46 protein-coding genes, 1 rRNA gene, 1 other RNA gene and 2 pseudogenes are annotated in these 57,671 nt (G+C 70.2%); 13 read left to right on the top strand and 37 right to left on the bottom strand.

Annotated elements, in window-relative coordinates; all coding sequences use genetic code 11:
* From AB0M56_RS44025 to AB0M56_RS44035, 3 genes are all read right to left on the bottom strand, one after another.
* Nucleotides 1-63 (bottom strand): 16S ribosomal RNA (locus AB0M56_RS44025); the annotation flags it as partial.
* Between the two features lie 533 nt (nt 64-596).
* Nucleotides 597-1,940: a type I glutamate--ammonia ligase gene (gene glnA, locus AB0M56_RS44030; protein ID WP_220246546.1), complete on the bottom strand. Its 1,344-nt coding sequence runs from the start codon at nt 1,938-1,940 to the stop codon at nt 597-599.
* Between the two features lie 76 nt (nt 1,941-2,016).
* Nucleotides 2,017-3,297, bottom strand: a complete 1,281-nt coding sequence (locus tag AB0M56_RS44035) for an MFS transporter (protein ID WP_364187686.1) — start codon at nt 3,295-3,297, stop codon at nt 2,017-2,019.
* A 90-nt stretch (nt 3,298-3,387) separates the two neighbouring features.
* Here AB0M56_RS44035 and AB0M56_RS44040 point away from each other — a divergent pair, with 90 nt between their 5' ends.
* Nucleotides 3,388-4,053, top strand: a complete 666-nt coding sequence (locus tag AB0M56_RS44040) for an LppX_LprAFG lipoprotein (protein WP_364187689.1) — start codon at nt 3,388-3,390, stop codon at nt 4,051-4,053.
* 10 nt (nt 4,054-4,063) lie between these two features.
* Here AB0M56_RS44040 and AB0M56_RS44045 read toward each other — a convergent pair whose 3' ends face one another.
* Nucleotides 4,064-5,623, bottom strand: a complete 1,560-nt coding sequence (locus AB0M56_RS44045; RefSeq protein ID WP_364187843.1) for an alpha/beta hydrolase — start codon at nt 5,621-5,623, stop codon at nt 4,064-4,066.
* A gap of 180 nt (nt 5,624-5,803) precedes the next feature.
* Here AB0M56_RS44045 and secA2 point away from each other — a divergent pair, with 180 nt between their 5' ends.
* On the top strand, nt 5,804-8,143 hold the full coding sequence (secA2, locus tag AB0M56_RS44050) for an accessory Sec system translocase SecA2 (RefSeq protein WP_364187692.1): 2,340 nt from the start codon (nt 5,804-5,806) through the stop codon (nt 8,141-8,143).
* Nucleotides 8,144-8,338: 195 nt separating this feature from the next.
* Nucleotides 8,339-10,060 (top strand): NAD+ synthase, encoded by a 1,722-nt coding sequence (locus AB0M56_RS44055; protein WP_364187695.1) that lies wholly within the window; start codon nt 8,339-8,341, stop codon nt 10,058-10,060.
* Between the two features lie 9 nt (nt 10,061-10,069).
* Here the strand turns inward: AB0M56_RS44055 and AB0M56_RS44060 are convergent, their stop codons facing one another.
* The 3 genes from AB0M56_RS44060 to lysX all read right to left on the bottom strand — a co-directional run bounded on the left by AB0M56_RS44060 (nt 10,070) and on the right by lysX (nt 14,609).
* A complete protein-coding gene (locus AB0M56_RS44060; protein ID WP_364187698.1) occupies nt 10,070-10,603 on the bottom strand; it encodes a methylated-DNA--[protein]-cysteine S-methyltransferase in 534 nt (177 codons plus the stop codon).
* A 32-nt stretch (nt 10,604-10,635) separates the two neighbouring features.
* Nucleotides 10,636-11,214, bottom strand: a complete 579-nt coding sequence (locus AB0M56_RS44065) for a hypothetical protein (protein ID WP_364187701.1) — start codon at nt 11,212-11,214, stop codon at nt 10,636-10,638.
* A gap of 71 nt (nt 11,215-11,285) precedes the next feature.
* Complete coding sequence (gene lysX, locus AB0M56_RS44070) at nt 11,286-14,609, bottom strand: bifunctional lysylphosphatidylglycerol synthetase/lysine--tRNA ligase LysX (protein WP_364187704.1); 3,324 nt, start codon at nt 14,607-14,609, stop codon at nt 11,286-11,288.
* A gap of 240 nt (nt 14,610-14,849) precedes the next feature.
* On the opposite strand from lysX, the gene panB reads away from it, so the two are divergent.
* A complete protein-coding gene (gene panB / locus AB0M56_RS44075) occupies nt 14,850-15,728 on the top strand; it encodes a 3-methyl-2-oxobutanoate hydroxymethyltransferase (protein WP_364187707.1) in 879 nt (292 codons plus the stop codon).
* A 19-nt stretch (nt 15,729-15,747) separates the two neighbouring features.
* Here panB and AB0M56_RS44080 read toward each other — a convergent pair whose 3' ends face one another.
* Entirely contained in the window at nt 15,748-16,590 is an 843-nt protein-coding gene (locus AB0M56_RS44080; protein WP_364187710.1) for a cytochrome c oxidase assembly protein, read from the bottom strand.
* A 112-nt stretch (nt 16,591-16,702) separates the two neighbouring features.
* Nucleotides 16,703-17,647, bottom strand: a complete 945-nt coding sequence (locus AB0M56_RS44085; RefSeq protein WP_364187712.1) for an undecaprenyl-diphosphate phosphatase — start codon at nt 17,645-17,647, stop codon at nt 16,703-16,705.
* A 532-nt stretch (nt 17,648-18,179) separates the two neighbouring features.
* Between AB0M56_RS44085 and pip the strand changes: the two genes are divergently transcribed.
* The gene (pip, locus tag AB0M56_RS44090; protein ID WP_364187714.1) at nt 18,180-19,133 is read left to right on the top strand and encodes a prolyl aminopeptidase; all 954 of its coding nucleotides are present in this window, start codon (nt 18,180-18,182) and stop codon (nt 19,131-19,133) included.
* Here pip and AB0M56_RS44095 read toward each other — a convergent pair.
* Nucleotides 19,130-19,693, bottom strand: a complete 564-nt coding sequence (locus AB0M56_RS44095; protein ID WP_364187716.1) for a TetR family transcriptional regulator — start codon at nt 19,691-19,693, stop codon at nt 19,130-19,132. The genes pip and AB0M56_RS44095 overlap by 4 nt on opposite strands.
* 55 nt (nt 19,694-19,748) lie before the next feature.
* Between AB0M56_RS44095 and AB0M56_RS44100 the strand changes: the two genes are divergently transcribed.
* A complete protein-coding gene (locus AB0M56_RS44100) occupies nt 19,749-20,528 on the top strand; it encodes an SDR family NAD(P)-dependent oxidoreductase (protein ID WP_364187717.1) in 780 nt (259 codons plus the stop codon).
* Between the two features lie 5 nt (nt 20,529-20,533).
* Here the strand turns inward: AB0M56_RS44100 and AB0M56_RS44105 are convergent, their stop codons facing one another.
* From AB0M56_RS44105 to AB0M56_RS44125, 5 genes are all read right to left on the bottom strand, one after another.
* Nucleotides 20,534-21,343, bottom strand: coding sequence for an ABC transporter permease (locus AB0M56_RS44105; protein WP_220246532.1), 810 nt, complete (start codon nt 21,341-21,343; stop codon nt 20,534-20,536).
* 9 nt (nt 21,344-21,352) lie between these two features.
* Nucleotides 21,353-22,234 carry an ABC transporter permease gene (locus AB0M56_RS44110; RefSeq protein ID WP_364187719.1) on the bottom strand — a complete coding sequence of 294 codons (882 nt, stop codon included), beginning with the start codon at nt 22,232-22,234 and terminating at the stop codon, nt 21,353-21,355.
* A 237-nt stretch (nt 22,235-22,471) separates the two neighbouring features.
* On the bottom strand, nt 22,472-23,680 hold the full coding sequence (locus AB0M56_RS44115; protein WP_364187722.1) for an ABC transporter substrate-binding protein: 1,209 nt from the start codon (nt 23,678-23,680) through the stop codon (nt 22,472-22,474).
* Nucleotides 23,681-23,705: 25 nt separating this feature from the next.
* Nucleotides 23,706-24,782: an ABC transporter ATP-binding protein gene (locus AB0M56_RS44120; protein WP_364187725.1), complete on the bottom strand. Its 1,077-nt coding sequence runs from the start codon at nt 24,780-24,782 to the stop codon at nt 23,706-23,708.
* A 33-nt stretch (nt 24,783-24,815) separates the two neighbouring features.
* Entirely contained in the window at nt 24,816-26,237 is a 1,422-nt protein-coding gene (locus tag AB0M56_RS44125) for a gamma-aminobutyraldehyde dehydrogenase (RefSeq protein ID WP_364187727.1), read from the bottom strand.
* Nucleotides 26,238-26,351: 114 nt separating this feature from the next.
* On the opposite strand from AB0M56_RS44125, the gene AB0M56_RS44130 reads away from it, so the two are divergent.
* Both AB0M56_RS44130 and AB0M56_RS44135 read left to right on the top strand, forming a co-directional pair.
* The gene (locus tag AB0M56_RS44130) at nt 26,352-27,095 is read left to right on the top strand and encodes an FCD domain-containing protein (protein WP_364187730.1); all 744 of its coding nucleotides are present in this window, start codon (nt 26,352-26,354) and stop codon (nt 27,093-27,095) included.
* Nucleotides 27,096-27,127: 32 nt separating this feature from the next.
* Nucleotides 27,128-27,883 (top strand): cache domain-containing protein, encoded by a 756-nt coding sequence (locus AB0M56_RS44135; RefSeq protein ID WP_364187733.1) that lies wholly within the window; start codon nt 27,128-27,130, stop codon nt 27,881-27,883.
* Between the two features lie 18 nt (nt 27,884-27,901).
* Here the strand turns inward: AB0M56_RS44135 and AB0M56_RS44140 are convergent, their stop codons facing one another.
* Nucleotides 27,902-29,341 (bottom strand): PucR family transcriptional regulator, encoded by a 1,440-nt coding sequence (locus tag AB0M56_RS44140; protein WP_364187736.1) that lies wholly within the window; start codon nt 29,339-29,341, stop codon nt 27,902-27,904.
* 106 nt (nt 29,342-29,447) lie between these two features.
* Here AB0M56_RS44140 and gabT point away from each other — a divergent pair, with 106 nt between their 5' ends.
* Together gabT and AB0M56_RS44150 are read left to right on the top strand one after the other, a co-directional pair.
* On the top strand, nt 29,448-30,800 hold the full coding sequence (gabT, locus tag AB0M56_RS44145) for a 4-aminobutyrate--2-oxoglutarate transaminase (protein ID WP_364187739.1): 1,353 nt from the start codon (nt 29,448-29,450) through the stop codon (nt 30,798-30,800).
* Nucleotides 30,797-32,224, top strand: a complete 1,428-nt coding sequence (locus tag AB0M56_RS44150) for an aldehyde dehydrogenase family protein (protein ID WP_364187742.1) — start codon at nt 30,797-30,799, stop codon at nt 32,222-32,224. The genes gabT and AB0M56_RS44150 overlap by 4 nt, the downstream gene beginning before the upstream one ends.
* A gap of 42 nt (nt 32,225-32,266) precedes the next feature.
* Here AB0M56_RS44150 and AB0M56_RS44155 read toward each other — a convergent pair whose 3' ends face one another.
* The 3 genes from AB0M56_RS44155 to AB0M56_RS44165 are packed head-to-tail and all read right to left on the bottom strand — an operon-like array spanning nt 32,267 to nt 35,012.
* Nucleotides 32,267-32,848, bottom strand: coding sequence for a hypothetical protein (locus AB0M56_RS44155; RefSeq protein WP_364187745.1), 582 nt, complete (start codon nt 32,846-32,848; stop codon nt 32,267-32,269).
* The gene (locus AB0M56_RS44160) at nt 32,845-33,615 is read right to left on the bottom strand and encodes a helical backbone metal receptor (RefSeq protein WP_364187747.1); all 771 of its coding nucleotides are present in this window, start codon (nt 33,613-33,615) and stop codon (nt 32,845-32,847) included. The genes AB0M56_RS44155 and AB0M56_RS44160 overlap by 4 nt, the downstream gene beginning before the upstream one ends.
* Nucleotides 33,612-35,012, bottom strand: coding sequence for an RNB domain-containing ribonuclease (locus AB0M56_RS44165; protein ID WP_364187750.1), 1,401 nt, complete (start codon nt 35,010-35,012; stop codon nt 33,612-33,614). Before AB0M56_RS44165 ends, AB0M56_RS44160 begins: the two co-directional genes overlap by 4 nt.
* Nucleotides 35,013-35,138: 126 nt before the next feature.
* Here AB0M56_RS44165 and AB0M56_RS44170 point away from each other — a divergent pair, with 126 nt between their 5' ends.
* A complete protein-coding gene (locus tag AB0M56_RS44170; RefSeq protein ID WP_364187753.1) occupies nt 35,139-36,101 on the top strand; it encodes an AAA family ATPase in 963 nt (320 codons plus the stop codon).
* Between the two features lie 671 nt (nt 36,102-36,772).
* On the opposite strand, the gene AB0M56_RS44175 is transcribed toward AB0M56_RS44170, so the two are convergent.
* The 12 genes and pseudogenes from AB0M56_RS44175 to rnpB form a co-directional block, all read right to left on the bottom strand.
* The gene (locus AB0M56_RS44175; protein ID WP_364187756.1) at nt 36,773-36,970 is read right to left on the bottom strand and encodes a hypothetical protein; all 198 of its coding nucleotides are present in this window, start codon (nt 36,968-36,970) and stop codon (nt 36,773-36,775) included.
* 24 nt (nt 36,971-36,994) lie between these two features.
* Nucleotides 36,995-37,366 (bottom strand): hypothetical protein, encoded by a 372-nt coding sequence (locus AB0M56_RS44180; RefSeq protein WP_364187851.1) that lies wholly within the window; start codon nt 37,364-37,366, stop codon nt 36,995-36,997.
* 2,147 nt (nt 37,367-39,513) lie between these two features.
* Nucleotides 39,514-39,870, bottom strand: a complete 357-nt coding sequence (locus AB0M56_RS44185) for a hypothetical protein (protein ID WP_364187854.1) — start codon at nt 39,868-39,870, stop codon at nt 39,514-39,516.
* Nucleotides 39,871-39,886: 16 nt separating this feature from the next.
* Nucleotides 39,887-40,444, bottom strand: a pseudogene (locus AB0M56_RS44190) (hypothetical protein); the annotation flags it as partial.
* A 135-nt stretch (nt 40,445-40,579) separates the two neighbouring features.
* Entirely contained in the window at nt 40,580-41,578 is a 999-nt protein-coding gene (locus AB0M56_RS44195; protein WP_364187759.1) for a C40 family peptidase, read from the bottom strand.
* A 4-nt stretch (nt 41,579-41,582) separates the two neighbouring features.
* Nucleotides 41,583-42,191, bottom strand: a complete 609-nt coding sequence (locus tag AB0M56_RS44200; RefSeq protein ID WP_364187762.1) for a hypothetical protein — start codon at nt 42,189-42,191, stop codon at nt 41,583-41,585.
* Between the two features lie 3 nt (nt 42,192-42,194).
* A complete protein-coding gene (locus tag AB0M56_RS44205) occupies nt 42,195-44,273 on the bottom strand; it encodes a magnesium transporter (protein WP_364187765.1) in 2,079 nt (692 codons plus the stop codon).
* Entirely contained in the window at nt 44,270-47,242 is a 2,973-nt protein-coding gene (locus AB0M56_RS44210; protein ID WP_364187768.1) for an ATP-binding protein, read from the bottom strand. Before AB0M56_RS44210 ends, AB0M56_RS44205 begins: the two co-directional genes overlap by 4 nt.
* A gap of 3 nt (nt 47,243-47,245) precedes the next feature.
* Complete coding sequence (locus AB0M56_RS44215) at nt 47,246-47,734, bottom strand: hypothetical protein (protein ID WP_364187771.1); 489 nt, start codon at nt 47,732-47,734, stop codon at nt 47,246-47,248.
* Nucleotides 47,735-47,746: 12 nt separating this feature from the next.
* Complete coding sequence (locus AB0M56_RS44220) at nt 47,747-48,013, bottom strand: hypothetical protein (RefSeq protein WP_326568540.1); 267 nt, start codon at nt 48,011-48,013, stop codon at nt 47,747-47,749.
* A gap of 460 nt (nt 48,014-48,473) precedes the next feature.
* Nucleotides 48,474-49,331, bottom strand: coding sequence for a hypothetical protein (locus tag AB0M56_RS44225; RefSeq protein ID WP_364187774.1), 858 nt, complete (start codon nt 49,329-49,331; stop codon nt 48,474-48,476).
* Between the two features lie 86 nt (nt 49,332-49,417).
* Nucleotides 49,418-49,813, bottom strand: an RNA gene (rnpB, locus tag AB0M56_RS44230) — RNase P RNA component class A.
* Between the two features lie 285 nt (nt 49,814-50,098).
* Between rnpB and AB0M56_RS44235 the strand changes: the two are divergent.
* Both AB0M56_RS44235 and AB0M56_RS44240 read left to right on the top strand, forming a co-directional pair.
* A pseudogene (locus tag AB0M56_RS44235) lies at nt 50,099-50,641 on the top strand (LLM class flavin-dependent oxidoreductase); the annotation flags it as partial.
* A 150-nt stretch (nt 50,642-50,791) separates the two neighbouring features.
* The gene (locus AB0M56_RS44240) at nt 50,792-51,973 is read left to right on the top strand and encodes an SLC13 family permease (RefSeq protein ID WP_364187845.1); all 1,182 of its coding nucleotides are present in this window, start codon (nt 50,792-50,794) and stop codon (nt 51,971-51,973) included.
* Between the two features lie 78 nt (nt 51,974-52,051).
* On the opposite strand, the gene AB0M56_RS44245 is transcribed toward AB0M56_RS44240, so the two are convergent.
* From AB0M56_RS44245 to AB0M56_RS44270, 6 genes are all read right to left on the bottom strand, one after another.
* Entirely contained in the window at nt 52,052-53,797 is a 1,746-nt protein-coding gene (locus tag AB0M56_RS44245) for a hypothetical protein (protein ID WP_364187777.1), read from the bottom strand.
* Between the two features lie 194 nt (nt 53,798-53,991).
* The gene (locus AB0M56_RS44250) at nt 53,992-55,143 is read right to left on the bottom strand and encodes a bifunctional RNase H/acid phosphatase (protein ID WP_364187780.1); all 1,152 of its coding nucleotides are present in this window, start codon (nt 55,141-55,143) and stop codon (nt 53,992-53,994) included.
* Complete coding sequence (locus AB0M56_RS44255) at nt 55,140-55,877, bottom strand: C4-type zinc ribbon domain-containing protein (protein ID WP_364187783.1); 738 nt, start codon at nt 55,875-55,877, stop codon at nt 55,140-55,142. The genes AB0M56_RS44250 and AB0M56_RS44255 overlap by 4 nt, the downstream gene beginning before the upstream one ends.
* A gap of 36 nt (nt 55,878-55,913) precedes the next feature.
* The gene (locus AB0M56_RS44260) at nt 55,914-56,729 is read right to left on the bottom strand and encodes a Nif3-like dinuclear metal center hexameric protein (protein ID WP_364187786.1); all 816 of its coding nucleotides are present in this window, start codon (nt 56,727-56,729) and stop codon (nt 55,914-55,916) included.
* A 191-nt stretch (nt 56,730-56,920) separates the two neighbouring features.
* On the bottom strand, nt 56,921-57,319 hold the full coding sequence (locus AB0M56_RS44265) for a hypothetical protein (protein ID WP_364187789.1): 399 nt from the start codon (nt 57,317-57,319) through the stop codon (nt 56,921-56,923).
* Nucleotides 57,316-57,588, bottom strand: a complete 273-nt coding sequence (locus AB0M56_RS44270) for a hypothetical protein (RefSeq protein ID WP_364187792.1) — start codon at nt 57,586-57,588, stop codon at nt 57,316-57,318. The genes AB0M56_RS44265 and AB0M56_RS44270 overlap by 4 nt, the downstream gene beginning before the upstream one ends.
* Between the last annotated feature and the right edge of the window lie 83 nt (nt 57,589-57,671).

Genomic DNA, 57,671 nt, shown 5'->3' on the forward strand with positions numbered 1-57,671 from the left:
GACTTGCATGTGTTAAGCACGCCGCCAGCGTTCGTCCTGAGCCAGGATCAAACTCTCCAACAATGAATAGTTTGATCGAGACTACTCTCAATCTAGATTTCTCAAAGGAACCTCATACGAGGTTACATATAAGCTCTACTGGCTTAGTTCACTAGCACACTGTTGAGTTCTCAAGCAACACACCTCAACCCAGCCCACCCAGCAGGCAAACCAGATCACCGCGTTGTTTCAAGCTATTTGGTCGAGCATGCCGACACCTGCAAGTAGCTCGCAGAAGCTCGGCGGCCGCTCGTGGGCCGACGCTGAACATTACCTGGTCCGTTTCGCGGTGTCAACCCGCTCGGCCCTGGCGCCCCGTTCCCGTGGGGCTTTCGGCCCCGCCGGCCCGGTGTTCCTGGCGACGAAGAGAAGATTACATGCCCCGCAACGGCCCGAAAACAGGGGGGTCACTTAACGACATATCCGCAGGTCAGAGGCCGATTCGACCCCGTGCGCACGGCTACCGACGGCAACGGGCGGCCGGCCGGAAACGAGAACCGGCTCCCCCGCCCGCCACGAAGGCAGGGCAAGGGAGCCGGATTCGAACAGCGCCGGGGTCAGAGGACCGGCAGCAACGTCCGCAGCTCGTACGGCGTCACGGCACTTCGGTAGTTGTCCCACTCGGCATGCTTGTTCCGGAGGAAGAAGTCGTAGACGTGCTCCCCCAGCGCGTCAGGCAGCAGCTCGGAGCGCTCCATCTCCGCGAGCGCCTCCCCGAGGTTCTGCGGCAGCTGCGCGTACCCCGCGGCACGGCGCTCGGACTCCGACAGCTGCCAGATGTTGTCCTCCGCGGGCGGCGGAAGCTCGTAACCCTTTTCGATGCCCTTGAGGCCGGCGGCGAGGATCACCGAGTACGCCAGGTACGGGTTGCACGCCGAATCCAGGGTGCGGATCTCCACCCGCCGGGAGGATGCCTTGCCGGGTGAGTACATCGGCACCCGCACCAACGCGGAGCGATTGGCACGGCCCCACGACACCGTCGTCGGCGCTTCACTACCGCTGATCAGGCGTTTGTACGAGTTCACCCACTGGTTGGTGACCGCGGAGATCTCCTTCGCGTGGTGCAGCAGCCCGGCGACGAAGGCCTTCCCCGTGGCGGAGAGCTCGTACGGGTCCTCCGCGTCGTAGAACGCGTTGCGGTCGCCTTCGAACAGGCTCACGTGCGTGTGCATGCCCGAGCCCGGCTGGTCCGTGAACGGCTTCGGCATGAACGTCGCGCGCACGCCCTGCGTCAGCGCGACCTCCTTCACGACGTACCGGAACGTCATCACGTTGTCGGCCATGGTGAGGGCGTCGGCGTACCGCAGGTCGATCTCCTGCTGGCCGGGCGCACCCTCGTGGTGGCTGAACTCGACGGAGATGCCCATCGCCTCGAGCGTCTCGATGGCGTGGCGGCGGAAGTGCGTGGCCGTGGCGTGGCTGGCCTGGTCGAAGTACCCACCGTTGTCCGCGGGCTCGGGTTCGCTGCCGTCGTCGGGCAGGTTGGCCAGGAGGAAGAACTCGATCTCCGGGTGCACGTAGCACGTGAAGCCCGCTTCACCGGCCTTCGAGAGCTGGCGACGCAGCACGTGGCGCGGGTCGGCCCACGACGGCGAGCCGTCGGGCATCGCGATGTCGCAGAACATGCGCGCGGAGTACGGGCCGCCGTCCGGCGTCTCCCACGGGAGCACCTGGAACGTCGACGGGTCCGGCTTCGCGACCATGTCTGACTCGTAGACGCGCGCGAAGCCCTCGATGGCGGAGCCGTCGAAGCCGATCCCCTCGCTGAACGCGCCCTCGAGCTCGGCCGGCGCGACCGCGACGGACTTGAGGAACCCCAGCACATCGGTGAACCAGAGCCGGACGAAACGGATGTCGCGCTCTTCCAAGGTCCGGAGCACGAATTCCTGCTGGCGATCCATGGCCGCACCCTAACGACGGCGTGTTAACGACATGTTTCACGACGCGCCGGAAGTGTCCACAATGCGCGAACTCTCCTCAGGCCACGAACGTGAGCTCGCGTTTCCCGGATCGGGTGATCGACACCGACGCGATCGAGGCGACCACCGCGAGGCCCGCCGCCACGTACCAGGCCAGGGCGTAGTCGCCCAGCTGATCGCGCACGGCGCCGGCTGCGGAAGCCGCGAACGCGGCGCCCAGCTGGTGGCACGCGAAGACCCAGCCGAACACGATCGGGCCGGCCTCGCCGAAGGAGCGGATGCAGAGCGCAACCGTCGGCGGGACCGTGGCGACCCAGTCGAGACCGTAGAAAAGGATGAACGCCCACATGCTGGGCTGCACGGAGTCGGTGAGCAGCTGCGGCAGCAACGCGAGCGAGAGACCGCGCAGCGCGTAGTACACGGCGAGCAGGATGCGCGGGTCGACGCGGTCGGTGAGCCAGCCCGACACGACCGTCCCCACCACGTCGAACACGCCGACGAGCGCGAGCAGGCTCGCCGCGGTGGTCTGCGGCATGCCGTGGTCGTGCGCGGCCGGCACGAAGTGGGTGCCGACCAGGCCGTTGGTGGTCGCTCCGCAGATCGCGAAGCCGACGGCCAGCAGCCAGAACGAGCGTGACCGCATCGCCTGGAACAGCACGCTGATCGCCCGGCCCGCCGAACCGCGCTTGACCTCCGGGTGGGCCACCTCGGTGCCCTCCGGCGCGCCGTAGGCGACGGTGTCCAGGTCGGCCGGGTGGTCGCGCACCACGAGCAGCACGACGGGGACCACCGCGAGCGCCGCGATGGCGATGACCAGCGACGCCGTGCGCCAGCCGTCGTTCACGGCCAGCATGGCGACCACGGGGAGGAACACGAGCTGACCCGTCGAGCCGGCCGCGGTGAGGATGCCGGTCACGGCGCCGCGGTGGCGCACGAACCAGCGCGTGGTGACGGTCGCGGCGAAGCTCATGGCCATCGAACCCGTGCCGGCGCCGACGAGCACGCCCCAGCACAGGATGAGCTCCCAGCTCGTGCTCATGAACACCGTGCCGCCGGCCCCGAGCGCGACCACGAACAACGCGGTCGCGGCGACGCGGCGGATGCCGAAGCGCTCCATCAACGCGGCCGCGAAGGGCGCGAAGACGCCGTAGAGCACGAGGTTGGCGGAGACCGCCAGCCCGATGGTCGCGCGGGACCAGCCGAACTCCTCGTGCAGCGGGTCGATCAGCACGCTCGGCGCGGCGCGGAACCCGGCCGCGGCCAGCAGCGCGATGAACGCGGCCGCGGCCACGAACCAGGCTCGGTGTACGCGGGGCGCGGTACGAGTCTCGACGGTCACGGGAGATGAGTCTGATTCGCCTTCGACGTCCTGGACAGTGGCTTGAAGGACACCGTCCGAAAGGATCGGGCCACGGGTAGTCTCACCGCCATGCGCTGCCGACGCTTCCTGCCGGCGCTGCTGCTCCTCGGACTCGTCGGTGGGTGCACAGCGCCCTCGCTGCCTCCGGCCGGTGACCTGCTCGGCGCGGCCGGAGCGAACTTCGCCGGCGTGCGCAGCCTGCACTTCTCCGTGGTCGTGAACGGCGTGCTGCCCGGCCTGCCGCTGAGCACCGTCGACGGCGACGCGACGCTCGACGACGGCGGCCACGCGGCCGGCACCGCCGAGCTGGAGAACGCCACGAGCGACCGGAAGCTCTCGTTCGTCCTCGACGGCACCCACGCCACGACGCACGACAGCACCGGCGCGACCTGGTCGGGCCCGGCGACGTTCACCGTCGGAGATTTCCTCGGCCCCGACAGCGGGCTCGCGCACCTGCTCAGCTCACTCGGCAACCCGCAGACCGAGACCCGCGAGCCCGTGCACGGCCTCGACACCTACCGCGTCGGCGGGGTCCTGCCCGAGAAGGTGGCCACGCGGCTGCTCCCCCAGATTCACTCGGACGTGAACGTGAAGGTGTGGGTCACCGCCGCCCAGCCGCGGCGGTTCGCCCGGTTCTGGCTGCAGGTCCCGCCCGCGACGGAGAAGGACAGCCCGGTGATGTTCGAGGTCACGCTCTCGAACGAGAACCAGCCCATCCCGGCTCCCCTGACCTGATCACAGCCGCCTAGCTACCCGCGCAACGCGTCCCGTCGGCCGGCACCGTGCCGTCGACGAGGTAGGCGATTCCGGCCTTGTCCACGCACGCGTTGCCCTGCAGGAACGCCGTGTGCTGCGTGCCCTCGAAGGTGAGCAACGCGCCCTTCAGCGCCTTCGCGAGGTTCACACCCGCCTGGTACGGCGTGGCCGGGTCGTTGGTCGTCGAGATCGTGAGCGTCTTGGGCAGCCCTTCGACCTGCGGCTCGTGTGGCGTCATGGTGTTCGGCACGGGCCAGAAGGCGCACGCGTCGCGCGCGGAGCTGGCTGGGCGGCCGTCGTCGAGGAACGGCGCCACCTGCTCGTACTTCTGCTGCGCGTCGAGGATCGTCTTGGGGTCCGTGACGCGCGGGTCGTCGACGCAGCGGATCGCGGTGAAGGCGTCCTGCGTGGTGCCGTAGCGCCCGTCGGGGCCGCGCTCGTTGTAGATGTCGGCGAGCTGTTCGAGCGTGGCGCCGCGCTGGTTGCGCAGCTCGTTGAGGCCCGTGTTGAGGTACTCCCAGAGGTTCTTCTGGTAGAGCGCCTGGATGGCGCCGGTGGTGGCGTCCTCGTACGACAGCTTGCGCCCGTCGCCCACCGGCACCGGGAAGTCGATCAGCGGCCGGGTCAGGTCCTGGAACGCCTTCGTCGCCGCAGCCGCGTTGTTGCCGAGCGCGCAATCCTGCCGAGCGGCACACCATTTCGCGAACTCACCGAACGCGACGCCGAAGCCCTGGCCCTGCGCGACGAGGGAGTCTTCCGGGTCCTGCGTCGGGTCGACGGCGCCGTCGAGCACGAGCGCGCGGACGTTGCGCGGGAAGTCCTCGGCGTAGGTCGAGCCGAGGAGGGTGCCGTAGGAGTAGCCGAGGTAGGTCAGCTTCTCGTCGCCGAGCACGGACCGAAGGACGTCGAGATCCTTCGCGCCGTCGCGGGTGCCGACGTGTTCGAGCATGTCGTCGCCGAGTTTCGTGCGCTGGGCGCACTTGGCGGCGAAGTCCTTTTCCTGTGTCTCCTGCTTCGCGACGCCGGCGGGCGTGCCGTCGGTTTCGCTGTCGTCGGCGCGGTCCGCGTCGCGCTCGCTGTCGGTGAGGCAGCGGATCTGCGGTTCGCTCGCGCCGATGCCGCGCGGGTCGAAGCCGACGAGGTCGAAGCGTTTGCCGAGGTCGTTGTCCTTGACCTGGTCGATCAAGCCGGCCGCGGCGACCATGCCGGACGCGCCGGGACCGCCCGGGTTGACCACCAGCGAGCCGATGCGGTCGTCCGGTTCGCTCGCTTTGTGCCGCAGGACGCCGAGCGTGATGGTCTGTCCATCCGGTTTGTCATAGTCCAGCGGGACGGTCAGCCGAGCGCACTGGATCCCGGACGCGCGGAAGGCGGACTGCGCGTCGTCCGAGGTCGCGTAGGGTGCGCAGTCGGCCCAGGTCATGCTCTGGCCGTAGAAGCGCGCCAATCCCGCGGGCACCGGTCCCACGGGCGGGTGCGATTCCGTGGTCGGCGAGGGCGCGACCTGACCGTCGTTCGACGCGCACGCGGCTAGCGTGCCGCCGAGCAGTACGGCCGCCGCGAGAGCGGCGATCCGGTGGGCGCGAGAGCTGGCGCTGGCAAGGGGAGGCACGGTTTGATCGTGCCATCCGGCGGCGGAACTCCGACGCACCACCGACGCGTTGGGTAGGTCAGCGTCGGGTGGACCAGCGGCGGTCGGAGACACGAGCAACAGGACGGGAGACCAGGGGTGGCACTGATCAGCCGGGTGGGCAAGCGGCTCCGCCGGATCATCCAGCGGCCGGGCAGCGTCGAGCTGACCCGCTACGAAGCGCTGCTGCCCGCAGTCGCGAAGCTCGAACCCGAGCTCGAGAAGCTCTCGGACGCCGAGCTCACCGAACGCGCCGAAAAGCTGCGTGAGGACCTCGGCGGCGCGAAGGTGTTCAACGACAATCAGCTGGTGGAGACCTGCGCCCTCGGCCGTGAAGCCGCGCGGCGTGCGCTCGGCGAGCGCGCGTTCGACGTGCAGGTCCTCGGCACGATGGGTCTGCTGACAGGGCACGTGGTGCAGATGGAGACCGGTGAGGGCAAGACGCTCGCCGGAGCGCTGGCGGCCGCGGGGTACGCCCTGCGCGGCAACCGCGTGCACGTCGTCACCGTCAACGACTACCTCGCCCGACGCGACGCCGAGTGGATGAAACCCGTCTACGACCTGCTCTCGGTCACCGTCGGCTGGGTCGAGCCCGCGCACAGCCGCGACGAGCGCAAGGACGCCTACGGCAAGCAGGTCACCTACGGCGCCGTGGCCGAGATCGGCTTCGACGTGCTGCGCGACCGGCTCGTGACGGACGTCGACGACCTGGTGCAGCCCGCGCCCGAGGTGGCGATCGTCGACGAGGCCGACTCCGTGCTGGTCGACGAGGCCCGCGTGCCGCTCGTGATGGCCGGCTCGATCGACCACAACGACGCCGACGAAGAGGTCGCCACGGTCGTGCGCCGGCTGCGTCTCGGCCTCCACTACGAGACCGACACCGACGGCCGCAACGCGTGGCTCACCACCGCCGGCGCGTCCGTGGTCGAGAAGTCGCTCGGCGGCATCGACCTCTACGGCGACACGGGCTCCGACCGCCTGGCCGCCGTGAACGTCGCGCTGCACGCCCACGCGCTGCTCACCCGCGACGTCGACTACCTCGTGCGCGACGGCAAGGTGCAGCTCATCAACGCCGCCCGCGGCCGCGTCGCCGAGCTGCAGCGCTGGCCGGACGGCCTGCAGGCCGCCGTCGAGGCGAAGGAGCAGGTGGCGGCCACCGACCGCGGCGAGATCCTCGACTCGATCACGGTGCAGGCGCTGCTCGCGCGCTACCCGTCGGTGGCGGGCATGACCGGTACGGCCGTGGCCGTGGCCGAGCAGCTGCGCGAGTTCTACAGCCTCGAGGTCGCGGTGATCCCGCCGAACACCCCGAACGTCCGCGAGGACCTTCCGGACCGGATCTTCGGATCGCCGTCGCAGAAGCTGCGCGCGATCGAGGAGGAGATCCGGAAGGTGCACGAGACCGGGCGGCCCATCCTCGTGGGCACCCAGGACGTGGCCGAGTCCGAGGAGCTGGCCGACAAGCTCGCGAAGGTCGACCTGCCGTGCGTGGTGCTCAACGCGCGCAACGACGCCGAAGAGGCCGCGATCATCGCCGAGGCCGGCAAGAAGGGCGCGGTCACCGTGTCCACGCAGATGGCCGGCCGCGGTACCGACATCCGCCTCGGCGGCACCGACGGCGCGAGCCGCGAGGAGGTCGCCGAGCTGGGCGGCCTGCACGTGATCGGCACCGCGCGGTACCCGTCGAGCCGCCTCGACGGCCAGCTGCGCGGCCGGTCCGGCCGTCAGGGCGACCCGGGCAGCGCGATCTTCTTCGCGAGCCTCAACGACGACCTGGTGCTCTCCAACGCACCCGACATCCCCGAGGGCATCGACGCCGACACCGAGACCGGGGAGATCACCGACCCGGCGGCGCTGCGGCAGATCAATCACGCCCAGCGCGTGGCCGAGGGCGTCGACCTGGAGATCCACCGCAACACCTGGCGCTACACGCGGCTGATCGAGCGGCAGCGCACCGAGCTGCTGGAACACCGCGACAAGGTGCTGCACACGGCGTTCGCGGCCGAGGCGCTGGAGAAGGCTCAACCGGAGAAGTTCGCCGAGGTGAAGGAGAAGCTCGACGACACCGAGCGGCTCGAGCAGCTCTCCCGCGAGGTCGTGCTGTTCCACCTCGACCAGCTCTGGTCCGACCACCTCGCATACCTGACCGACGTGCGCGAGAGCATCCACCTGCGGGCGCTGGCCCGCGAGACGCCGCTCGACGAGTTCCACCGTGCGGCGATCCCGGAGTTCCACAAGATCATCCCCGAGTCGGCCGCGCGCGCGTCGAAGACGCTGGAGGAAGCCGAGATCACCGACGACGGCATCGATCTCGCCGACGCCGGCGTGCGGCGGGCGAACACGACGTGGACCTACCTGGTGCACGACAACCCGTTCGACTCGGACTTCGAGCAGACGGTGAAGAAGGTGCGCAGCATGATGCGGATGAAGAAGTCCTGATCCCGGAGTCGTGAAGAGCCCGGTCACCCACGTCGGTGGCCGGGTTTCTTTTTGCCCACATTCGCTCGGCCCCAGGTGCGCGGCCGGACTGTGCAGATTTGCCCAACTTCGCTCGGTCCCCGGCACACGGCCGGACTGTGCAGATTTGCCCACATTCGCTCGGTCCCCGGCGCGGGCCCGGGTCAGAATGACCGCATGCCGCAGCTGCGCATCGCCTTGGCCCAGGTCAACCCCACCGTCGGCGACCTCGACGGCAACACCGCGCGCACGGTCGAATGGACCCGCCGCGCCGCCGAGGCCGGTGCCCACGTCGTCGTGTTCCCGGAGATGTCCCAGACGGGTTATCCCGTGGAGGACCTGGCGTTCCGGGCCACTTTCGCGCACGCGTCTCGCAATTCGCTGGACGAGCTGGCCCGCCGGCTGGCCGACGCGGGCTGCGGCGAAGTGCTCACCTACGTCGGATACCTCGACCACGACGAGGCCGGCCCGCGCGACGCGGCCGCCGCGCTGTTCCGCGGCGAGATCGTGGCGAAGCAGTACAAGCACCACCTGCCCAACTACGGCGTGTTCGACGAGCACCGCTACTTCAAGCCGGGCACGGAGCTGGAGGTTCTGCGGCTGCACGGCATCGACATCGGCATGGTGATCTGCGAGGACATCTGGCAGGACGGCGGCCCGATCTCCGCGCTCGGCAAGGCCGGTGTCGACCTGGTCGTGGCGCCCAACGCGTCGCCCTACGAGCGGTCGAAGGACGAGCAGCGGCTGCCGCTCGTGGCCCGGCGCGCGGCCGAGGCCGGCGCGCCGCTGGTCTACACGAACCAGGTCGGCGGCCAGGACGACCTCGTGTTCGACGGCGACTCGCTCGTGGTCGGCGCCGACGGCACACTGCTCGCGCGGGCGCCGCAGTTCGTGGAGCACCTGCTGGTGGTCGACATGGACTTGACCTCGGGCGGCCACGCGGGCGACGGCGCCCTCGCGGGCCTGCACGTCCACCGGCGCGTGCTGAGCGCCGAGCCGCTGCCCGCGTACCCGCCGCTGACGGATCCCGTGATCAGCGAGCCGCTTTCGGACGAGGCCGAGGTGTGGTCTGCGCTCGTGACCGGGCTGCGCGACTACGTGCACAAGAACGGCTTCTCGTCGGTGACCTTCGGCTTCTCCGGCGGCATCGACTCCGCGATCTGCGCGGCCCTGGCTGCCGACGCGCTCGGCGGCGACAACGTGTACGGCGTCTCGATGCCGTCGAAGTACTCGTCCTCGCACTCGAAGGACGACGCCGCCGACCTCGCGCGGCGCATCGGCGCGCGCTACCGCGTGGAGCCGGTCGAGGACATGGTGAAGGTCTACGTGGACCAGCTGGCGCTGTTGGGGCTCGCGGAGGAGAACATCCAAGCCCGGACACGCGGCATGCTCCTCATGGCACTGTCCAACCTGGACGGACACCTCGTGCTCGCCACCGGCAACAAGACCGAACTGGCCGTGGGCTACTCCACGATCTACGGCGACGCGGTGGGCGGGTTCGCGCCGATCAAGGACGTGTTCAAAACGCACGTCTGGCAGCTCGCGCGCTGGCGCAACGACGAGGCGGCCAAGCGCGGCGAAACCCCGCCGATCCCGGAGAACTCGATCACCAAACCACCGTCGGCCGAGCTCGCGCCCGGTCAGGTGGACACCGACTCGCTGCCGGACTACGCGTTGCTCGACGACATCCTCGACGACTACGTGGAGGGCGACCGCGGCTACGCCGACCTCGTGGCCGCCGGGTTCGAGCCGGAGACCATCGACCGGGTCGTGCGGATGGTCGACCGCGCGGAGTACAAGCGCCGGCAGTACCCGCCGGGCACGAAGATCACGTTCAAGGCCTTCGGCCGCGACCGGCGGCTGCCGATCACGAACGCTTGGCGAGAGCGGGAAGCCTGAGCACAGCGCCTAGAAAAGCGTCGGTTCGTCGGGCAGCGCGCCTTCGATCACGAGCATCCGCCGCTTGGTCTCGACGCCGCCCGGGGCCGAGAAGCCGCCGTGTTTGCCGCCGGCCGCGAGGACGCGGTGGCACGGCACGATGATCGGGAACGGGTTGTTGCCCATGGCCTGCCCCACGGCTTGGGCGGCGCCCGGGAGGCCGAGCTCGTGGGCCAGGTCGCCGTAGGTCTTGGTTTTGCCGGGTGGGATCCGCAGCGCCGCAACGTAGGCACGGCGGTTGAACTCCGGGACGTCGTCCAACGCCAGCGGAAGGCCGGACAGGTCGGGGTGGCCGCCCGACAACAGCGCGGTGATCTGCTCGACCGCGATCTGGATTTCCGGCGGCGGCACCGCTTCCGTGGCGTCGGGGAACCGCCGGGCGAGGAAGGTCCGGGTGCTCGCGGGCGAGCTGCCCGGGAGCGCGGTGCCGATGATGGCCCCTTCTCGCCAGGCCAGCCCACACGCGCCCAGCGGCGTGTCGAAAACGGTGTATCCGGACGTCATCGGCCCAGGGTACGAGCGACCCCCGACAAAACTCAGCGAACGGGACGCGCAGCGAAGCGCGGCAGGGGCCTGATGACGATGTACGCGACGCCCGAGCCCATCAGCACGGCCCGCACCCCGAGCTGCACGCGGCTGAACACGCCGGCCAGGTGTCCCGGCCCGAGCAGCGACGCGACGAGGACCAGCGCCCAGGTGACGAGCACCAGCGCGAACCCCGCCATCGCCCACTCGCGCCACGGCGGCGGCCACCAGAACACGAGGCTGAACGAGCCCCCCACAAACGCGAGGTTCTCCAGCAGCTGCGCGGCGATCGTGCCCGGCACCAGCGCGTCGACGAGCAGGACGAGGCCGAAGAGCGCGAGCGTGATCGCGGCGACCCGACCCGTCCAGTGCACCGGCACCAGGCGCAACAGCGGTGGGCAGGCGAGCACGAAGGCGAAGCCCGCGACCCCGGTGGTGATCCGGAACAGCGGAACCGCCCGCAGCAACGCCTCGACGGTCTGCTGGGCCGGCGATACGCCGGTGGGCAGGAAGAATTCGAGCAGCCAGGCGGAATAGACCACCACCCCGAGCCCGACCAGGGCGACCGCGGCGAGTCGCGCAGCACGCACGCCCACACCCTAAGCGAAGCTGTGCGACGTTGCGCGCGGAGGTGTCACTTTTCCCCTGGTAGCAACGTTCCTCAGGCGTGCGGGCGCACGAACGGGAACAGCACCGTCTGCCGGATCGACGCGCCGCTGAGCATCATCAGCAGCCGGTCGACGCCGAGGCCGAGCCCGCCCGTCGGCGGCATGCCGTGTTCGAGCGCGAGCAGGAAGTCTTCGTCGAGCTCCATCGCCTCGACGTCGCCGCTCGCGGCGCGCAGTGACTGGGCTTCCAGTCGGCGGCGCTGTTCGATCGGGTCCGTGAGTTCGGTGTACGCGGTGCCGACCTCCGAGCCGAACGCGATGAGGTCCCAGCGCTCGGCCAGCAGCGGGTCGCGGCGGTGCTGGCGGGTCAGCGGCGAAACGTCCGTGGGGTAGTCGGTGTAGAAGGTCGGCAGCACTGTCGAGCCCTCGACGAGGTGCTCGTGGGCCTTCAGCACCAGGTCACCGTGCCCGGCGTCCTCCCCCACCGGCACACCGGCCGCGGTGCAGAGCCGCCGGAGCGTGGCCACCGACGTACCCGAGTCGATCTCCTCGCCGAGCGCCGCCGAAACGGCCTCGTGCACGGGGATCACCGGCCAGTCGCCGGAAATGTCGTACTCGGTCACGTGGCCGTCGGCGTCGTGGCGGCGCACGATCTGCGCGCCGAAGGCCGCTTCGGCCGCGTGCTGCACCAGCTCGCGGGTGAGGTCGCGCATCGAGTTGTAGTCGGCGTAGGCCTGGTACGCCTCGAGCATCGTGAACTCGGGGTTGTGCGTGGCGTCGACGCCCTCGTTGCGGAAGTTGCGGTTGAGCTCGAAGACGCGCTCGACGCCGGCGACGCACAGGCGCTTGAGGTAGAGCTCCGGCGCGATGCGCAGGTACATCCGCGTGTCGTAGGCGTTGATGTGGGTGACGAACGGCCGCGCGTTGGCTCCACCGTGGACGGTCTGCAGCATCGGCGTCTCGACCTCTAGGTAGTCACCCTGGTGCAGCCGCTCACGCACCGCGCGGACCACCGTGGACCGCAGGCGCAGCATGTGCGCCGACTCCGGGTTCACAGCCAGGTCGAGGTAGCGCCGGCGCACGCGCGTCTCGGGGTCGGTGAGGCCCTTTCGCTTGTCCGGCAACGGGTGCAGGCACTTCGCGGTGACCGTCCACTCGTCGACGAGCACGGACAGCTCGCCTCGGCGCGAGGTGACCACCTCGCCGCTCACGCCGACGTGGTCACCGAGGTCCACGCCCGTGCGCCAGCCCGAGAGGTCGAGCACCGCGGCGTCGAGCATCAGCTGCACTTCACCCGAAAAGTCCTTGATGCGCGCGAAACACAGCCCGCCGAGCGTCCGCAGCGCGAGCACCCGGCCGGCCACGCGCACGCGATGCCCGGTGCGCGAATCCGCCGGCAGATCGGCGAACTTGCTCACGACGTCGCCCAGCAGGTCTTCGCGGCTGAAGCCGACGGGGTACGGATCCACGCCGAGATCGCGCAGTTTGTCCAGCTTCGCGACGCGCACGCGCACCTGCTCCGGACGGCGCGCGGCCTTCGGGACGACGCGGGCGGCCCCGTCCTCGATGCGCCGGACCTCGGTCACGAACTCGTCGCTCACCGTCTCGAGCCGCAGCACGCGCGAGCGGCCCGTGGGCACGAACCCTTCGAGCGCACCGGCGACGATGCCGACGCGCGGCAGGCGGCGGGCCGAGGAGTAGCAGAGGAAGCGCGGTTCCCAGTCCGGGCCGTACTTCGCGTTGGAGCGGTACAGCGACTCCAGCTGGAAGAACCGCGACGCCAGGCCCAGCACCGAACGCCACAGGCGCAGCACGGGACCGGCGCCGATCCGCTCGCCCTCGGCGAAGACCGCGCGGAACATGGCGAAGTTGAGGGAGATCCGCTGCGCGCCGAGGTGCTGCGCGGCCGCGACGACCTCGGCGACCATGAACTCGTTGAGGCCGTTTTCCGCCCCGCGGTCGCGGCGCATGAGGTCGAGCGAGAGGCCCCGCCGGCCCCACGGCACGAAGGACAGCAGGCCGCGCAGCTCGCCTTCGCCGTCGTAGGCCTCGACCATCACGCTGCGGGCGTCGCTGGCGTCGCCGAGGCGGCCCAGCGCCATCGAGAAGCCGCGCTCGGACTCCGCGCCACGCCACTGCTGCGCCCTCGCGAGCAGGCCCTGCATCTCGTCGTCGGGGATTTCGCCGTGGCGGCGCACGCGCGAGGTGTAACCCGCGCGTTCGATCCGCTTCACGGCCTGGCGCACAGACTTGCGCTCGGGCCCGGTCAGGGAGAACTCGCGGACGTCGAGCACGGCTTCGTCGCCGATCTCCAGCGCGCGCAGGCCCGCGGCCGCGTAGACCTTCGCGCCGCGCTCGCTGGCGCCGAGGACGCCGGGAATCCAGCCGTACGAACGGGTTTCGTCGAGCCACGCGCGCACGGCGTCGGGCCACGCGTCCGGGTCGCCGATCGGGTCGGCACTGGCGACGCTGGTGCCGCCGAGCACGCGGTAGGTCACGGCCGCGCGGCCGTTGGGCGAGAAGACCACGCTCTTGTCCCGGCGCGTCGCGAAGTATCCGAGGGAGTCGTCGTCGCCGAACTCCGCGAGCAGGCGGCGCAGCGCCAACTCTTCGTCGTCGGTGCGCTGACGACGGTGCCGCACGCCGCGGAAGAGCGTGTACAGCGCGCCGGTGGCCACGAAGGTCGCGCCGAGGTCGAGCACCACGTCGATCCACGCCGGGCCTTCGCCGACGCCGATCTTGCGCAGCTGCAGGTTCTCACCGGTGGCGTGGTTGACCACCCAGACCAGCCGTTCCCACGAGTCGCCGAGCGTGCCGGGGAACGCCTCGGTGAGCGCCCAGCCGAGCGCGACCACCACGAGCAGGCCGCCGAAGAGCACCGCCAGCCCGTCGCGCCAGGCGCCGGGCGCGAGCCGCGCGGGAAACGCCGGGCGCAGCACGAGCAGGAACCAGATCAGCAGCACGGACAGCACGTCGGCGATCGCGAGGAAGCCGACCTGCATCGGGATGTGGCGGATCTGACGCGGGCCGAGCGCGAGCAGGTCGGGTGCCCACAGCAACACCGCCTGGAACGCGAGCGTGATGAGCAGCCCGCCGACCTGGAAGAGCAGCAACGTGTAGAGCGCGGCCTTCTTGCGCCGCCGCAGGGCCGCGCCGAGGACGACGAGCAGCAGCACGATCACGAGGCTCGCGCTCGTCGGCACGCTGAGGGCCGAGAAGGCCATGTCGATGCCGTTGAGCAGGTGCCCGTGGGTCCCACCGGCGAGCAGGAGCACCACCGAGAAGACGGCGGCGAGCTGCACGACAGTGGCGACGAGGCCGCCCGCCCTGGCCTTCCAGGCGGGGATGCGCCTGCGCGCGCTCGCTGGGGTTCCCATCGGTGCCCTTCTCACGTGATCCTCACGACTGGTGCAAAGACGTCAGTGAACAGCGAATGGTTGTCTCCAGTCATCACCCGGCAGGCTGAGCCGGGATCCTCCTGACGGAGCACACCACGCGCGTGTGAAGCTCATCGCACGACCTTGGGACCGACCGGCGGGCATGTCAGGCTTTGACGTGTTCTGGCTCCACGACCCGGGGACCTCACCGAGGCCTCGAGGGAAGGACGGTCGACGACGATGTCTGCCAATCCGAACGGATCCGACGAGGTGGCCGCCCCGTACGGAACCGGCGCCGCGCCCGCGCAACCCGCGGCGACCGGGCGCAAGGTCCGCGTGCACCACCTGCGTGAGCTGAAGGAACGCGGCGAGCCGTGGCCGATGCTCACCGCCTACGACATGTACACCGCGCAGATCTTCGACGAGGCCGGCATCCCCGTGCTGCTCGTCGGCGACTCCGCGGCCAACAACGTGTTCGGCTACGACACCTCGCTGCCGGTGACGGTCGACGAGCTGCTGCCGCTGGTCCGCGGCGTGACGCGTTCGGTGAAGCGGGCGCTCGTGGTGGCCGACCTGCCGTTCGGCTCCTATCAGCTCTCGCCCGAGCAGGCGCTGGCCACGTCCGTGCGGTTCATGAAGGAGGGCCGCGCGCACGCCGTGAAGCTGGAAGGCGGGCGCCGATTCGCCGCGCACGTCGAGGCGCTGACGTCGGCCGGCATCCCCGTGATGGGGCACATCGGATTCACCCCGCAGAGTGAACACAACCTCGGCGGCTACCGGGTGCAGGGGCGCGGTGAAGCGGCGGACGTGCTGCTCGCCGACGCGCTGGCGCTGCAGGAGGCCGGCGCGTTCGCGGTGGTGATGGAGATGGTGCCCGCCGAAGCCGCGAAGCGCGTGACGCACGAGCTGAAGATCCCCACGGTCGGCATCGGCGCCGGGCCCGACTGCGACGCGCAGGTGCTGGTGTGGCAGGACATGGCCGGGCTGCGCCGGGGCAAGGCGCCGCGGTTCGTGAAGCGCTACGCCGAGCTCGCCGACGTGCTCCAGGGTGCGGCTTCGGCGTTCGCCGAAGACGTGCGGCGCGGGGAGTTCCCGGCGCCGGAGCACGCGTTCCACTGAGATTTCCCGGGCCCGGGGCTCACCGGCGGCGAAACCGCTGGGCGAGCTCCGGGTCGTTCTGCCACCAGAGGCCGCCCGTGGGGGCCTCACCGGATTCGGCTTCCTCGTCGAGGCGCTCGTCGATCTGCTTCGCGCGCTTCTGGTCGTCGCGGACCCAGCGCACGAACAGCGCGCCGACGAACGGCAGGCCCGCCACGTCGCCGCCGATCCACAGCACGCCGGCGCCGATGATCTGGTCAGTGCGTGGGTCCAGGCCCCAGCCGGGATGCGCCGTGGCGTAGTGCGCGGGCGCGAGCAGCGGGCCGAGCCAGAGCACGAGGCCGAGCGCGCCGTCGAAGACGACTTCCGTGAACGAGATCCAGACCGACACGAGGTGCGAGCCGCCGCGCGGGGTCGGGTCGAGCGCCACGCGGCTGTAGAAGTAGAGGAACCCGGCGGCGATGAGGAACACCCGCACCAGGCCGCCGACCACGGGGTAATCGAGCGAGAGCCCGTAGACCGGCGTGAGGTAGATGATCACGAACGGCGCGATCAGCACGACCGTGACGGTGAGCGGGAACGTGAGGAACTTCGCGAGCGAGCTGCGGCCGTGGTGTCTCAACCACTGCGCGAGCCCGGGCGGCGCCGTCCGCATGAGCAGCGTGATCGGCGCGCCGAGGGCGAGCAGCAGCGGCGTGACCATGAGCAGCACGGTGTTCTGCGTGGCCCGGATCCAGAACAGCGTGGTGTCGTAGACGCCGAGGAACGAGCACGTGACGAGCACGATCGTGGCGAGCCCGGCGAGGAACGCTGTCGTCCGGCCGGGTGCCCAGCTGTCTTGCTTCCGCGCGGCGACGACGTAGGCCGCGCCGAGGGCGAGCACGACGACCAGGGCCGGGACGTCGGGTGTCCAGGCCGTGAAGAGCGTGGTGCCGGTGAGCGGGGTTTCGATACCACCAGTGTCCCCTTCCGGAAATCGGACCGGGACACCGCCCTCAGAAACTGAAGACGAGCAGGCTGACGATTCCGGCGATGACGCAGTAGATGGCGAACGGCGTCAAGGTGCGCGTTTCGAAGTATTTCGTGAGAAAACGGACAGAAATGTAGGACGCAATACCGGCCACCAGACTTCCGGCGAGCGCCGGGCCGAGCGACGGGCTGTTCTCCGGGGTGAACAGCGAGGGAAGTTTCAGCACGCCCGCGGCGAGGATCACCGGCGTGGCCAGCAGCCACGCGAACCGGGCCGAATCCTGGTGGCCGAGGCCGCGGCGCAGGCCCGCGACCATCGTGATGCCGGAGCGGCTGATGCCCGGCAGGAGCGCGAGGATCTGGGCCGAGCCGATGAGCACGGCCTCCTTCACGCTGAGCTTGGAGAGGCGGGCGTCGGTGGCTTCCTCGACCGTGATCGCGCGCATGACGAGGGTGTCTTCGGCGCTGAAGTCGACGGTGTCTTCCGTTGTCCTGCCCGCGATCCCGGTCTTGGGCGCAGCGCGGGAGAAGCGTTCGGCCGCGTAGAGCACGCCGCCGTTGAGGATGAGGAAGATGGCCGACGGCACGGGCTTGCCGAGGAAGTCGCGCAGCAGGCTTTCGAGCAGCAGCCCGGCGATGCCGACGGGGATCGTCGCGAGGATCAGCAGCCACGCGAGGCGCTGGTCGGCCGTGCGGACCTCGCGGTGGCGGATCGAGGAGATCAGGCCGCCGATGATGCGCACCCAGTCGCGCCAGAAGAACAGCACGAGGGCGAGCGCCGTGGCCACGTGCATCGCCACGAGCACCGCGAGATAAGGCGAATCCTCGCCGATGCTCAGATCACGCTGCCACGATCCACCGATCACCGCGGGCAACAGGATGCTGTGTCCCAGGCTGGACACGGGAAACAATTCCGACACGCCTTGCAGCGCGCCGACGACGATCGACTCGACATACGTGACCGCGGACATTCTCGAGCCTTTCTCGCGTCGGTTCGGCCTTTCCTCGCGCAAGCTACCCACTACCGGGTAAACGCGGGGCAAGGGGGCGAAAGAACCTCCTCGGCGACCTTGTGCTTGTTCGCATACATGAACACGAATCATGTCCTTGACTGGTGTTCGGGCGGTGGCTTAGCGTGGTCCCCAACACGAAGGCGTGAACCTCGACGAGGAGGACGGGATGCCGGAAGCAGCCGGAGCTTCACGCGCGACCCGTCGCCCGAGATCCGCGCCACGGTGAAGGAAATCGCGGACGCGGCCACCTCCCAGGTGCGCCACCGACGCGACACGGACGGGGGCCCGCTCAGCCCGGCGGCGGGGGCGGGCCTCCACCTTCTCTGCGGATGGCACTGAGGGTGTCCCTGCGGAGACGAAGGCCACGCGCGGCAGTGCACGCCGCGGCCGCGTGGACCGAGCCGGTCGACACCCGGACGGCTCGCGGCCTTTCGGCTGAACGGCGCCGCGACTCCCGCGCGAAGGCCGCCGGTCCGGCAGAGTGATCGGCATGGACGACCTCTACCCGCCGCTGCAGCCGCTGGCCGATGGGATGCTCGACGTGGGTGACGGGCACCGGATCTACTGCCAGGAGGCGGGAAACCCGCAGGGCAAGCCGGTGGTCGTGGTGCACGGCGGGCCGGGCAGCGGGATCGCGCCGATGGCGCGCAGGCACTTCGACCCCGCCGCGTACCGGATCATCCTGTTCGACCAGCGCGGGGCGGGGCGGAGCACGCCGAACGTCGGGGACCCGGACGCGGACCTGAGCACGAACACGTTGTGGCACCTCGTCGCGGACATGGAGCTGCTGCGGGAGCGGCTGAACATCCGGCGCTGGCAGGTGTTCGGAGGGTCGTGGGGGTCGACGCTCGCGCTGGCATACGCGCAGACTTACCCCGATCAGGTGACGGAGCTGGTGCTGCGCGGGATCTTCACGGCGCGGCAGCGCGAGCTCGACTGGATCTACCGCGGCGGCGCGGCGAACCTCTTCCCCGCCGAGTGGGAGGACTTCCTGGCGCCGCTGCCGGAAGCGCACCACAAGGATCCGCTCGCCGGGTACGCCGAGCTGCTCGACGACCCCGACCGCGGCGTGCGGGAACGAGCCGCGATCGCGTGGAGCGTCTGGGAAGGCGCGACGGTGGCGTTGCTGCCGCAGCAAGCGTTCCTGAACCGGTACGCCGATCCGTCGTTCGCGCTGACGTTCGCGCGGCTGGCGGTGCACTACTTCAGCCACCACGCCTGGCTCGAGGACGAGCAGCTGATCCGCGACGCCGGCAAGCTCGCCGGCGTGCCAGGCGTGCTCGTGCAGGGCCGCTACGACGCAGTCTGCCCGCCGATCACCGCGTATGAGCTGCACCGCGCGTGGCCCGGGTCGATCCTGCGCATCACGGAAGGCGCGGGGCACGCCGTGAACGACCCGGGCACGCTGGCCGCGCTGCGTCAGGCGACCGACGACTTCCGCTAGACGTCCAGCAGCAGCCGGAAGAGCCCTTCCAACGTCGAAGCCAACGCGGCCACGTCGGTCTCGTTCAAAGCTGTGCTGCCGATCACCTTGCGCATCAACCAGAACCCCGAGATCAGCGACAGCGCCACGGCCGCGCGATCGGTTCCGCGCACACCGGGGAGGACGTCGAGGATGTGCGCCTCGACGTGCTTTTCGATGCCCGCGCGCAGGATCTCGGCGGCGCGCGGGTTGGGCGCCGAGCGAAGCATCAGCAGGAACGGGTCGAGACTGTCGGCGTCCGGTGAAGTCCGCGACACCAGCGAAGCCGCGACGTCGCGCGCGAGCGTGGCCGGGTCGCCCGTCAGCACGGTCCGCTCGGTCATCGACACCTCCACCACCTCGGCGAAGAGCCCTTCTTTCGAGCCGAAGTAGCGGTTCACGAGCATCGCCGTGACACCGGCGGCCTGAGCGATCTCCCGCACGCCGACGCCGTCATAGCCGAAGCGCGTGAATGCCTCGACGCCCGCGCGCAGGATCGCTTCCCGGGTCGCCGCGGCATCGCGACGGCGTGGTGCAGTCATGTATACGAGTGTAGACTAAAATTAAATCTACACTCGTAGACCTGAACGGAGAACCATGGAACTCAACCTGACCGGCCGCCGCGCACTCGTCACGGGCTCGAGCTCCGGCCTCGGCGAAGCGATCGCGCGGCTGCTCGCGGAAGAGGGCGCCGACGTCGTGGTCCACGGCCGCAACGAAGCCCGAACCCGTGCGGTGGCGGACAAAATCGGTGCGAAGGCCGTCGCGATCGGCGACCTCGCCACCGACGAAGGCGCGGCGAAAGTCGCGCGGGAAGCCGGCGAAGTCGACATCCTCGTGAACAACGCCGGCGCCTACCGGCACCTGACCTGGGCCGAGGCCACACCCGACGAGTGGGCGCGGACGTACGAGGTGAACGTGATCTCGTCGGTCCGCATGATCCGCCACCTCGTGCCCGGCATGCGCGACCGCGGCTGGGGCCGCGTGATCCAGATCGGCGGCGGCCTGTCCGGCCAGCCGATGGCGCTGCTCCCCCACTACAACGCGACGCTCGCCGCGCGCCACAACCTCGCGGTTTCCCTTGCGCGGGAACTGAAGGACACCAGCGTGACGTCCAATGTGGTCGCTCCCGGCGCGATCCTCGTGGACTCCGTGCGGAAGCTGCTCACGGACCTCGCGCCGGAACGCGGCTGGGGCGAGACCTGGGAGACCATCGAACCCCACGCCGCTCAGGACTTCGTGCCCAACGACGTCGGCCGCTTCGGACGGCCCGAGGAGATCGCCGGCGCCGTGGCGTACCTGGCGAGCCCGTACGGCGACTACGTCAGCGGGGCCACCCTCCGTGTGGACGGTGGCACCATCCGCTCCGTGATCTAGGAACCCTAGATCCGGCCGCCCGAAGAGCTGTCGCCGCCGGAGAGCTTCTGCGCGAAGTACACCGGCACCGTCGAGACGATGATCAGCACCGCCGCCACCACGTTGACCACCGGGGCCTGGTTGGGGCGGAACAGGTTGTCGTAGATCCAGATCGGCAACGTCTCCATGCCGGTGCCCAGCGTGAAGGTCGTCACGATGATCTCGTCGAACGACAGCGCGAACGCCAGCAGCCCGCCCGCCAGCAGCGCCGAGCGCAGCATCGGGAACGTCACCAGCCGGAACGTGGTGATGCCGTCTGCGCCGAGGTCCATCGACGCTTCCTCGAGGTTGCCACCCATGCGCCGAAGGCGGGCCACGACGTTGTTGAACACCACGACGATGCAGAAGGTCGCGTGGGCGATGATCGCCGTGAGCAGGCCGAGGTCGATGCCGAGGATCGTGCGGAACGCGTTGTTCAGCGCGATACCGGTGACGATGCCTGGCAACGCGATCGGCAGGATGATCAGCAGCGAGATCGAGTCCCGGCCGAAGAACCGGTAGCGCTGCAAAGCGAACGCGGCCATCGTGCCGAGCACGAGCGCGATCGCCGTGGCGGCCACCCCGGCCTCGATGCTGGTCCACAACGCGTGCAGTGCGCCGGCGTTGGTGACCGCGCGGCCCCACCACTCGAGGGTGAAGCTCTTCGGCGGCCAGCCGAACGTGGTGTCCGAGTTCACGGAGTTGAGCAGCACCACCAGAAGCGGGAAGTAGATCACCGCGAACCCGACCCCGAGTGCCGTCCACAGCACCACCCGGCCGGTCTTCGACATGCGCACGGCGGTCTCCTAAAGGTTGTTCAGCGCGCCGGTGCGACGCACGACGGCCAAGTACACGAGCATGATCACGACCGGCACGATGGCCACGGTCGCCGCGAACGGCAGGTTGTTGGCCGCGCCGATGTTGTCGTAGACGACGTTGCCGAGCATCTGCGACGTGCCGCCCACGATCTTCACGGCGATGTAGTCGCCCAGCGACAAGGAGAACGTGAAGATCGAGCCCGCCACGATCGCCGGGAAGGCGAGCGGCAGGATCACCGAGCGGAACGTGCGGAACGACTTCGCGCCGAGGTCACCGGAAGCGTCCACAAGGGAATCGGGCAGCCGCTCTAGACCCGCGTAGATAGGCAGGATCATGTAGGGCAGCCACAGGTACGACAGCGTGATCACCGTGGCCGCGACGCCGTAGCCGGGGCCGGAGAGGCCGAACGGGCTCAGCAGCCAGCTGATCGCGCCGTTGCCGGAAAGCAGGGTGCGCCACGCGTAGGCCTTCACCAGGTAGCTCGCCCACAGCGGCGTCATCACGGCGATCACGAGGATCCGTTGCGCCTTCGGGGAAGCGAGCTTGGCCATCGCGAAGGCCATGGGGAACGCGATGACCGCGTCGATCACCGTCACCAGCAGCGCGATGCCGACGGTCCGCAGCGTGATCGTGCGGTAGACCGAATCGGTGAACAGGGTGACGAAGTTGTCGAACGACCAGTCCGTGACCACCTTGCCGGTGAACACGTCGGTGGACCAGAAGGCCGTGATGAACAGGGCGGCGAGCGCGCCGAGGTAGGCCAGGCCGAGCCACAGCAGCGGAGCCGAAAGGAGAATGCCCAGGCGCAGCTTGGGTTTGCGGAAGAAGAAAGCCGAAGCGCGGCGGCTCGGCGGGCTCACGGCGGACATGCGAGGCACCTTCGGGGCACGGTCGGGAAGAGGGGGGTCCGGGGGCGGCGGACGAGGGGGGAGGTGCCCGCCGCCCCCGGAGCTACTGTGCGGATCGTTACCAATCCGACCACGGTCACGGCCGAATGGCTTCGGTAGCAACGGTTACGTTCCGCATGGGGGCCGGCCTACTTTTGGCCGGATCGGTAACAGGGGAATCTCACGGGTGCCGCCGAACGAGCGGCACCCGTGAGCACGTCAACCCTTGATCTCGGTCCAGGCACGGGTCCAGTCGCCGTAGTCCTTGCACTTGACGTCCGTGCGGCCGTCGAGGCACTGCGGGATCGGCGTGGTCCAGTACTGGATCTTGGCGGCGTAGGCCGCGTCGTTGGCGTGGTAGGTGTCGCACAGGGACTTGTCGGTCATCTCGGCGCAGGCCTTGGAGTTGGCCGGGGCCTCACCGAAGTACTCGGCGACCTGGGCGTTGACCTTCGGGCTGATGATGTAGTCCATCCACTTGTACGCGCACGTCTTGTGCTGCGACTTCGTGGCCACCATCCAGGTGTCCGACCAGCCGGTGGCACCCTCGCTCGGCACGGTCGCACCCAGCGGAGCGCCCTCGCTCTTGGCCAGGTTCACCGTGACCTGCCACGCGGTACCGATCACGGCGTCCGCGTTCTTGAGCGACTGCGTTTCCTTGAGGTAGTCCGCCCAGTACTCGCTGACGTTCGGGCGCTGCTTCTTCAGCAGGTCCACCGCGGCGTTGAACTGCTTGTCGTCCAAGGCGTACGGGTTCTTGATGCCGAGGTCGGGCTGGTGCGCCATGAGGTACAGGGCGGCGTCGGCGATGTAGATCGGGGAGTCGTAGGCGATGATCTTGCCCTTGTAGGGCGAGTTCACTTCGAACATCGGCGACCACGACGCCGGCTCCGGGCTCACCTTGTCGGTGCGCCAGGTCAGCACGTTGGCGCCCCAGCCGTGCGGGATGCCGTAGGCGACGTTGTTGACGCTGTTCCACGACTTGTTCTTCAGGAACGGGTAGACGTCGTTGTAGTTCGGCACGAGCGCGGTGTTGACCGGCTCGACGTCGCCCGAGGCGACCAGGCGCAGCGAGGCGTCGCCCGAGGCGGACACCACGTCGTACTGGCCCGTCTTCATCAGCGTCACGGCCTCGTCGGACGTGCCGAAGGGCTTGACGGTGACCTTGCAGCCGGTCTGGTCCTCGAACGGCTTGACCCAGTTGATCTTCGAGTCGTTGGAGCCGTTTTCGGCGTAGCCGGGCCACGCGAGCACGTTCAGCTGGCCTTCCGGCTGGCCCAGCTGGGTGAGTGCGGCCAGCTTGGGCGGGGTGAACCCCTGAGCGCCCGGTGCGGACCCCGCGTTTGAGTCGGAGCCCGACGTCCCGCAGGCCGCGAGCAGCAGGCTCACGCCGCACAGACCCGCGAGCAGCGTCTTCCTGTTCTTCATGTCGAGAGAAACCTTCCCGTGAGAACTAGCCGGCTTCGGGGACCCGGAAACTGTGTTCGTGGCGCCACCGCAGACGGACCCGGCCGTCGGCGAACTCGGTCGGGTCACTGGTGTTCTGGCGGACCACGGACAACTGACCCCCCGCATCGAGCGCGACAGCGTAGCGCACTGTAGATCCGGCGTATACGACATCCGTGACGATTCCGGTCGCCGAAGTCTCGCCTGGACCGGCCGGTGACGCAAGATCAGCATCGATGCGAATTTTCTCCGGCCGGATGCTGTACACGCCGGGCTTGCCGATCACCGCTTCGGCCCCACGCCCGCTGAGCAGGTTGGACGTGCCGACGAAGCCGGCGACGAACGCGCTGGCCGGTCTCTCGTACACCTCCACCGGGGTGCCGACCTGTTCGATCCGCCCGGCGTTGAACACCGCGATGCGGTCGCTCATGGTCAGCGCCTCGTCCTGGTCGTGCGTCACGAACACGAAGGTGATCCCGACCTCGCGCCGGATCTGCTTGAGCTCGATCTGCATCGCTTGTCGCAGCTTGAGGTCGAGCGCTCCCAGCGGTTCGTCGAGCAGCAGTACCTTCGGGCGGTTCACCAGGGCCCGCGCGAGAGCGACGCGCTGGCGCTGACCACCCGAGAGCTGCGAAGGCTTGCGGTCGCCGTACTCCCCCAGCCGCACGGTCGCCAGGGCTTCCGCGGCGCGTCGCTTGCGCTCGGCCTTGGCGACCCGCTTGACCTTGAGGCCGTACTCCACGTTCTGTCGCACGGACATGTGCGGGAAGAGCGCGTAATCCTGGAACACGGTGTTCACGTCGCGCGCGAACGGCGCGAGCTGGCTGACGTCCCGGCCGGCCAGCTCGATGGTGCCCGCGGTGGGCAGCTCGAAGCCGGCGATCATGCGCAGCACCGTGGTCTTCCCCGAGCCCGACGGGCCGAGCATGGAGAAGAACTCACCGGGCGGGATGTCGAGGTCGACGCCGTCGACGGCGCGGACCTTGTCGAAGTGCTTCTGCAGCCCGGTGAGCCGGATGGCCGGCTCACCGCCGCCGCGCGGCCGGTCGGGCCGGCGGGCGGCAGCGGGCGCTTGGTGGGGCATGGCGGGCCTTCCCGTGGATCTCGTCACCAGTACCTACAGCGCGCTCATGACGTGCTTGACGCGGGTGTAGTCCTCGAGGCCGTACAGCGAGAGATCCTTGCCGTAGCCCGACTTCTTGAACCCACCGTGGGGCATCTCGGCGACGAGCGGGATGTGGGTGTTGATCCACACGCACCCGAAGTCGAGCTTGGCGGACACGCGCATGGCACGCTGGTGGTCCTTGGTCCAGATCGAGGAAGCGAGGCCGTAGGGCACGCCGTTGGCCGCCTTCACCGCGTCGGCCTCGTCCGAGAAGCGCTGCACGGTGATCACGGGGCCGAAGACCTCGTTCTGGGTGATCTCGTCGTCCTGCGTGACGCCGGAGACCACGGTGGCTTCGTAGAAGAAGCCCTCGTCGCCGGCGCGTCGCCCTCCACAGTGGACGGTGGCGTGCCCGGGCAGGCGGTCGATGAAGCCGGACACCTTCTCCAGCTGCGCGGCGTTGTTGAGCGGGCCGAACGCGGCGGTGTCGTCGTTGGGCTTGCCGGTCTTGTTGGCCTCGGCCTGGCGCGACAGGGCGGCGACGAACGTGTCGTGCACGTCGTCGGACACCAGCACGCGCGTGGCGGCGGTGCAGTCCTGCCCGGCGTTGAAGTAGCCCGCCATCGCGATGGTCTCGGCGGCGGCTTCGAGGTCGGCGTCTTCGAACACGATCACGGGCGCCTTGCCGCCCAGCTCGAGGTGCACGCGCTTGACATCGCGGGCCGCAGCACCCGCGACCTCGATGCCGGCGCGCACCGAGCCGGTGATCGACACCATCGCGGGGATCGGGTGCGCTACCAGCGCGCGGCCGGAGTCGCGGTCGCCGGTCACTACGTTGAACACGCCCGGCGGCAGGAACTCACCGCAGATCTCGGCCAGCAGCAGCGTGGACGCCGGCGTGGTGTCCGACGGCTTGAGCACCACGGTGTTGCCCGCCGCGAGCGCCGGCGCGATCTTCCAGATCGCCATGAGCAGCGGGTAGTTCCACGGCGTCACCTGCGCGCAGACGCCCACGGGCTCGCGGCGGATGAAGGACGTGTGGCCTTCCATGTACTCGCCGGCCGCGCGGCCTTCGAGCACGCGCGCTGCGCCGGCGAAGAAGCGCAGCTGGTCGACGATCATCGGCAGCTCTTCGGACATGGTGAGCGCCACCGGCTTGCCGGTGTTCTGCGACTCGACGCGCACGAGCTCCTCGCCGCGGGCCTCGACGGCGTCGGCGATCTTCAGGAGCGCGAGCTGGCGCTGGGCCGGCGTGGTCTCCTTCCAGCTTTCGAACGCCTCCGCCGCGACCTTGAGCGCGTGGTCGATGTCTTCGGCGCTCGCCACCGGCGCGGTGCAGTACGCGCGGCCGGTGACCGGGTCCACGATTTCGAGGACCTTCCCGGACTGCGAGTCGACGAACTTCCCGCCGACGTAGTGCTTCAATTCCTGCACGCGTGCGCCTCCTGACTCTCCGTGGCAGGGTGAAACATATAACTCCATATTTCACATGACAAGGTCCTGGGGCACTATTGGCCCCAATCGCACTCCGAGACGGGTGGGCCCACGATGCGCAAGGAGATGTCGAACAGCGCACGACTGGCGATGTTCGCTCCGCTCGACCACCTCGGCCGCGCCGAGGCGGTCGCGGCCCGGCTGCTCGACGCCATCACCCTGGGTCTCCTCGACGACGCCGAGCAGCTGCCGAGCGAAGTCGAGCTGGCCGCGCAGTTCCGCGTGTCCACCGTGACGGTCCGTGAAGCGCTCGCCGTGCTGCGGCAGCAGGGGCTGGTCGAGACCAGGCGCGGGCGCGGCGGCGGCAGCTTCGTGCGCACGCCCGCATGGCCGGCGCCGAGCTCGTGGGCGCAGCGCCTGCGGCTCGTCTCGCTCGCGGATCTGCGCGACTTCGGCGACCACTACCTCGCCGTGGCCGGGTCCGCGGCCAAGCTCGCGTCGGAACGCAGCTCGCCCGAAGACCTGGACCGACTGCGCCTGACCAGCGAAGACCTTCTCGGCGCGACCGGCCCCGAGGCGACGCGCGCCGAACGGCACTTCCACCTCGAGATCGCGGCGGCCGCGCAGTCGCCGCGGCTCACCAACCAGGAGGTCCAACTGCAGGGCGAACACGGCGGGTTGCTCTGGGTGCCCCTCGACGGCGAGGACACCTGCCGCCAGTCCTACGCTGAGCACCACGCGATCGTCACCGCGATCGCGGCGGCCGACGGCGATCTGGCCCGCAAGCTGACCGAGGAGCACATCCTGAGCGCGCTCGACCGGCTCGTGGATCTGCACTTAAGCCTCGAAACGCCGTAAGCTTCGATGACCCCGCGATCGAGGTGAGCATCGTGACCGACACCCGCACGTTGACTGGCGACGAAGTCGTCGCACAGGTATCCGCGCTGGTCGAGGAGATCTTCGAGCGGCTCAAGCCAGTGCTGGCCGCGGCCGAGACGCTGCTGGCCGAGCCCGGCGGCGCCGGTTCCGGCACGCTCCACGGCATCCGGCCGCAGGTGCTGGAGGCCCTCGGCGGCCTCGTGATCGGCGCCGGGTTCGTGAGCGCGCCCCACGTGTTGTCGGACCAGGAGTTCGGCTTCGAGTGGTGGACCACCACCGGTTCGGACGACAGTGGTTCCGACGACGCCGTGCCGGAGCAGCTGTTCATCAGCCTCGACCCGGAAAGCCCGAACTTCCTCGACTACACGCGCCAGTCGTGGTTCACCGTGCCGCGCGACAGCGGCCGGCGCCACATCAACGGCCCGTACGTCGACTATCTCTGCACCGATGAGTACACGCTCACGTTCACACTGCCCGTGTACCGCGACGGTTCGTTTGCCGGCGTGGTGGGCGCGGACGTCTACGTGCGCGAGTTCGAGCGCACGGTGAGCCGGCGGCTGCGTTCGCTGGGCCGGCGCGCTGCTCTGCTCAACGCACAGGGGCGCGTGATCGTGTCGAACAGCGTCCGGCAGGCGACGGGCTCTCTGGTGCGAGAGGTCGATGTGCCGGCGTGGTGGACGTCGGGCGCGGAACCGCAGACGATGTCGGGTGGCGCGACTTTGCGCCGGTGCGGGGATTCGCCGATCGCGTTGCTCGTCAGCGTGTGATTCTCAGCGGGTGATCTCTCAGCGCGTGACCTGGAGCGCGAGCCAGAGTTCGGCCCTGGTGCCCGGGGAGTCGAGGTCCTGACCGAGGAGTTCGGCGGCCTTGGTGATGCGGTTGCGCAGGGTGTGGCGGTGAATGTGCAGCTGCGTGGCGGCGCGGTCCCAGTGGCCGTGGTTTTCGAGCCAGCAGCGCAGGGACTCCTCCAGCTCGCCGCGGCCGGACTCGTCGTGGGTGCGCAGCGGGTTCAGCAGCTCGTGAGCAAAGGCCTGGGCGGCAAGGGGATCCAGGAGGTTGAGCAGGCCCCTGCCGGCGTGATCGGCGTAGCGCAGGAGCGGAATGTCCTGGCTGCGTGCGGTTTCGGCCGCCTGCCGGGCCTGGCGCAGCGCTGCCGGGAACTCGGTGGCGTCGCCGACGCCGACATGGCAACCGCCGACTTCGGCGGCCACGGTGAGCACGCGGTCGGCGTCGTCGGTCGCGGCGACGAGGAGCGACTCGGAGTGGGCGAAGAACACTTGCCCGGCAACGGGTTCCAGGCGGTCGTAGAGCGCGGTCCGCGCGGTGGGCCGGCCCGCGACGGCGAGCACGGCCCACGGTTGCGGCGGCGCGCCCTGCACGGTGCGCAGCACGTCGAGCGCGAGGGCTTCCCGGCCGTCGGTGAACAGGTCGAGGAGGCCGGTGCGCAGCCGGGAGATCGCACCGCGTTGGGCACGATCCTGTTCCAGGGCAAGGGAAAGCAGCGAGACCGCCGTGTTCACGATGTGGCGACCGGTCGGGTCGAGTGGTTCGGTCGTGCCGACCGCGAGCGCGCCGCGCGTGTGCAAGGTCTGGAGCACGACCTCCTGCTCCCCCAGCGTGACAACCCGTGTGCCGGCGTGCAGGTCCTTGACGTCGAGCTGTTCCCCGTGTGTGCGAGCGGCTGCGGAGGAGACTTCGCGGAGGTGGCCGGCGGCGTCGAAGAGCACGACCCAGCCCTCGATGAGCCGGGCGAGCCGGCGCACGACACCCGCCGCGCCCGTCTTTCCGACGGCGGTGCGGGTGAGTTCCTGCTGGGCGCGGCCGATGCGGACGGTCGCGGCGTACTCGTCGGCCGCGACCGCGCGGGAGACGGCGCGGGTGATGGCGATGAAGGGCGTCCTGCGCGGCACTTCGAGCACCGGGAGGCCGATCTCGTCGGCGGTTTCGACCAGGGTGCGCGGCACGTGCTCGTGGCTGAGCCCGACGCCGAAGCCGAGCCCGGCGGTGCCCGCTTCGACGAGGCGGCGGACGTAGGCCTCGGAGGTCGTGTCGTCGAGGGCCAGGCCCGTGGTGAGCAGGAGCTCGCCGCCTTCGAGGAAGGCGTGCGGGTCGGTGAGCTCGGTCGGGTGCACCCAGCCGATCGGGCGATCGAGGCCGGCCTCCCCCGCGACCACGCGGAGGGCGAGCGACCGCTGTTCGGTGAGCGCGCGGAGGGTGAGTGCCATAGTGGCCAAGTTTACGCGCAGTTTTGGACATCTTGGCCAGCAGACGCCGTCGCCTGGCCGCCGCATCCTGGGAGGTGACCCAGCCCGCCTCCCAGGAGTTGAGCCCATGACCACGACCACCGAGCCCCTGGTGGCCCCGGCGCCCGTCGCGCGTCGGCTGCGCACCGAAATCCCCGGCCCGGCTTCTCGCGCGTTGCAGGAGCGGCGCACGGCCGCGGTGGCAGCGGGGGTGAGCTCGACGCTGCCCGCGTACATCACGTCGGCCGGCGGCGGTCTGCTGACCGATGCCGACGGCAACGTGCTCATCGACTTCGGCTCCGGCATCGCCGTGACGAACGTGGGCCACTCCGCGCCGGCCGTGGTCGACCGGGTGCGTGAGCAGGCGGGCCTGTTCACGCACACGTGTTTCATGGTCACGCCGTACGAGGGTTACGTCGAGGTGTGCGAGGCGCTGGCGGAGCTGACGCCGGGTGACCACGCGAAGAAGTCGGTGCTGTTCAACTCCGGTGCGGAGGCCGTGGAGAACGCGGTGAAGATCGCGCGCGTCGCGACCGGGCGGCAGGCCGTGGTGGTGTTCGACCACGCCTACCACGGGCGGACGAACCTGACGATGGCGTTGACCGCGAAATCGGTGCCCTACAAGCACGGCTTCGGCCCGTTCGCGCCCGAGGTGTACCGCGTGCCGGGGTCGTACCCGTACCGCGACGGGCTTGCGGGTCCGGAGGCCGCGCGGATCGCGATCGACCGGATCGAGAAGCAGATCGGCGGCGACCAGGTGGCGGCCGTGGTGATCGAGCCGATCCAGGGTGAGGGTGGGTTCATCGAGCCGGCGCCGGGGTTCCTGCCGGCGCTTTCCTCGTGGTGCAGCGAGAACGGCGTGGTGTTCGTGGCCGACGAGGTGCAGACGGGCTTCTGCCGCACCGGCGACTGGTTCGCGTCGTCGCGCGAAGGCGTGGTGCCGGACTTGATCGCGACAGCCAAGGGCATCGCGGCGGGCCTGCCGCTGTCGGCCGTGACCGGGCGTGCGGAGCTGCTCGACGCGGTCGGTCCCGGTGGTCTTGGCGGGACCTATGGCGGCAACCCGATCGCGTGCGCCGCGGCCCTGGGTTCGATCGAGACGATGCGGTCTTCGGATCTGGCGTCGTCGGCTCGGCGCGTCGAGGAGGTCGTGCTGCCGCGGCTGCGGACGCTGGCCGCCGAGACGGGCGTGATCGGCGACGTGCGCGGTCGGGGCGCGATGGTGGCCGCGGAATTCGTTCGCGCCGGCACCTCCGAGCCGGACGCCGACCTCACCAAGCGCGTCGCGGCGGCGTGTCACGCGCTCGGCGTGGTGGTGCTGACCTGCGGGACCTACGGCAACGTCATCCGGCTGCTGCCGCCGCTTTCCCTGTCCGACGAACTGCTCGACGAGGGCCTGTCCGTCCTCGAGCACGCGGTCCGCACGGAGGTGCGCAAGTGACTGTTCCCTTTTGGATCGCCGGCAAGCCGGTGACCAGTTCTTCGACCGCGGTCGTCCGCCATTCCTACGACGGCAGTGAAGCCGGCTCGCACTTCGTGCCGACCGCCTCGGACGTCGAGGCAGCGGTGGCCGCGGCGGCTTCGGTGGCCGACGAGTTCGCTGTTACGCCCGCGCACGTGCGAGCGGGGGCGTTGGACCACGTGTCCCGTTCGTTGAGTCAGCGGGCCGACGAGATCGCGCGCCTCATCACAGCCGAGTCGGGCAAGCCGTTGAAGTGGTCGCGGGGCGAGGTGGGGCGCGCGGTGTCGACGTTCCGCTGGGCCGCCGAAGAGGCCCGCCGGTTCTCGGGCGAGCTGCAGCGCCTGGACACGGACCCGGGCGGCACCGGCCGGATGGCCTTGGTGCGCCGGGTGCCTCGCGGACCGGTGCTGGGGATCACGCCGTTCAACTTCCCACTGAACCTGGTGGCGCACAAGGTTGCGCCGGCCATCGCGGTCGGCGCGCCGATCGTGCTGAAGCCGGCGCCCGCGACGCCACTGACGTCGTTGCTGCTGGGTGAGATCCTGGCGGAGACGGGGTTGCCGGCGGGGAGCTGGTCGATTCTGCCGCTGGGCAACGAGGAGACGGCCGCTCTGGTTCGCGATCCGCGGCTGCCCGTGGTTTCGTTCACGGGCTCGGTGCCGGTCGGCTGGTCGATCCGGGACAGCGTGCCACGCAAGCACGTCGCCCTGGAGCTGGGCGGCAACGGCGCCGTGCTGGTCTGTCCGGATTGGACGGACCTGGACTTCGCGGCGCAGCGGATCGCGACGTTCTCGATGTACCAGGCGGGGCAGTCGTGCATCTCGGTGCAGCGGGTTTACGTGCACACGGAGGTGTACGACGAGCTGGAGTCTCGGGTTTTGGCGCAGGTCGCTGCTTTGCGCACGGGCGACCCGGCTGCTGACGGGGTGGATGTCGGCCCGCTGATCAACGAGTCCGCTGCTTCGCGGGTTGCTTCGTGGGTTTCGGACGCTGTCTCCGCCGGCGCTTCTCTGCTCACCGGCGGCGGCCGTTCCGGGGCGACAGTGGAGCCGACGGTGCTGTCCGGGGTGCCGGAAGACGCGGCGGTGATGGCCGAGGAGGTGTTCGGGCCGGTGGTTTCGTTGATCCGGGTGTCCTCTGTGGACGATGGCGTCTCGCGGATCAACGCTTCGCGCTTCGGCCTCCAGGCCGGCGTCTTCACGCGCGACCTGCCGACGGCGTTCGACGTCTCCGCCCGGCTGAAGGTGGGCGGCGTGCTGATCGGCGACGTCCCCAGCTTCCGTGCCGACCAGATGCCATACGGCGGTGTCAAGGACTCCGGCGTCGGCCGCGAGGGCCCGGCGGCCGCGATGGCGGATTTCACGGAGGAACGCGTGACGGTGTTGACCGGGTTGACGCTGTAGAGGCATTTCGCTGATGGGCCGCTCATTTTTCGGGGCGGCCCATCAGTCGCCTTTCAGGTACCGACCCCAGAACGCGATCTTCGGCGGCCGCCACTCCGCGGACAGGGGCTCGGCGAACTCGCGGACGACGTAGTTCAGCAGATCGGTGCCGTAGCAGATGATGTCGAAGCCGTACATCGAAAGCACCGGGCTGCCAGTGGTGCCACGTCCACCGGGGACGTAGCGGTGGGCGTAGATCGGCACCATCGGGGCCGCCGCGCGGAGACGACGGCGGAACGCGCCCACGGCGTCGTGCGGGGTGGCCGGGCGGTTGCCCCAACGCGACTCCCAATGGCCGTCGCGGACGAGGTCGACGACGAAGTCCGTCTCCCAGTCGAGGTGGGCCCGGAGGGTGGCCGGATCGCCGTTGCGCCAGTCGGGCCAGGGCTGTTTCCAGGTTTGGCCTTCTTCGCGCGGGGACTCGACGGGGAGTCCGGTGGCGAGGAAGTCCCGGTGGTCGTCGGCGAATTCGATGTCGTACTGGGCCTCGATGCGGTCGAACTCGGCGTCGGTGAGACCCGGTTCGATGCGGCAGCAGTCCAGCGCCGCGAACAGGCCCGCGGCGCGGACGCCGAGGGCCGTCACAGGTCGGCCAAAGCGCGAGTCAGCGCGCTGTGCGCTTCGACGAGGGAGGGGCCGTACCAGGTCAGGTAGCGGCCAGAGACCAGCAGTGGGCGGAAGTCCGGGAAGAAGCCCGGGCCGTCGTCCGCCGTGAACTCGTAGGGTTCGTCCGGCAGTACCACGAGGTCGGCGGAGGCCGCCTGCAACTCGGCCAACGGCGGGCGCGGGTAGCGGTCTTCGGCGTCGGCATACGCGTTGGCCACGCCGACGCGGCGGAGGACGTCGCCGGCGAAGGTGTCGCGGCCGAGGACGATCCAGGGTTTGCGCCAGACCGGGATCACGGCGTGGTGGCGGATCGGGACGGTGGTGCGCCAGAGTTCTTCGGCGTGGACGAGCCATTCCGGTTCGTCCAGCTCGTAGACCTGGGTGAGGAGCCGGCGCAGCGAGCCCAGAGCGGCGGGCACGGAAGCGGCCGCCGCCATGACGAACACGGGGATCCCGTTGGCGCGCAACCGTTGTACGTCTTCGGGGCGGTTCTCCTCCGAGTTCGCCAGCACGAGATCGGGATCAAGCGCCAGGACGTCGTCGATCTTCGGGTACTTCGAGCCGCCCACGCGCGGAACGTCCAAATCGGACGGATGCGTGCAGTAGTCCGTGGCACCGACGAGCCGGCCGGGCGCGCTGATCTCCACGGCTTCCGTCAGCGAGGGCACCAGGGACACCACTCGCACCGGCGGGCCGGACAGCGGGACCGGTTCGCCCAGGTCGTCGACGAGTTCGGTGCTCCTCATACGCGTTCGAACGACACCTTCCGCTTGTCGACGTCCACGGCGGTCAGGCGAACGCCGATCCGTTCGCCTTCAGGGAACTTCTCGCCGGTGCACTTGGCCATCACCGGCGGGTCCTCCACGAGGATCTCCGCGCGCGTCTCCTCTGCGCGCAGCACCACGGCGGTGAACTCGCGCCCGACGCGTTCTGCCAGGACCCACGCCTCCACCTGGTCGATGCAGGCGCGTTCGACGCGGGCGGCGAGACTGTCCGAAGCGGACATCTGCAACGGCACCTCCGCGAGCGCCTCACGAACCCACGACGGCACCTCGCGCCCGGCCGTGACGGCGAGGCAGACCTCCGTGCCGAAGCGGTCGACCAGGCGGCGGATGGGCGCGGTGACGTGGGCGTACGCGCCGCCGATGCCCGCGTGAGTGGTCAAAGCGGGCAGGGACCCGTCGAAGGACGTGTAGCCGGCGCCGCGCAGAAGCCGCGTGGTGTCAGCGAAGATGGCCATCGACGAGGGCTGTCCGGGGTCCAAAGAGGACAGGAACTCCGAAACGCCGAGCCCCGCCGGCCAGGCGACGCCCACGACCGACGCCGAGCGGCGCAGCCACTCCACGGCGTCCGGCTCGGGTGGCGGCAGCGTCCGCAGCACGCCGACGCGGGCTTCGAGCATGATCTGTGCCGCGGCCATGCCGGTGAGCAGCGAGATCTCGGCGTTCCACGCGTCGACGGCGGTGCGCGGACGACGGGCCAGCGCCCAGCCGCCGTCGGGGTCGCCGCTGATCTCCTGCTCCGGCAGCTGTAATTCCACGGCCCCGCGCTGCACGGCCAGCTCGCGCCGCAGCCGGCCGAGCTCCGGCAGCGCAGCGACGGACGGGTGCGGAGTGCCCGCGTCGAGCGAGGCCTGCACGCTCTCGTAGTCGAGTTGTTCGGTCGAGCGCACCAGCGCGCGGCGCACGCGGGTGGCGACGGGCTCGCCCGCGGCGTCGACGTCGACGGTCCAGAGCACGGCCGCGCGCACCTCGCCGGGCAGCAGGCTCGCGGCGCCTTCGGACAGGACGGTGGGGTGGAGCGGGACGTTGCCGTCGGGCAGGTAGAGCGTCTGGCCGCGGCGGCGGGCCTCGTGGTCGAGCGCGCCACCGGGCGGGACGAAGGCGGCGAGGTCGGCGATGGCGTAGTGCACGCGGAAGCCGCCCTCGGTGCGTTCGACGACCATCGCCTGGTCGAGATCCTTGGCGCCGGGCGGGTCGATCGTCACGAACGGCAGGTCCGTGGCGTCCTCGCGGCCCTCGGCGCGCGCGGAGAGCACGGCGGCCTCCGCCTCGGCCAGCACTTCGGGACCGAACGATTCCGGCAACGAGAACTCCGTCCGGAGCCGACCGAAGTCCCCTCCCGACGCGGGTGTCCTGATCACGAGTGGCACCACACAACAGTATCCCGCCCGACGGCCGCCGATCGCCCGTTCGGGCGCGAGCCGCGCGGGTGTACGTTGATCCTTGCTGTAATGAAAACCATCTTCATTTTGTGAAAGGGTTTCGCCGTGAAGATCGCGTTCGTCGGCAAGGGCGGCAGCGGGAAGACCACGCTCTCGTCGCTGTTCGTCTCCTACCTGGCCGACGCCGGCAAACCGGTGCTGGCCATCGACGCCGACATCAACCAGCACCTCGCCGTCGCCCTCGGCGCGACCGAGGAGGAAGCGCTCGCGTGGCCCACACTGGGCGACAACATGGCGCTGATCAAGGACTACCTGCGCGGCGACAACCCGCGTATCCCCTCCGCGTCGGCGATGATTAAAACCACGCCGCCGGGCCGCGGATCGCGCCTGGTCACGCCGTTCGAGGACAACCCCGTCACCGACGCGTGCTTCCGGTTTTTGGGCGACGTGCGCTTGGGTGTCACGGGCCAGTTCGACGAGGACGACCTCGGCGTGGCGTGCTACCACTCGAAGGTCGGCGCCGCGGAGCTGCTGCTCAACCACCTGGTCGACGGCCCGGGCGAGTACGTGGTGATGGACATGACCGCCGGCGCCGACGCCTTCGCGTCCGGCCTGTTCACGCGCTTCGACGTGACGTTCCTGGTCTGCGAGCCGACGCTGCGCAGCGTCGGCGTGTACCGCCAGTACGCCGACCACGCGCGCGACTTCGGCGTGCACCTGGTGGCGGTGGGGAACAAGGTGACGGATGCGGAGGATGTGGCTTTTCTGCAGTCCTCGCTGGGCCCGGCTTTGCTGGGCTGGCTGGAGTCTTCGGGACACGTCCGGGCCGGCGAGCGCGGCGCTTCGCGTCCGATCGGGGAACTGGAACCGCACAACCTGGGGACGCTCGCTTCGATGCTGTCGACGGTGGACGGCGTGACCCGCGACTGGGCTCGCTACCAACGCCAAGCCGTGGACTTCCACCTGCGCAACGCGCGGGCCTGGGGCAACGGCCGGACGGGCGAGGACCTCGAGGCGCAGGTGGACCCGGAGTTCGTGTTGGGGCCGGGGGTTTCGACGTCTTTGTGAGGTTGTGGTCTGTGGGCTCCGCGGCTCGAGTGCCGGCGCATCGGTCGGGCTCGGCGCGCGGAGCCGGGCCGGGCGGCGACGTGCGCTCCGCGGGCGACATTTCAGGCCGGCGCACCGGCCGAGCCTCAGCACGCCGAACCCGACCAGGCGACGACGTGCGCTCCGCGGGCAACCGCTCAAACCAGCGCACCAACCGAGCCTCAACACGCCGAACCCGACTGGGCGACGACGTGCGCTCCGTGGGCGACGGTTCAGGCCGGCGCACCAGCCGAGCCTCGACACGCCGAACCCGACCAGGCGAGGACGTGCACCCCGCAGACAACCGCTCAAACCAGCCCACCAGCCGAGCCTCAGCACGCCGAGCCCGACCGCGACGTGCCGGCCGATGATCGTGGCCAGCCCGTGCCTCAGTTCGGCGGCAATTCCGGAACACTGAGCCGGCCCGGGCAGTGACGTGCCGGCCGGGTCGATCTGACAACTGCGGTATCAGCCCCGGTTTCGGCGGCGATTCCGGTGCTGTGGGCTGACCTGCCCTGGGCGGCGAAGTGCCGACCGAGTCTGGCGACGCAAACCGTCGCGGGCCTGCCCCGGGCCGAGATCAGGCGCGCCGGATACCGCGGGCAGACCTCGGCGGGCCGGGCCGGATGGACCCGGCCCGACGTGGCGCGCGGTCAGTCGCCGTCCCATTCGCGGTCGGCGACGTCGGCCTGCCGGTTGCGCTCGCGGGCGATGTCGAGGGCTCGGCGGGCGGTGGCCTCGTCGGGGTAGGGCCCGAGGAGGTCGATGCTCCGGCTGCGTTGCAGGTGTTCCACCTCGTGGGTGCGGGTGTTGTAGTACCAGCCGGGGTCCGGGTTGGGGTCGTCAGCCATGCGTCCAGCCTGACACCCGGCAGGTCACTTGCGCCAGCGGAACGGGATCTCGGTCGGGTCGCCGGTGGGGCCGAACTCGCCGCCGTCGGGGTCGTCGCCGTTGGGGGGTGTGGCGGTTTGCGGTGGGGTGTTGGGGTTGTCGGGGTGCTGGTCGAACCAACCGCGCACCTGGGGGATGCCGCGTGGCGGGGTGGGGGTTTCGTCGGCGGGGTGGCTTTGGGGTGCGTTGGGCCGCTGTCCGTGGGCCGTCTGCTCCGAGAACCCCAACGGCACATCCCTCACCTGCGCCCCCTCCGCCTGCCCCCGCTGCCCCGCCAGCTTCCTCTCCATCGACGACGGCTGCGGTAACCCCGGCTTCTCCCGAGCGGGCTGGTTCATCTCGGGCACCACCGGCACCACCGGCTCCTTCCCGGGAAACACCGGCGGCGCAGCGCGATACACCCGCGCCGCGGCAGGCGGCGGTGCCACCGGTCCGGTCTCCTGGCCGGGGAACACAGGCAGGGGCCGGCCATCGGGTCCTAGCGCGGGCCGCGGTTGAGGTTGGGGCAGCTCAGGCCATGGGGCGCGCACTTGCTGTTGGTTCCAGCCAGGCTGCGTGCCCGGTTGGGGCAAACCGCTTGCCGGAGCAGTCGGCTGCTGCCCCTCCGGCTGTGCACCGGGCTGCGGCAAGCCGCTCGCCGGAATCGCCTGGTGCACGCCCGGTTGCAGCGCGCCACGCTCCGGAACCGCTGGCTGCGTGCCCGGTTGGGGCAAGCCGCTTGCCGGAGCAGCCTTCTGCTGCCCGTCCGGGCCTTGCACTCCGCTCGGCTGGGGCAAGCCGCTCGGTGCTGCCTCCGGTCGCGCGCCAGCCGGTTGCGGCGGGCCGGGGTGGGGCAAACCGCTCGTTGCCGCATCTGGTTGCGGGGCAGCTGGCTGCTGCGCGCCCGGCTGAGGCGGCCCAGTTGCCGCGCCCGAAGACTGCGGCTGCGTACCGCCCGGTACAAGGCCGTCCGACTGCGGCTGGTTCCACTGGCCGCCCTGCTGGATTTGTGTTGCCTGTGCACCAGCCGGCTGTTGGTCGCTCCCCATCTGCGGCTGGGCCCAACCAGGCTGCGGCTGAGCTTGACTCGGCTGTCCGGGCGCCTGCGGCGCTTCCTGGCCCGGCTGCTCCGGCGCGGTAGTCACCGGTTGGGCTGGCTGATACCCGGAAGACTCGGCCTGCGCATCCGCCGGTTGCTCGGACGATTCGACATGCGGAGTCGGCTCGTGCGCGGGCGGTTCGGCGCTCTCGGCCTGACTCGCCGCAACGGCGAAGGCCACCTCATCCGGCCGCTGCACCTCAACCTGCGGTGGAACCTGCTCGATCGGAGGCTGCGGCTCGCTCGCGGCGGCCTCGGCGGCCCCTTGACCAGGCGACTGCGGCGAGGAATCACTGGCCACAGACGCCTGCGGCTGCTCTTCCACCAGCGGCGAACGGTCCAGTGGCTCCGCCCGTGCACTCGTCGGCTGCGCCGAAAACTCGGACGCCGACGGCTTCTGCGGGTGCACATCATGGTGCGATGGCTGGTCCGGCGACTGTGGCTCTGTCTGCGCAATCGACGACTGTGCAGAGGTCTCGGTCGCCGGAGATGTCTGCGCCTGGTCATCCGAGACCGAGTGGTCGGGCGATTGCGACTGCTCGGCCGGGAGATCCGCCGGCACACCGGTCAGAGGTGCAGGCTGCGGCTGGTCATCCGAGGGCAAGTGGCCGGGCGATTCCGACTGCTCGGCCGGGAGGTCCACCGGCACGCCGGTCAGAGGTGCGGGCTGCGGCTGGTTATCCGGCCGCGGCGGTTGCTGGGCGGCGCCGTGCGGTGGCGAAGGGGCTGCCGGTTCCTGCGGTGCCTCTGAAGTCTGTGATGGAGATTCGAGGGGATCCGGTGCGCTGGTGTTGGGGTCGCCGGCAGGGTCGGCCACTGGGGCATCTTCCGGATCGGCGGTAGTTGCCGTGGGCTCGGCCGGGATCGGTGGCGTGTCGGCAGCGGGTGGCGTTGTTACGCCCGCAGTAAGGACAGGGGCCGTTTCCTGCGCGGTCGCGGGCTCGCCGGAGGAGACGGTTGCCGAAGGGGCCAAGGGGGCCGAAGGGGCCAAGGGGGCTGAGGGTGCTGAGGGTGCTGAGGGGGCTGAGGGGGCCGAGGGGGCTGGAGAAATGGTGCCGGCCGGTGGATCGACCTGTGTGGGAGCCGGAGTCTGGACAGGCTCTGGTTCCGTGGGCGGAGCCGGCGGCTGAAGGGGTGCGGGCTGCGCGACCGGTTCCGCGGCATGCGGGGTCTCGGGCGAGATCAGGCTGGGGTCGGGCGTCTGGGCCATCGGCGGCCGGCCCGCCGGAGGAGCCGGTGGTGGCTGCGGAGCCGAGGTCCACTGCGGTTGGGTGGAGACCGGGATCTGAGCGGGAACAACAGGCACCGACGCCGAGGTGGTCTGAGCGGTCTCGGGTGCTGTGGCTGGGGCTCCAGGTGCCGCGGTGAAGCCCGGAGCGCCGGGGCCGCCGGTGTTGGCAGAGCCGGTGCCGAAGGTGGCTGTGTTCAGGTCCGGGGCACCAGTGGCGAAGGTTGAACCACCAGGGTGACCAGCGGCGGAGTGTTGCCAGCCGGTTGCGTCGGGCGAAGGGCCGTTGGGTGGCGCAGGGTGTGATGTCGGGTCGAAACCAGGGTGTGGTGGCGCGGCGGGCGGGGCCTGAAAGCCAGGACCGCCCGGGCCAGGGCCGGCATTCGAGACAGCAGGACCCGGAGCGACAGGGCTCGGACCAGCAGGGCCAGGAGCGCCAGAAACCGGACCACCAGGACCAGCAGGGCCACCAGGGCCAACAGGGCCAGAAACCGAACCGCCGGGACCAGCAGAGCCAGGAGCCCCAGGATTGCCGAGACCGCCAGGAACTTCACCCTCACCAGGGTGCGGCACCGTCCGCCACACCGGCGCCGGGCCGATGTTCATCGGCGCTGGCGCTCGCAGCGGCTGAGAAGGGGCGGGAGCGGCAGGCCGCGGCTTGGGCTTCGGAATCGGATCCAGACAGGACACCAGAACGGTCGTGTTCAGCGGGTCGTCGACCTTCCGCCCGCTCCGTTCGCGGTAGATCATCTCGCCTTCGGTGTCGATCTCGACGAGGTAGCCGGCCTCCGCGAGTTGTTCTTCGTCCAGGTCGACGAGCTTTTCGTAGCGCGAGGGCACAACGCGGTAGATCGGCCACGCCAAGGCGGCGTGTTCGGTGTGGAACTGGGCCAGCAGTGCGGCCATTTGTTGTTGCCAGGGCAGGGACATGCCCTCGGCCAGGGAGCGGGGCAGCACGACGTACCCGGGGTCGACGCCGGGCCAGCCGTGGGCCAGGTGGTCGGCCAGCGGGGTGCTCGACGCGGGGTGCGCGGCCTGCCGCGGGGGCTGAGGCGCACCGAACAACGTCGCCGGGTCCTGGGGCTCGCCCTGGCCGGGCTTGCCTCGTTTGCCGAATTTCCGTGCCACGTGTGTCATCCTCTGCCAGCGCGCGGCCGCGTGCTCGTGGACAGGCCGCGACTTCGGGTGAATCCGCGGCGCCGGTCAAGCGTCTTAGCGGTCACCCCGGTCCGTGTCAAGAGCCGGTGACTCCCGAACTCCATGCTAGACGCCGGGGCGCACCGCCTGCGGCACCACTTCGGCCTCGTCGAAGGAGAAGGGGCGCACGTGCACGGGCACGCCCGTCTGCTGGGCCTCGACGATCTTGCCGTCGCCCAGGTACATCGCCACGTGGTGGATGGTGGACGGGTCGGCGGGGTCCGTCGCGAGGAAGATCAGGTCACCGGGCTGCGCATCGCGCACCGGGAGCATCGCGCCGGCCTTGTACTGGTCCTGGGAGACGCGCGGCAGGATCACGCCGGCCGACTCGTAGGCGCGCAGCATGAGACCGGAACAGTCGTACGCGTTGGGACCGGTCGCGCCCCACACGTAGGGCTTGCCCTGCTCCCCCAGCGCGAACTTGATGGCCTGCGCCGCCGCCTGACTGGGCGGGAGCGCGGCGCCGAGGCCCTGGCCGCAGCCGGACGCGTCGACTACCTGGCCCAGGTTCTCGATCAGCACGGAAGCCATGGCTTCCCACTTGTGGTAGCGGTCGGGGAAACCGGAGCGTTCCACGGCTTGCGCGGCGTCGCCCGGGCGTTCGTTCTGCCAGTCCGGCACGGCGAGGAGCACGTCGTAGAACTTGTTGATCGCGTAGTTCGGGTCGGTGACCTGGGCGACGCTGCCCCAGTTCATCGACGGGCGCATCTGGAAGATGCCGAGCGAGTCGCGGTCGCCGTGGTTGAGGTTGCGCAAGCCCGACTCGGTCATGCCGGCCTGGATCGCCACCTGCCAGGCGCGCGGGGCGAGGCTGCGCTGTTTGCCGATGGAGATGATGAGCGAGACGATGCCGCGCTGCTCGTCGTCGAGGTTCTGCGCCTGCCCCGCACCGGTCTCCGGCTGGCCGGGCTGCGTGGGACCGATCGCCGCGTCGCACGAGGTGTTGAGGATCCCGCCGGCGGCGGCTTCCTGCTGGTCCACCACGACTTTCGTCACGGTGCTCGCGGTGAGCACCGTCGCGAAGACAGCAGCGACCAGCACCGCGACGAGGATAGCGATCTTCACCGAGTCAGCTCGCCTGGTCGTAGTCCGAAACCCGCCACCCCGCGCCCGTGTTGACCAGGGTGATGGACAGCTTCGGACCGTCAGTGGGGACGAGGACTACGACGGAACTGGTGTAGGAGGACTGGACCGTCGCGTCGCCGGTCACGCGCGTGGCCGTGATGTTCGCGGGGTCCACAGTGGACATCTGGGGCAGGAACTCGTCGGTGGTCAGTGCGCGCATGCCGTTGAGCCAGTCGGCGTTGGTGATGCCCGCCGGGTGGTTGACCCAGGCCGTGGCCCACTGTTTGGCGACGTTGACGGCCTCGGGGTTCGGTGCCGCGGACGTCGGGGTGAGCAGCGGGCTCGACAGCCGCGTCGGCAGCGTCGCGGTGGTCGGCACGGGTGCCGCGATGCCCGGCGGCTGCGACGTGGTCGTGGTGACCGAAGTGCTGCCCGGCGCGCCCGGCGTCGCGGTGGCCGGTTTGCCCATCACCTTCGGCAGCACGATGCCCAGCGCGGTGACCACGATCGCCAGGAACACGATCGTGCCCATGAGATGGCGCGGCGAGCGGAGCGGGTAGCCCCACAGGCGGCGGTAGACCGCGGCCCGGCCGCGGTTGGTCCGGATCGGCACGCGTCACCGCCCCATGAGCTGGTCGGTGTCGCGGACCTCGATGCCACGGGAAGGTCGGTACAGCACGAAAACGGGCTTGCCCGCGACCACTTCCGGGTCGACCCGGCGCGGCTGCGCGCGGATGCCCGGCGGCGTGTAGACGCCTGCCTGCTCCGGAATCGACTCCGGCGAGACGTAGCCGCGGTCCGACGAGCTCATCCGCGACGGGACGACGACGGGTTCCTGCTCGTCGCTCCAGCGCCGGTCGGCCACCGGCGACGTGTCGACGCGCCGGCTCTCCCGCGTCGGCACGCGGCGGCCGCCGACGGCGTAGTCGCTCGGCTCGCCCGTGACCGGGTTGTACTGCGAGAACACCGGCGCCCCGCCGCCGCCCGAGCTCAGCGCGGCGCGCTCGCCGGCCGACCCGACGGCGCCGGGCCAAGGCGCACCCGACCAAGCGGCGGCCGGACGCGCGGAGCGGGAACCGTTGTCGAGCCGCTGGGCGCTGGCGAAGACCGCGGCCTCCGGCCGGTAGCGCCCGCCGCCGACGGTCGCACCCATCGGACCGCGCGCTTCGCCATCGACCACGTCGTCGGTCTCGCGCACGTTCTGCCAGAACTCGTCCTGCGGCGACGGCCCGGCCTTCTTTCGGAAGCGGGAGAAAATGCCGCCGTTGGGCGAAGGCACCGCGGCACCCACCACGTTGACGGACATCTCGACCATCTGCCACAGCCGCCGCACGGGCCGTCCGACGAGGAACAGCAGCACCGTGATCAGGCCGGCGAGCACCATCTGCGTGAGCAGGTTGAGCGAGCTTCCGGCGTCGAAGATCGCCTGCAGCAGCAACGCGTGCACACCCGCGAGCACCGACAGCACGACCAGGTTGAACGCGATCCCACCGGCCACCTTCAGCACGCGGCGCAGGATGTCCGGGTGCAGCAGCGCGACGAGGCCGATGAGCGGCGCGGTGAGCGTGAACAGGCGGATCAAGACCTGCGCGAGGAGCACGGAAGCCTTGGCCAGCAACTGGAACAGTGAGTAGACGATGCTCTGGCCCAGCGCCAGGAAGCCAGCGCCGGTGCGGCCGCCGGACTCGCCGGTGAAGTAGCCGGTGGCGGGGCCGAGCTTGCCGGAGATGTCTTTGAAGGCGGCCTTTTTGGCGTCGACGACGTTTTGTTTGCCGTCGTCGCCGTTCACGAGCTGGTCGCGGGTGAACGCCTGCGCGTCGAGCAGCGGTTTGCCGAACTGGTCGGCCTGGGGCGCCGTCGGCGAACCGAACTCCCCGCGCAGCCAGTTGTCGTAGACGATCTGGGTGTGCAGGTTCGTCGGCAGGATGTCGCGCACGATCCGGTCGGAGCTCTCGTCGACGAAGCCCGCCTGGATGTTCGTGGTGGTCTGGACGATCGCTTTGTCGATCGGATCGAAGTACCGCAACATCGCCAGCGACGACGCCGCGAGCCACACCCCCGCGAGCGCGTACAGCGCCCGTTTGCTCACCGCCGCGAGGTCACCTCGCCAGATCTGGCGGAACAGCATGATCGACAGGATCAGCGCGACGAGCCCGAACAGCTGCGCGTAGATGTTGTTGTAGACCTTCTCCGCGCCCGATTTCACCGCGCTGTAGATCGGGTTCAGCAGCCCGCCCTCGAGCACGGTGTAGTGCAGCGAGTTCGTGGCGCCGACGATGTTCTTGCCGACGTTGAACAGCTGGTTGCCCGCCCACGTGTCGATCGTGGAGCTGGGCGAGGCGATGGCGGACAGCGCCGTGCAGTTGGTCTGGTAGGTGTTCCAGACCATGCCCGCGTAGCTGTAGTCGATGTACGCGCTGCCCGGCTCGCCGTGGCCTTCCGGAGGGTCGATCGCGCCGACCATGCCGGAGCCGGGACGCTCGGGGTTCGGCGACTCACCGCAGGCCGCGGCGTTGGCCGACGGCGCCATGAGCACCGTCTGCAGGCCGAGGATCGTGATGACGGCGAGCATCGCGGCCCGCCGGCTCGGCTGCCTTCGCCCGCCAGGCTTGGGGCCTTCCTTGATACGCCGCTTCAGCGCGTGCCAGCCAGCGGCGAACGACAGGACGAACGCCAGCGTCCAGACTGTGTTCACGCGGCATCCCTGCCGGTACCACCCTTGCGGCCGGCCCGGGCGTGCCGGTCCGGGGAGTGTCCGTTGGCAGGTTGTCCGTTTCCGTTGTGCACCGCACCCTCCACCTCGCCGGTCTCGGACGCGAGCGGGTCCGGCGAGCCGAGGAGCTGCTCGTCGGTAAGGCCGACTTCGAGCTCGGCTTGGAGTTCGAAGTCGTGTTCCAGCTCGTCGTCCTCCGGTGGGGTGGGGACGTAGGGGGCGGGCGCTTCCTCGTGGGGTCGCACGAGGGCCGCGCCCGGCTTGGTGTGCGCGTCGGGGGAACCCGGGGTGGTGTCCATGACCGAGCGCAGCTGGTCGAGGTGGGGGCCGGAGAAGTCGACGCGGATGCGTTCCACGCCGCCGGCGCCGTCGCCGAAGATGAACTGGCGGGGTTCCACGTCGCGTTCCGTGCCGCGTTGCGCGCCGGGCCGGCGGCCGAGCGCGGCGACGACCTGTTCGTAGCCGACGCCGACAGGCACCTTGAGCAGGCGCAGGGCGTCGGCCTGGGCGTCGTCGTCGTCGAGGCGGCCGACGAAGACCGAGTCGAGCAGGGCGACGAAGCCCTGGATCTTCAGGAAGTCGGCCGGGATCTGCGAGGACAGCAGCACGCGGACGTTCCACTTTCGCGAGTCACGCGCGAAGCGGTTCATCAGCACGCGGCCGGTCGGGACCTCGGAGAGGAAGAACGCCTCGTCGATCCAGACGCCCTTGCGTTGTTCCTTCGGCTTCTCGTACACCGACCGCTGCGTGAGCCACGCCGCGAGGTTCAGCATCTCGACGCCGAGCGACTCCGCGTCCGTCCAGTACTCGCGCGGCACGCCGTCCTTGGGCAGGGTCAGGCCCGCCATGGTCAGCACGGTCATGCGGTCGTCGCGCGTCTCGGAGTACGGGTCGGCGTCGCGTTCCGGGATGAGCAGCGCCATGCGTTCGCGCATCTCGTCGAGGAAGTCGGCGACCACGACGGCGTGCTCGTGGTGCTCGCTCGAGTCGCGGCGCAGCGCGTCGATGACCTGGCCCGGGTCGGCGTCGAAGCGGCCGCCGACGGCGCGGACGGCGCGCAGCAGCACGATCCGCGTCTGCGCCATGCGCGACACCTCGTACGGCAGCACGCCCGTGAGCACGTCGAGCACCAGGCGGCGCCGGGTCGCGCCGGCGAGCGCCTTTTCGCGCCGCCACGAGCGTTCCGGGTCGTCCTCGTCCATGAAGTGCTCAAGCAGTGGATCGGCGACCACGCGGTACGGGTTGAGGATGCCGGGCTGCGCGTTGAGCAGGTTGATCGGCCGCGCGTACGGCCGCAGCTCCGGCAGGTCGCACAGCCGCGCCAGCGGGCCCGACGGGTCGAGGATCGTCCAGTGCGCCCCGGCGCGCAGCGTCTTGTAGACGATGCCGCCGCCGAGGAACGACTTGCCGCCACCCAGGCCGGCCACCATCGCGGTGAGGCCCGAGCCGTCGCGGATCTCCTGCGCCATCCACGGGTCCCACGCCACCGGCCGGCGGGTCGCGGTCACCGTCTCGCCGAGCAGGATGCCGCGCCGGTCGCCGACCTCCGCGGTGGCCGTGGGCACGGACGACGCCGTCCACACCACCGAGCCGCGGCGCATGTACGCCGCCGACGCCAGCGGCTCGCCCGGGATGAACTCCCGCGCCATCGCGTACTGGGCCTCGGGGTGCTCGATCGCGACCTTCGGCTTGTACAGGTCGAGCAGTTGCTGGGCGAGGCGCAGCGCGTCGCGCTCCGTCGGACCGGACACGGCCAGGCGCCACCACGAGCGCACGCGGGTGGCCAGCGCGGTGAAGCCCGACGTCATCTCGTCGTCGATCTCCAGCACGCGCCCGGCCTGGCGCGCAAGCGATTGCGGCGGCTCCAGCTCGTGCTCGTCGGTGTAGTGCTTGACCTGCGAGCGGACCTTGTTCATCTGGCGCTGCAGCTCACCCGCGACCTCTTCGGGCCGGCGCACGTAGATGCGCGCGGACACCTCGACGGCGGCGGGCAGGCGGTCGGCGTGCTGGATCCACGGGTCGTCGACCTCGGGGATCTGCAGGCCGTGCATCTGGCCGACGGTGAGCACAGCAAGGTGCCGCGACACGCCAGCGTTGGACCCTGTGCGGCCACGGACGGTGACCGTGGGCGCGTACGGGTCGGCGTGGAAATCGGCTGCGTCGGTGAAGCTGGCGAGGTCCTCGGGCTCCCACGCGGCGCCCGGCACGGCCGGCATGTTGCGCGGTGCGGGCAGGCCCAGCGAGCACGAGCGGTGCATCAGCCAGGACATCTCCTCGGCGTGCACCGGCCGGCCCTCGAGGCCGGCCGTGCCGATCACCTGGTCGAGGTGCTCGACCTCGGAGTCGAGCGCCACCAGCTCGGCGTCGACGGCCTCGGGCAGGATCTTGCGCAGCACCGGGGCGGCGCGTTCGACGGCGCGGTCGACCATGCGCCGGGTCTGCACCTGGACGCCGAGGTAGACCTCTTTTTCGGCCATCGACCGGCCCATCAGCTGCTGCTGCTCGCCGATCAGGTAGTCGTCGAAGGAAAGGGCGCCCGGCACGTCCTGGGGACGGCCGACGGCGTTGTGCACGTGGGCCTCGGCCCACATGCGGATCGGGTACGGCCGGTTGGTCACGCGCAGGTGCAGCCAGCGGCCCTGCAGCTCCGCGTACTGGCCCGCGATGGCCGCGATCAGGTCGCGGCGCTGGGAGTCGGAGCGGAACGACCACCGCTGGGGCGCGAGCCGGTACCAGGCGTACACCTCGTGCCCGGTGCGCAGCAGGTGCCCGTCGATGCTGCGCGCCGCGATCGACGGCGTGTACGCGGGTATGGCCTGCTCACCGGGCAGCCTCTTGCCCGCCGAGGAGTTGTTCCTCGGCGAGGGTTGCCGGACCTGCTGCGGGGTTTCCCAGGCGCCCGTGGGCACGCTTCGATCCCGCTTTCCTCGGCTTCCGCCGCGACCGAACAACGACTACCTCCCGGCCCGAGCCGCGGGGCGGCTCCGGCGCGCTCGTGGTGCTCCCTGTGCTCCGGCCGAAACCCCGGTGCCCCGGCCGTAGCCGTGGTGCCGGTACTGCCGCCTCCTCTTGTGCTTCGGCAACGGGCGCTCGGCCCGCACGCGGATGCGGCTGGCGCTGACGGCGCCGCCCGTGCCCGCGGGCTTCTCACGCGGTGTGTTGAGCTCGCGGCCGGCCATCCCGATCACCGCGCCCAACGGGCGCTCATGGCTGATCTTGGCGGTGATCAGCCGGGTGATCAGGATCGTGGCCACGAACGCCCACGCCGTGGAGAAGAATCCGAAGCTCCAGCCGGCCCACCGTTCGATGGTGAGCACGACCAGGAAGATGGGTATGCCGATGAGCCACGCTACGTAGCGGGCTCTCCAGGGAAAAGTCGCCTTCGGCGGGCCGAGCCAGACGGCGTCGACCCGGTAGACCTCGTCATCCGTCCTGATGCGCACGCCTGCTCCGCCTCAGCCCGTGAACAGGCCGGCGATCCACTGGCCCACGTTGACGCCGGCGCCACTGACCGCGAGTCCGATGATGGCGAGCGCGATGACGACACCCGCGAGCCTGCGCATGACACCGGCGTTGTCACCCTTGCCGCCACCGAGCCAGAGCAACAGGAGCGCGACGGCCAGCAACACCAGGGGGACGATGTTGTCGAGCAACCAGTTTCGGACGTTTCCGGTGCCGAGTTCGCCGGCAGCCAGCGTCTCGAGCGTGGTCATGGTGGTCATCGCGATACTCCCGGTGCGCGGACGGTCCCGCGCGCTTCTGGCTTCGGCGAAGCCTCGAACAACATCATGGCGTCACAAGGGGTAGTGGTCAAAGCGCGCTGTGTAAATGTCGACTTGTGGACACGGATGGGGCTGGGGTCGTCTGGGTCAGAATTCCTCGCCCTCCATCATGGGGGCAAGGGTGCTTGGGATTAACCCCGGCCACCCGGATTTCGCAGTGGACCCACGAACTCACCCTGCTGGAAGTGTTTTGCTCACTCTCGGTACTTCCCAAGTGGTCGATATCCGGCCGGAGCCAGTGTGGCATGCCCCATTCGGCCTCTCCGAGTGAGCCCGCAGTGTCACCGCCACGCTGCCCCAGGGTCGCCGGGAGCAATGAGGCGCTCGTCACGATACGCGCAAGTCGGGCCGGGATTTTCACTACATAGCGTGATGCCGGACATCGGGCACGAGAGGTGCCTTATCGGGAAGAGGTCACCGCTCGCGGAAACGCACCGGCCTTGACGACGGCGCGGCTCAGCGGCCGGCACAGCTCGGCGAGGCGGGCGGATTTTTCCCCACCCAGGTGCTGCCAGGGGCCTTCGGAGGCGGCGTTCGTGGCGGCCTCGACGCGCTCACGGAGGTCGGCACCCTTGTCCGTGAGGTCGCCGTCGGGGCCGATGACGCCCTGGCTCGCCAGGCGGGCGACCTCGGCGTCCCACTGCTCGTCGCTCCAGCCGCGCGTGCTCTTGGCCATGTGGGGGGTGAAGCCGGCTCCGCTCGCGACGTGCGTGACGAGGGCGGCCAGGCCGTCGAGGCCGTGGAGCATGAGGGCGGCGACGTGGGCGTCGCCGCGGTGCTCGCGCAGGAGCGTGAGGGCGTGCCAGAGGACGAGGTGCGGCTTTTCGGGCCAGGCGAGGCTCGCGTGGCCGGCGTAGAGGGCTCGGCCTTCCGGGCTGCAGCCGTCCGTGGCTTCACGCGCGAGCTCGGCGGCTTCGGCGGTGGTTTCGGCGTGGATCTCGTCGCCGAGGAGCCTGCTGAGGGCCGCGTCCACGGCGGTGAAGCGGGCTTCGGTGATTTGTTCGGGTGTGGCGAGGGTCCAGGCGCGCGGGATGTGGCGTTCGACGATCTCGGGGTTGAAGTTGTAGAACGTCGCGGCCACCACGCCGGCGTCTACCGCTCCCATGGGCGCCGAGCGGCTGGCGAAGTACGTCATGCGCCCGGGCCGGAGCCCCGCGGCGGTGAGGTGCTCTTCGGCTTCGGGGACGAAGTAGATCAGGGAGTGGAGGGTGTCGAAGGTGCCCTTGAACTTCTTCGCCGCTTCGGCTGCTTCGCCCATGGGCGGGATGCTACCGGGCGGTAGATGGTGGTGTCTTGGGGTTGGGGTGGGTTTTGGCCCGGGGCGGCAGAAGCCCCAAAGCAGGGCGGACGAGTTGGCGTGTAAGCCGGATCCTGTGCCCGGCGCGGCCTCGCGGCCGGTCGGGCGACGGTCATCCATCTCGGCCTGCCGTTGCCGGCAGGCTCCAGCGGCCTACCCGCAGGCATCGGACGGGCCGTCCTCAAGCGCCTGCGCAGGAGCGGCAGCTCCCTCTTGGCCTTGCTCCGGGTGGGGTTTACCGAGCCACCCCGGTCACCCGGGGTGCTGGTGGTCTCTTACACCACCGTTTCACCCTTACCCCCGTCCGGAAACGGGGGCGGTCTGTTTTCTGTGGCACTGTCCCGCGGGTCGCCCCGGGTTGCCGTTAGCAACCACCCTGCCCTGCGGAGTCCGGACTTTCCTCGGACCGGGTCACCCCGATTCGCGACCGTCCAGCCAACTCGTCCGCCCCGGAATCGTACCCGCGCACCGCCGGACGGGCGCGCGGCGGGGCGAGCAGTTCGACGACGCCGAGCGTCACGATCACCGCCAGCGCCACGAGCTCCACGACGTTGATCAGGTCCACGGCCACCAGCTCCCTTCGCAAAGGGGAGTACGGACCCCGCCCAAAACCGGTTCAAGTCGATCAGCGCAAGGTCCTTTGTGGATGATCTCACGCCGTGGACGTGCGTTGACGCTGTTCAGGGCCGCTGTTTCACTCGCGGCATGTCCGCACCGGACCTGCAGACGAGTCCACGGGCTTCAGCCTCGCGCTGCTGCTGGCGACGCAGCGTCTCAAGGTGATCGCCGCGATCCATCTCGGGCTGTGGCACCCCGGTGTGCTCGCGAAGTTCGTCGCGAGCGCGGCTGGTTCAAGGACGAATTCACCAAACTGGGCGAACCGTGGCTCGAACACGACGAGCGCTAAAGCCGCACGGAGGAGTTCATCATCCGTGCGCGAGCTCTGGACGAACGACCACGCCGAGTTCGGCGGCGAGGCCGCGTGTCCGACTGGTACTGCGGCAACGGCAAGGACTACGACGGCTTCACCGAACAGGTCGAAGACGTCCGCGCCATCGCGAATGGCCGCACTGTCCGATTCGGACTCAATGGGTTCGTCATCGCGCGCGAATCCGCCGGCGAGGCCGAAGCCGTGCTGCGCGAGATCATCGAGAAGGCGAACGCTGCTGCTCGGTTTCCTGCACTACCTGGAAGACGTGGAGCACTTCGGGAAGAACGTGCTGCCGGTGATCCGTGAGAAGGAACGCGAACTCGCTGAGTTGTCTGCCTAGGCTCCGCCTAGGCGTGCGGGCAGGGCTGCGGCAGCACGTTCAACAGCCGCTCACCGGTCGCCGGGTGGGCTCGATTAGCGTTCTCGCGTGCCCGAACCCCTCGCCGCGGTCGTCTCCCTTGTGCTCCTGGCCGTGACGCTGGGGTTCGCGATGGTGCGCCCGCGCGGGCTGCCCGAGGCGGTCGTCGCGGTTCCGGTCGCGGCGGTGGTGCTCGCCATCGGGCTCACCACGCCCGCGGCCGCGTGGCAACGGGTCGTCGAGATCCTGCCGACGATGGGGTTCCTGGCCGCCATCCTGCTCGTCAGCCACCTCGCCGCCATCGACGGCGTGTTCACCTGGCTGGGCAGCCGGCTGGCCGAAGTCTGCCGGGGTGAGCCCAAGCGGCTGCTCGTGCTCACCTTCGTCGCCGCGGCAGGCGTGACGGCGGTGCTCAGCCTCGACGCGACCGTTGTGCTCCTCACGCCCGTCGTGCTGGCCACGGCCGAGGGGCTCACGCTCGAGTCGAAGCCCCACGTCTACGCCTGCGCGCACCTCGCCAACTCGGCCTCGACGCTGCTGCCCGTCTCCAACCTGACCAACCTGCTGGCCTTCGCCGCGTCCGGGCTCACGTTCGCCGGCTTCACCGCGCTGATGGCGCTGCCGTGGCTGGTCACGATCCTGTTCGAGCTGGCCGTGTTCGCGAGGTTCTTCAAACGCGACCTCGAAGGCCCCCGCAGCGCCGAAAAGCCGCAGCACCGCGAGGCGCCGGTGTTCGCGCTCGTCGTGCTCGGCGTGATGCTCGTCGGCTTCGGCGTGGGCCAGCTCGTGCACGTCGAGCCCGTCTGGATCGCGGCGCTGGCGGCGGTCGTGCTCAGCGCGCGGGCGCTGGGCGAACGCAAGATCAAGCCGTGGCAGGTGATCACAGAGGCGTCACCGATGCTGGTGCTGTTCGTGCTCGGCCTGGCCATCACGGTGGAGGCCGTCGACGAACACGTGCTCGGCGGCGCCCTCAAAGCGTTCCTGCCCACGACGGCGGGGCTGCCCGAGCTGCTGCTCACCACCGCGATCGCGGCCGTGCTGGCGAACCTCGTCAACAACCTGCCCGCGACGCTGATCCTGCTGTCGGTGCTGGGCGACCACCCGAACACGGGCGTGCTGCTGGCCGTGCTGATCGGCGTGAACGTCGGACCGAACGCGACCTATCTCGGCTCCCTGGCGACGCTGCTGTGGCGCCGCGTGCTGGCCCGCCACGGGCACACGCCGAGGGTGAGGGAGTTCACGGCGCTGGGCGCGTTGACCACACCCGTCTCCCTCGCCGCGGCGACCACCGCGTTGTGGCTGGTGCTGCCCTGAGGGATTGCGGCGCGGCCAAGTGCGCCCGGAGCGTCCAGCAGCGGGTGCCGGAAGAGCCTTACGGGCCGGTGACGGAAGCTACGGCCGCGGCGGGATCGTCTGCCCCGGCTCCAGCGTGGGACCGCAGTCGTCGAGGCCGTTGCCGAAGCGGTAGGCCTCGACGTCCATCATGGTGGTCGCCGCGTAGCGCTGGACGGCCTGGAGCTTCGCCGGATCCTTCACCGCGTCCTTGCGGACCCAGTCGCCGTTGCGCAGGCCCGGGCCGGGGTAGATGAAGATCGGGTAGTAGTCGCGGTCGATGCGCGGGTCGAGGGAGATGCCGTTGCCGCCGGCCCACGGGCCCCACGAGTGGATGAAGGTGGGCTTGACCGTGTCGAACACGTAGTCGCGCAGGCCCGCCATGTTCTCGTCGTGCGTGAGGTCGGCGATGGGCGCGTTGACCAGGCCCGCCATGTCCACGAGCTGCAGCCGGCTGGTCATCGACGAGCCGCCGAGGTCCGGCAGCAGCAGCGACGCCTGCTGCAGGCCCAGCATGTCGGCGTAGGTGTTGAAGCCGCGGCCGAAGCGGTCGGCGATCAGGCACGCCGGCACGGTGGGGCTCTTGATGAACTCGTCGGACTGCTGCACGAAACCGACCAGCGACGGGATCGCCGCGGCCACCACGACCACGGACGCGACCGCGCGCCAGCGCACCTTCACCGTGCGCAGCAGCTCGCCGAACGAGAGCGTGCCCGCGAGCACGCCCAGCACCCACACCGGCGTAGCGAAGCGGAACTGCGCCATCCAGTCGGGCACCATCACGCCGAAGGCGATCACGCCGAGCGCGAAGGGCGTGATCAGCGCGGCCAGCGGGCGCCGCCACGGCGCCTTGCACAGCGCCCAGATCACGACCACCGCGAGCACGACCACGGCGGCGACACCGGCGTAGAGGATCAGGGTGCCGGGCCGGACCAACGACATCAGGTCGGGCAGACCCTGCTTCTTCGCCACCGACGGATTGGCGAGGAACCGGCCGCCGAACTCGCTGTGGCGCCACGCCACATAAGCGCCGAACGGGACCGCGAAAGCCACAATGGACAGCACTGCGTAGCGGAAGCTGACCCAGAAACCCTCGCGCCGCACGCCGTAGAGCAGGACGATCGGGTACGCGCCGGCGTAGATCAGGCCTTCCGGACGCGTCAGCGCGGCGAACGCCACGATCACGCCCGCACCCACCGCGACCTTCCACGTGAGCGTGCGTTCCTTGCGCACCGCGGTGAACAGCAGCACCGCGAGGCCGAGCACCGCGAACGCGAACAGCGAGTTCTCGAGGCCCGAAACCACCCAGATCACGAACGACGGGATGGTCGCCAGCGTGAGGCCTACGGCCAGCGTGACCGCCCACGCGTGGCGCGGGAAGATCTGGCGCGCGGTGACGTGGCACAGCGTGAGGTTGCCGGCGGTGAACAGCAGGCCGAGCAGCTTCGGGAACAGCACGTAGTCGGGGATGCCGAACAGCAGGCCGTGGTCGAACAGGCCGACGAGCTTCCCGCCGGCGAGCAGGACCATCCACGTCGGGTCGGAGAAGCCCTCGACGGGCGGCGCGCCCGGCTGCAGGACGGGGCCGAGGCCGTCGGCCAGGCTGCGCGAGTAGGAGAACGTGATGGCCGCGTCGTCCACGATCCAGTGGCCGTAGCGCGTGGCGTGCCACGCGACCGCGGCGACACCGGCCAGCACCGCCAGCACGGAGGCGATCCAGCCGTGGCGCAGGCCGACGGCGGTCACGGGCGCGTCCTCGCCGGGGAGGTCGCGTTCGGATGCTTCGGTGAGTGCGCTAGCGGTCATTACCTCGTCACTGTTTCTACTCGCAGAGCTTGCCGAGAAACGCACGAGCCTGCGCCCCCCTGATGAGGATCCCGGGTGGAACCCGCGCCGCGGCGCCGCGGTCGACACAGCACTCTAGCCAATACCGGATCGGCGCCCGCTCACGCGTCGTCCTCCAGCGTGATCCGTCCCACATTTTCAGGGGTGGGAAACCGTCAGGACAGGTGTGAAATGTCGTTGGCGAGATGCACGGAGGAGTTGCCGTCCGGGTAGAACTCCACGATCGAGAGCGACGCCAGGTCCAGGTGCAGGCGGAACAGCAGGCTCGGGCCCGCGTCGAGCCCCATCCGCAGCAGCGTCTTGATGGGCGTGACGTGGCTGACGACGATGATCGTCTTCCCCTCGTACTGCTCGATCAGGTCGCGGCGGGCCTGGCCGACGCGCTCGTGGACCGCGTCGAAGCTCTCGCCCCCGGGCGGCGCGCACGACGAGTCGCGCAGCCAGCAGCGGTGCAGCTCGGGGTCGCGTTCGGCGGCCTCGGCGAAGGTGAGGCCCTCCCACTCGCCGAAGTCGGTCTCGATGAGGCCCGGGTGCGTGACGAAGCGGGTACCGAGCGCGTCGGCCACGGCCTGCGCGGTCTGCTTCGTCCTGGTCAGAGGCGAGGAGACGATGGGGGCGGCCTCGCCGTCTTCGGAGACGAGGCCCGGCCACGCGCCGAGCCGTTTCGCCGCCGCGGCCGCCTGGCCGCGCCCACGCTCGGTGAGCGGCACGTCGCCGCGGCCGGAGTAGCGGCGGTCGACCGACATCTCGGTCTGGCCGTGGCGCAGGAGCAGCAGTCGGGTGGGCGTGCCGCGCGCGCCGGTCCAGCCGGCCTTGGCGACGCGGTCGGCTTCGCCGGTGCCGGAGGTGGTCTTGACCTGCGGCTTGGTCTGCGCGGGGGCCTGGGGGGTGGCCTTGCCGGTGCCACTGTCCATCGCGACGTTGGCGAGGTGGTCGGCGTCGGAGTTCTCTGCGCGCGGGATCCACATGTAGGTGACACGATCGAACCCGTCCGCGAGTTCACGCGCCCGCGCGGCGAGCGGCTGCAGCGCGGCGTGCTTGATCTTCCAGCGGCCGGACATCTGCTCCACGACCAGCTTGGAGTCCATCCGCACGTCCACAATGGACGCGCCGGTCTCCGCCGCCGCGGTCAGCGCCGCGATGAGCCCGGAGTACTCCGCGACGTTGTTGGTCACCACACCGAGGAACTCGTGGCGCTCGGCCAGCACCTCGCCGGTGGCGGCGTCCTTCACGACCGCGCCGTAGCCGGCCGGACCCGGGTTGCCCCGGGATCCCCCGTCGGCCTCGACGACGACCCGGTCGGTCACAGGCCCGACTCCAACGTACGGACCAGGATCGCCCCGCAGTTCTCGCACTGGACGACGGTGTCCTCTGGCGTCGCCTTGATCTCGGCGATGGTGTTGCGGTCCAGCTCCAGCTGGCAGGCGCCGCAGCGGCGGGCGCGCAGCAGAGCCGCGCCGATGCCCTTGTGGTCCAGCACGCGTGTGTACAGCTTGAGCACCGGCTCCGGGAAGCGCGGCAGCAGCTTCGCGCGGTCTTCGTCGCGGCGGGCACGGGTGGTGTCGAGGTCCTTGAACTCCTCGTCGCGACGCTCCATCGCGGCCGCGACGCCTGCCTCGGCCTTGTCGACCTCGGCGCCGGTGCGCTGCGCGTCGAGCTCCAGGGCCTCGCGCTGCTCCATGAGCTCCAGCAGGTCGTCTTCGAGCGCGCTCTGGCGGCGGCCGAGCGTCTGCAGCTCGTGCTCGATGTCGGTCATCTGCTTGGCGTTGACGGAGCCCGACTCCAGCAGCTTGCGGTCGCGGTCCTCGCGGGCCCGCACCGACTCGACCTCCTTCTCCTGCCGGGCGATCTCGCGGTCGAGGTCCGACGCGGCGGTCTGCACGGACACCAGCGCGTCGCGCTTCTCGCGCACGGTCTTCTCGCCCGCGTCGATCTCGGCGAGCTCGGGAAGTGTGCGCCGGCGGTGCGCAGTGCGCGAAAGCTCGGCGTCCACCTTCGCGAGTTCGAGCAGCTGGCGCTGGACGGCGGGGTCGGCCTTCACGGTGCTCCTTGTGGAATTCGGGGGGGACTTGCGGTGTCAGCTGGCGGGGGTCGCTCGGACGGTCCACGGGTCGGTGCACCTCGTGGAGACGTGACTGTCGACGTTACCCGCAAAGGCCGCGTCGACAAGGGCCGAGGCCTGCTCGCACCAGGGCCATTCGCTGGCCCAGTGCGTGAGCCCGACCAGCGCGGGCCCCGCGGCGGCGAGGTGCTCACCGGCCGGGTGGTGGCGCAGGTCCGCCGTCACGTAGGCGTCGACGCCCTCGGCGGTGGCGCGCGCGAGGTAGGAGTCGCCCGCGCCGCCGGACACCGCGACGGTGCGGATCGGCCGATCCGGATCCCCCGCGCCCAGCACGCCCGGCACGGTGGCCGGCAAGGCCTCGGCGACGCGCTGCACGAACACCGCGAACGGCTCGGCTTCGGCCAGGTGCCCGATCCGCCCGATGCCCGTGCGGCCACCGGGTTCCTGCGGGTCGAGCGGCCGGTCGACGGTGAGGCCGATGGTTTTCGCGAGCGCGTCTGACACGCCGGGGTCGGCCGAGTCGGCGTTGGTGTGCGCGCAGTAGAGCGCGCGGCCGCCGCGGATGAGGCGGTGCACGAGCCCGCCCTTGACCGTGTCGGCGGGCACGCCGTGCACCCCGCGCAGCAGCAACGGGTGGTGCGCGACGATCAGCTGCGCGCCCAGGTCCTCGGCCTCGGCCACCGTCTCCTCGACGGGGTCGACGCAGAACATCACCCGCGTGACCTCCTCCGCCGGGTCCCCGCACACGAGCCCGACGGCATCCCACTTCTCCGCGAGGCGCGGCGGGTAGTGGCGTTCGAGGACGTCGAGGATCTCGGCTAGGGCAGGCACCACGGGATCTTCCCACGACGGCGGCGGCGGACCCGGGACCCCGAGGCGGCGCGACGCCCCCGGCGTCCGAGAAGTCACCGGGGGCGTTCGCCCTCCACCGTCGATCCACCGCCGGGCGGTGAAGGTCGGAACCCGGCCGCCGCACCGGGTCGGGGCACCAGGGCGGCGGCCGGGAGCTGGGTGAGGGTTGGTCAGGTGTGGGTGGAGTTCTCGGCGGGGCGGTCCTCCGCAGCTCGATCCCCGGCGGCTCGATCCTCGGCAGGCCTTGCCTCGGCGGGCCGTTCCTCAGCAGTCCTTGCCTCGGCGGGCCGTTCCTCAGCAGTCCTTGCCTCGGCGGGCCGTTCCTCGGCGGTGTGGTGGCCGGCGGCGCGGTGGCGGCGGGCCACGAGGATCGCGAGGCGGATCAAGGCGTCGCCGCATTGGGCGGCCTTGGCGAGGTCGTCGATGGTGCGCCCTTGTTCGACGCCGGCCAGGGCCCACGCGGCGAACTCGGCCACGGTGCGCCGCCCGGTCTCGTCGATGACCTGGCCGGTGTCGCGGTCGGTGTCGACTTCGAGGCCGTCGTCAGTGATCCACCAGCCCACGGTCATCGCCTCGTCCGGAAGCACAGGCGGCAGTCGCGGGACTTGTCGCGGTCGTCGCCGAGTTCGTCCGACGACAGTTCGGACCGGAACGCCCAGCGGGCCGGGATCATGAAGCTGTTCAGCACGCAGCCGGGCTGGACGGTGCCGCGATCGGGGTCTTCGAGTTGCGATCGCAGGTATCGGTGGTTGCGGGTGTCGACTGCCCAGAAGTGCACCGCGTACAGCCCACGCTCGACCATCGCCGGCGACAGTTCGCCCGAGATCCTCGTGCCCATCCGACCCCCTCGCCATACCTCAAACATCCGTGCGCTCCAGCTGGTGCCACCCTGGTGCCAAGCGGTGCCACGTGAAGCCGGGA

Origin of the sequence: Amycolatopsis sp. NPDC051372 (assembly GCF_040682095.1) — a bacterium.
Lineage (GTDB): Bacteria > Actinomycetota > Actinomycetes > Mycobacteriales > Pseudonocardiaceae > Amycolatopsis.

Coding starts and splice junctions, on each gene's coding strand:
- AB0M56_RS44240 (WP_364187845.1), top strand. CDS start 50,792: ATGGTGCGCCCGCGCGGGCTGCCCGAGGCGGTCGTCGCGGTTCCGGTC.
- AB0M56_RS44270 (WP_364187792.1), bottom strand. CDS start 57,588: ATGGGCACGAGGATCTCGGGCGAACTGTCGCCGGCGATGGTCGAGCGT.
- AB0M56_RS44120 (WP_364187725.1), bottom strand. CDS start 24,782: ATGCCCCACCAAGCGCCCGCTGCCGCCCGCCGGCCCGACCGGCCGCGC.
- panB (WP_364187707.1), top strand. CDS start 14,850: ATGTCTGCCAATCCGAACGGATCCGACGAGGTGGCCGCCCCGTACGGA.
- AB0M56_RS44110 (WP_364187719.1), bottom strand. CDS start 22,234: ATGTCCGCCGTGAGCCCGCCGAGCCGCCGCGCTTCGGCTTTCTTCTTC.
- AB0M56_RS44130 (WP_364187730.1), top strand. CDS start 26,352: ATGCGCAAGGAGATGTCGAACAGCGCACGACTGGCGATGTTCGCTCCG.
- AB0M56_RS44100 (WP_364187717.1), top strand. CDS start 19,749: ATGGAACTCAACCTGACCGGCCGCCGCGCACTCGTCACGGGCTCGAGC.
- gabT (WP_364187739.1), top strand. CDS start 29,448: ATGACCACGACCACCGAGCCCCTGGTGGCCCCGGCGCCCGTCGCGCGT.
- AB0M56_RS44060 (WP_364187698.1), bottom strand. CDS start 10,603: ATGACGTCCGGATACACCGTTTTCGACACGCCGCTGGGCGCGTGTGGG.
- AB0M56_RS44175 (WP_364187756.1), bottom strand. CDS start 36,970: ATGGCTGACGACCCCAACCCGGACCCCGGCTGGTACTACAACACCCGC.
- AB0M56_RS44265 (WP_364187789.1), bottom strand. CDS start 57,319: ATGACCGTGGGCTGGTGGATCACTGACGACGGCCTCGAAGTCGACACC.
- glnA (WP_220246546.1), bottom strand. CDS start 1,940: ATGGATCGCCAGCAGGAATTCGTGCTCCGGACCTTGGAAGAGCGCGAC.
- AB0M56_RS44040 (WP_364187689.1), top strand. CDS start 3,388: ATGCGCTGCCGACGCTTCCTGCCGGCGCTGCTGCTCCTCGGACTCGTC.
- AB0M56_RS44140 (WP_364187736.1), bottom strand. CDS start 29,341: ATGGCACTCACCCTCCGCGCGCTCACCGAACAGCGGTCGCTCGCCCTC.
- lysX (WP_364187704.1), bottom strand. CDS start 14,609: ATGGGAACCCCAGCGAGCGCGCGCAGGCGCATCCCCGCCTGGAAGGCC.
- AB0M56_RS44160 (WP_364187747.1), bottom strand. CDS start 33,615: ATGAGGAGCACCGAACTCGTCGACGACCTGGGCGAACCGGTCCCGCTG.
- pip (WP_364187714.1), top strand. CDS start 18,180: ATGGACGACCTCTACCCGCCGCTGCAGCCGCTGGCCGATGGGATGCTC.
- AB0M56_RS44245 (WP_364187777.1), bottom strand. CDS start 53,797: ATGACCGCTAGCGCACTCACCGAAGCATCCGAACGCGACCTCCCCGGC.
- AB0M56_RS44095 (WP_364187716.1), bottom strand. CDS start 19,693: ATGACTGCACCACGCCGTCGCGATGCCGCGGCGACCCGGGAAGCGATC.
- AB0M56_RS44055 (WP_364187695.1), top strand. CDS start 8,339: ATGCCGCAGCTGCGCATCGCCTTGGCCCAGGTCAACCCCACCGTCGGC.
- AB0M56_RS44220 (WP_326568540.1), bottom strand. CDS start 48,013: ATGACCACCATGACCACGCTCGAGACGCTGGCTGCCGGCGAACTCGGC.
- AB0M56_RS44115 (WP_364187722.1), bottom strand. CDS start 23,680: ATGAAGAACAGGAAGACGCTGCTCGCGGGTCTGTGCGGCGTGAGCCTG.
- AB0M56_RS44225 (WP_364187774.1), bottom strand. CDS start 49,331: ATGGGCGAAGCAGCCGAAGCGGCGAAGAAGTTCAAGGGCACCTTCGAC.
- AB0M56_RS44085 (WP_364187712.1), bottom strand. CDS start 17,647: ATGTCCGCGGTCACGTATGTCGAGTCGATCGTCGTCGGCGCGCTGCAA.